General features: G+C 64.7%; 52 protein-coding genes, 3 tRNA genes and 4 pseudogenes (2 of these 59 only partly in view). 38 read left to right on the top strand and 21 right to left on the bottom strand.

All coding sequences use genetic code 11. The features are described 5' to 3' along the window. From G6N41_RS03270 to dnaB, 8 genes are all read left to right on the top strand, one after another. Nucleotides 1-2,171: the 3' portion of a transglycosylase domain-containing protein gene (locus G6N41_RS03270; protein ID WP_198966587.1), read on the top strand. 346 nt of this gene lie to the left of the window's left edge; the window shows 2,171 of its 2,517 coding nt (coding positions 347-2,517); its start codon lies off the left edge, out of view; the stop codon is at nt 2,169-2,171. After that, the gene (locus G6N41_RS03265) at nt 2,168-3,808 is read left to right on the top strand and encodes a glycosyltransferase family 87 protein (RefSeq protein ID WP_198966586.1); all 1,641 of its coding nucleotides are present in this window, start codon (nt 2,168-2,170) and stop codon (nt 3,806-3,808) included. Before G6N41_RS03270 ends, G6N41_RS03265 begins: the two co-directional genes overlap by 4 nt. Beyond that, entirely contained in the window at nt 3,808-4,446 is a 639-nt protein-coding gene (locus G6N41_RS03260) for a DJ-1/PfpI family protein (RefSeq protein WP_198966585.1), read from the top strand. Before G6N41_RS03265 ends, G6N41_RS03260 begins: the two co-directional genes overlap by 1 nt. Nucleotides 4,447-4,569: 123 nt before the next feature. Then, nucleotides 4,570-4,860: a 30S ribosomal protein S6 gene (gene rpsF / locus G6N41_RS03255; RefSeq protein WP_011738469.1), complete on the top strand. Its 291-nt coding sequence runs from the start codon at nt 4,570-4,572 to the stop codon at nt 4,858-4,860. Nucleotides 4,861-4,951: 91 nt separating this feature from the next. Further along, complete coding sequence (locus G6N41_RS03250; protein ID WP_015353936.1) at nt 4,952-5,461, top strand: single-stranded DNA-binding protein; 510 nt, start codon at nt 4,952-4,954, stop codon at nt 5,459-5,461. 45 nt (nt 5,462-5,506) lie between these two features. Beyond that, on the top strand, nt 5,507-5,761 hold the full coding sequence (gene rpsR / locus G6N41_RS03245) for a 30S ribosomal protein S18 (protein ID WP_011738471.1): 255 nt from the start codon (nt 5,507-5,509) through the stop codon (nt 5,759-5,761). Between the two features lie 42 nt (nt 5,762-5,803). After that, nucleotides 5,804-6,262 (top strand): 50S ribosomal protein L9, encoded by a 459-nt coding sequence (rplI, locus tag G6N41_RS03240; protein WP_198966584.1) that lies wholly within the window; start codon nt 5,804-5,806, stop codon nt 6,260-6,262. Between the two features lie 531 nt (nt 6,263-6,793). Further along, entirely contained in the window at nt 6,794-8,176 is a 1,383-nt protein-coding gene (dnaB, locus tag G6N41_RS03235; RefSeq protein WP_012392079.1) for a replicative DNA helicase, read from the top strand. 459 nt (nt 8,177-8,635) lie between these two features. On the opposite strand, the gene G6N41_RS03230 is transcribed toward dnaB, so the two are convergent. Continuing rightward, nucleotides 8,636-10,456 carry a PE family protein gene (locus G6N41_RS03230; protein WP_198966583.1) on the bottom strand — a complete coding sequence of 607 codons (1,821 nt, stop codon included), beginning with the start codon at nt 10,454-10,456 and terminating at the stop codon, nt 8,636-8,638. A gap of 477 nt (nt 10,457-10,933) precedes the next feature. On the opposite strand from G6N41_RS03230, the gene G6N41_RS03225 reads away from it, so the two are divergent. The 8 genes and pseudogenes from G6N41_RS03225 (at nt 10,934) to istB (ending at nt 19,177) form a co-directional block, all read left to right on the top strand. Further along, nucleotides 10,934-13,561, top strand: a complete 2,628-nt coding sequence (locus G6N41_RS03225) for a helix-turn-helix transcriptional regulator (RefSeq protein ID WP_231608797.1) — start codon at nt 10,934-10,936, stop codon at nt 13,559-13,561. Between the two features lie 495 nt (nt 13,562-14,056). After that, nucleotides 14,057-14,812 carry a hypothetical protein gene (locus G6N41_RS03220; protein ID WP_198966582.1) on the top strand — a complete coding sequence of 252 codons (756 nt, stop codon included), beginning with the start codon at nt 14,057-14,059 and terminating at the stop codon, nt 14,810-14,812. Beyond that, nucleotides 14,809-15,297, top strand: coding sequence for a hypothetical protein (locus G6N41_RS03215; RefSeq protein WP_198966581.1), 489 nt, complete (start codon nt 14,809-14,811; stop codon nt 15,295-15,297). Before G6N41_RS03220 ends, G6N41_RS03215 begins: the two co-directional genes overlap by 4 nt. 346 nt (nt 15,298-15,643) lie before the next feature. Beyond that, a pseudogene (locus tag G6N41_RS27820) lies at nt 15,644-15,739 on the top strand (hypothetical protein); the annotation flags it as partial. A 178-nt stretch (nt 15,740-15,917) separates the two neighbouring features. Continuing rightward, a pseudogene (gene istA / locus G6N41_RS03210) lies at nt 15,918-17,179 on the top strand (IS21 family transposase); the annotation flags it as partial. 47 nt (nt 17,180-17,226) lie between these two features. Next, nucleotides 17,227-18,097: pseudogene (locus G6N41_RS03205) on the top strand (IS5 family transposase). Between the two features lie 10 nt (nt 18,098-18,107). Next, nucleotides 18,108-18,368 (top strand): annotated as a pseudogene (locus G6N41_RS03200) (IS21 family transposase); the annotation flags it as partial. After that, the gene (gene istB, locus G6N41_RS03195) at nt 18,365-19,177 is read left to right on the top strand and encodes an IS21-like element helper ATPase IstB (protein ID WP_198965275.1); all 813 of its coding nucleotides are present in this window, start codon (nt 18,365-18,367) and stop codon (nt 19,175-19,177) included. The pseudogene G6N41_RS03200 and the gene istB, both read left to right, overlap by 4 nt. A 291-nt stretch (nt 19,178-19,468) precedes the next feature. On the opposite strand, the gene G6N41_RS03190 is transcribed toward istB, so the two are convergent. Continuing rightward, nucleotides 19,469-19,867 carry an AbiJ-related protein gene (locus tag G6N41_RS03190; protein ID WP_198966580.1) on the bottom strand — a complete coding sequence of 133 codons (399 nt, stop codon included), beginning with the start codon at nt 19,865-19,867 and terminating at the stop codon, nt 19,469-19,471. 192 nt (nt 19,868-20,059) lie between these two features. Continuing rightward, nucleotides 20,060-20,142 (bottom strand) — tRNA-Leu (locus G6N41_RS03185). 293 nt (nt 20,143-20,435) lie between these two features. On the opposite strand from G6N41_RS03185, the gene G6N41_RS03180 reads away from it, so the two are divergent. The 7 genes from G6N41_RS03180 (at nt 20,436) to pknB (ending at nt 30,365) form a co-directional block, all read left to right on the top strand. After that, nucleotides 20,436-22,097: a DUF3662 and FHA domain-containing protein gene (locus G6N41_RS03180; protein WP_198966579.1), complete on the top strand. Its 1,662-nt coding sequence runs from the start codon at nt 20,436-20,438 to the stop codon at nt 22,095-22,097. A gap of 134 nt (nt 22,098-22,231) precedes the next feature. Beyond that, nucleotides 22,232-22,699, top strand: a complete 468-nt coding sequence (locus G6N41_RS03175; RefSeq protein ID WP_015353896.1) for an FHA domain-containing protein FhaB/FipA — start codon at nt 22,232-22,234, stop codon at nt 22,697-22,699. After that, nucleotides 22,696-24,255 carry a PP2C family protein-serine/threonine phosphatase gene (locus tag G6N41_RS03170; RefSeq protein WP_198966578.1) on the top strand — a complete coding sequence of 520 codons (1,560 nt, stop codon included), beginning with the start codon at nt 22,696-22,698 and terminating at the stop codon, nt 24,253-24,255. Before G6N41_RS03175 ends, G6N41_RS03170 begins: the two co-directional genes overlap by 4 nt. Continuing rightward, nucleotides 24,252-25,661 (top strand): FtsW/RodA/SpoVE family cell cycle protein, encoded by a 1,410-nt coding sequence (locus G6N41_RS03165; RefSeq protein ID WP_198966577.1) that lies wholly within the window; start codon nt 24,252-24,254, stop codon nt 25,659-25,661. Before G6N41_RS03170 ends, G6N41_RS03165 begins: the two co-directional genes overlap by 4 nt. Next, the gene (pbpA, locus tag G6N41_RS03160; RefSeq protein ID WP_198966576.1) at nt 25,658-27,133 is read left to right on the top strand and encodes a D,D-transpeptidase PbpA; all 1,476 of its coding nucleotides are present in this window, start codon (nt 25,658-25,660) and stop codon (nt 27,131-27,133) included. Before G6N41_RS03165 ends, pbpA begins: the two co-directional genes overlap by 4 nt. After that, nucleotides 27,130-28,488: a serine/threonine-protein kinase gene (locus G6N41_RS03155; protein WP_198966575.1), complete on the top strand. Its 1,359-nt coding sequence runs from the start codon at nt 27,130-27,132 to the stop codon at nt 28,486-28,488. Before pbpA ends, G6N41_RS03155 begins: the two co-directional genes overlap by 4 nt. Beyond that, nucleotides 28,485-30,365 carry a Stk1 family PASTA domain-containing Ser/Thr kinase gene (gene pknB, locus G6N41_RS03150; protein WP_198966574.1) on the top strand — a complete coding sequence of 627 codons (1,881 nt, stop codon included), beginning with the start codon at nt 28,485-28,487 and terminating at the stop codon, nt 30,363-30,365. The genes G6N41_RS03155 and pknB overlap by 4 nt, the downstream gene beginning before the upstream one ends. Here pknB and G6N41_RS03145 read toward each other — a convergent pair. Both G6N41_RS03145 and G6N41_RS03140 read right to left on the bottom strand, forming a co-directional pair. Continuing rightward, on the bottom strand, nt 30,343-31,029 hold the full coding sequence (locus tag G6N41_RS03145; RefSeq protein ID WP_198966573.1) for an aminodeoxychorismate/anthranilate synthase component II: 687 nt from the start codon (nt 31,027-31,029) through the stop codon (nt 30,343-30,345). The two genes, pknB and G6N41_RS03145, sit on opposite strands and share 23 nt — an antisense overlap. Nucleotides 31,030-31,066: 37 nt before the next feature. Next, nucleotides 31,067-31,810 (bottom strand): DUF881 domain-containing protein, encoded by a 744-nt coding sequence (locus G6N41_RS03140; RefSeq protein WP_198966572.1) that lies wholly within the window; start codon nt 31,808-31,810, stop codon nt 31,067-31,069. 128 nt (nt 31,811-31,938) lie between these two features. Between G6N41_RS03140 and crgA the strand changes: the two genes are divergently transcribed. Further along, a complete protein-coding gene (gene crgA / locus G6N41_RS03135) occupies nt 31,939-32,220 on the top strand; it encodes a cell division protein CrgA (RefSeq protein ID WP_011738418.1) in 282 nt (93 codons plus the stop codon). 155 nt (nt 32,221-32,375) lie between these two features. Continuing rightward, the gene (locus G6N41_RS03130; RefSeq protein ID WP_198966571.1) at nt 32,376-32,801 is read left to right on the top strand and encodes a PH domain-containing protein; all 426 of its coding nucleotides are present in this window, start codon (nt 32,376-32,378) and stop codon (nt 32,799-32,801) included. A gap of 10 nt (nt 32,802-32,811) precedes the next feature. Here the strand turns inward: G6N41_RS03130 and G6N41_RS03125 are convergent, their stop codons facing one another. Next, a complete protein-coding gene (locus G6N41_RS03125) occupies nt 32,812-33,360 on the bottom strand; it encodes a peptidylprolyl isomerase (RefSeq protein ID WP_011738416.1) in 549 nt (182 codons plus the stop codon). A gap of 164 nt (nt 33,361-33,524) precedes the next feature. Here G6N41_RS03125 and cwsA point away from each other — a divergent pair, with 164 nt between their 5' ends. Next, a complete protein-coding gene (gene cwsA / locus G6N41_RS03120; RefSeq protein ID WP_020727528.1) occupies nt 33,525-33,953 on the top strand; it encodes a cell wall synthesis protein CwsA in 429 nt (142 codons plus the stop codon). A gap of 110 nt (nt 33,954-34,063) precedes the next feature. After that, nucleotides 34,064-34,825, top strand: coding sequence for a MerR family transcriptional regulator (locus G6N41_RS03115; protein WP_198967696.1), 762 nt, complete (start codon nt 34,064-34,066; stop codon nt 34,823-34,825). A gap of 27 nt (nt 34,826-34,852) precedes the next feature. Here the strand turns inward: G6N41_RS03115 and G6N41_RS03110 are convergent, their stop codons facing one another. Then, nucleotides 34,853-35,692, bottom strand: coding sequence for a class I SAM-dependent methyltransferase (locus tag G6N41_RS03110; protein WP_231608796.1), 840 nt, complete (start codon nt 35,690-35,692; stop codon nt 34,853-34,855). A 245-nt stretch (nt 35,693-35,937) separates the two neighbouring features. On the opposite strand from G6N41_RS03110, the gene G6N41_RS03105 reads away from it, so the two are divergent. Continuing rightward, nucleotides 35,938-36,483, top strand: a complete 546-nt coding sequence (locus G6N41_RS03105) for a helix-turn-helix domain-containing protein (protein ID WP_198966570.1) — start codon at nt 35,938-35,940, stop codon at nt 36,481-36,483. After that, nucleotides 36,372-36,764 (top strand): integrase core domain-containing protein, encoded by a 393-nt coding sequence (locus G6N41_RS29880; protein ID WP_407663771.1) that lies wholly within the window; start codon nt 36,372-36,374, stop codon nt 36,762-36,764. The genes G6N41_RS03105 and G6N41_RS29880 overlap by 112 nt, the downstream gene beginning before the upstream one ends. Here G6N41_RS29880 and G6N41_RS03100 read toward each other — a convergent pair. The 13 genes from G6N41_RS03100 to G6N41_RS03040 all read right to left on the bottom strand — a co-directional run bounded on the left by G6N41_RS03100 (nt 36,708) and on the right by G6N41_RS03040 (nt 50,073). Continuing rightward, a complete protein-coding gene (locus tag G6N41_RS03100) occupies nt 36,708-37,043 on the bottom strand; it encodes a hypothetical protein (RefSeq protein WP_198966569.1) in 336 nt (111 codons plus the stop codon). The two genes, G6N41_RS29880 and G6N41_RS03100, sit on opposite strands and share 57 nt — an antisense overlap. Nucleotides 37,044-37,163: 120 nt before the next feature. Beyond that, nucleotides 37,164-37,236, bottom strand: a tRNA-Ala gene (locus tag G6N41_RS03095). A gap of 162 nt (nt 37,237-37,398) precedes the next feature. Continuing rightward, nucleotides 37,399-37,472, bottom strand: a tRNA-Ile gene (locus G6N41_RS03090). Between the two features lie 60 nt (nt 37,473-37,532). After that, nucleotides 37,533-38,435: a DUF3566 domain-containing protein gene (locus G6N41_RS03085; protein WP_198966568.1), complete on the bottom strand. Its 903-nt coding sequence runs from the start codon at nt 38,433-38,435 to the stop codon at nt 37,533-37,535. An 83-nt stretch (nt 38,436-38,518) separates the two neighbouring features. Further along, on the bottom strand, nt 38,519-41,038 hold the full coding sequence (gene gyrA, locus G6N41_RS03080) for a DNA topoisomerase (ATP-hydrolyzing) subunit A (protein ID WP_198966567.1): 2,520 nt from the start codon (nt 41,036-41,038) through the stop codon (nt 38,519-38,521). Between the two features lie 39 nt (nt 41,039-41,077). Continuing rightward, nucleotides 41,078-43,111 (bottom strand): DNA topoisomerase (ATP-hydrolyzing) subunit B, encoded by a 2,034-nt coding sequence (gene gyrB / locus G6N41_RS03075; RefSeq protein WP_198967694.1) that lies wholly within the window; start codon nt 43,109-43,111, stop codon nt 41,078-41,080. A gap of 254 nt (nt 43,112-43,365) precedes the next feature. After that, entirely contained in the window at nt 43,366-43,929 is a 564-nt protein-coding gene (locus tag G6N41_RS03070; RefSeq protein WP_198966566.1) for a DUF721 family protein, read from the bottom strand. Further along, nucleotides 43,926-45,083 carry a DNA replication/repair protein RecF gene (gene recF, locus G6N41_RS03065; RefSeq protein ID WP_198966565.1) on the bottom strand — a complete coding sequence of 386 codons (1,158 nt, stop codon included), beginning with the start codon at nt 45,081-45,083 and terminating at the stop codon, nt 43,926-43,928. The genes G6N41_RS03070 and recF overlap by 4 nt, the downstream gene beginning before the upstream one ends. 20 nt (nt 45,084-45,103) lie before the next feature. Beyond that, on the bottom strand, nt 45,104-46,312 hold the full coding sequence (dnaN, locus tag G6N41_RS03060; RefSeq protein ID WP_198966564.1) for a DNA polymerase III subunit beta: 1,209 nt from the start codon (nt 46,310-46,312) through the stop codon (nt 45,104-45,106). A 540-nt stretch (nt 46,313-46,852) separates the two neighbouring features. Next, on the bottom strand, nt 46,853-48,385 hold the full coding sequence (gene dnaA / locus G6N41_RS03055; RefSeq protein WP_198966563.1) for a chromosomal replication initiator protein DnaA: 1,533 nt from the start codon (nt 48,383-48,385) through the stop codon (nt 46,853-46,855). Nucleotides 48,386-48,785: 400 nt separating this feature from the next. After that, entirely contained in the window at nt 48,786-49,361 is a 576-nt protein-coding gene (locus G6N41_RS27815) for a hypothetical protein (protein ID WP_231608534.1), read from the bottom strand. A gap of 5 nt (nt 49,362-49,366) precedes the next feature. Beyond that, entirely contained in the window at nt 49,367-49,786 is a 420-nt protein-coding gene (locus G6N41_RS03045) for a hypothetical protein (RefSeq protein WP_198913147.1), read from the bottom strand. Beyond that, nucleotides 49,762-50,073, bottom strand: a complete 312-nt coding sequence (locus tag G6N41_RS03040; RefSeq protein WP_198968087.1) for a hypothetical protein — start codon at nt 50,071-50,073, stop codon at nt 49,762-49,764. Before G6N41_RS03040 ends, G6N41_RS03045 begins: the two co-directional genes overlap by 25 nt. A 281-nt stretch (nt 50,074-50,354) precedes the next feature. Here G6N41_RS03040 and rpmH point away from each other — a divergent pair, with 281 nt between their 5' ends. The 9 genes from rpmH to G6N41_RS02995 all read left to right on the top strand — a co-directional run bounded on the left by rpmH (nt 50,355) and on the right by G6N41_RS02995 (nt 57,132). Next, nucleotides 50,355-50,498 (top strand): 50S ribosomal protein L34, encoded by a 144-nt coding sequence (rpmH, locus tag G6N41_RS03035; protein WP_198966562.1) that lies wholly within the window; start codon nt 50,355-50,357, stop codon nt 50,496-50,498. Nucleotides 50,499-50,521: 23 nt separating this feature from the next. Next, entirely contained in the window at nt 50,522-50,884 is a 363-nt protein-coding gene (gene rnpA / locus G6N41_RS03030; protein WP_198966561.1) for a ribonuclease P protein component, read from the top strand. Between the two features lie 26 nt (nt 50,885-50,910). Then, nucleotides 50,911-51,219, top strand: coding sequence for a membrane protein insertion efficiency factor YidD (gene yidD, locus G6N41_RS03025; RefSeq protein ID WP_011742528.1), 309 nt, complete (start codon nt 50,911-50,913; stop codon nt 51,217-51,219). After that, nucleotides 51,203-52,318 carry a membrane protein insertase YidC gene (gene yidC, locus G6N41_RS03020; RefSeq protein ID WP_198966560.1) on the top strand — a complete coding sequence of 372 codons (1,116 nt, stop codon included), beginning with the start codon at nt 51,203-51,205 and terminating at the stop codon, nt 52,316-52,318. Before yidD ends, yidC begins: the two co-directional genes overlap by 17 nt. Before the next feature lie 113 nt (nt 52,319-52,431). Next, nucleotides 52,432-52,980, top strand: coding sequence for a Jag family protein (locus G6N41_RS03015; protein WP_198966559.1), 549 nt, complete (start codon nt 52,432-52,434; stop codon nt 52,978-52,980). Nucleotides 52,981-53,132: 152 nt separating this feature from the next. Next, the gene (gene rsmG, locus G6N41_RS03010) at nt 53,133-53,819 is read left to right on the top strand and encodes a 16S rRNA (guanine(527)-N(7))-methyltransferase RsmG (protein WP_198966558.1); all 687 of its coding nucleotides are present in this window, start codon (nt 53,133-53,135) and stop codon (nt 53,817-53,819) included. After that, nucleotides 53,816-54,949, top strand: coding sequence for a ParA family protein (locus G6N41_RS03005; protein WP_231608968.1), 1,134 nt, complete (start codon nt 53,816-53,818; stop codon nt 54,947-54,949). The genes rsmG and G6N41_RS03005 overlap by 4 nt, the downstream gene beginning before the upstream one ends. Continuing rightward, nucleotides 54,946-55,929 carry a ParB/RepB/Spo0J family partition protein gene (locus tag G6N41_RS03000; RefSeq protein WP_198966557.1) on the top strand — a complete coding sequence of 328 codons (984 nt, stop codon included), beginning with the start codon at nt 54,946-54,948 and terminating at the stop codon, nt 55,927-55,929. Before G6N41_RS03005 ends, G6N41_RS03000 begins: the two co-directional genes overlap by 4 nt. 471 nt (nt 55,930-56,400) lie before the next feature. Beyond that, the gene (locus tag G6N41_RS02995) at nt 56,401-57,132 is read left to right on the top strand and encodes an acetyltransferase (RefSeq protein ID WP_198966556.1); all 732 of its coding nucleotides are present in this window, start codon (nt 56,401-56,403) and stop codon (nt 57,130-57,132) included. A 39-nt stretch (nt 57,133-57,171) separates the two neighbouring features. On the opposite strand, the gene G6N41_RS02990 is transcribed toward G6N41_RS02995, so the two are convergent. Beyond that, a protein-coding gene (locus G6N41_RS02990; protein ID WP_198966555.1) for an N-acetylmuramoyl-L-alanine amidase crosses the window boundary here: on the bottom strand, nt 57,172-57,671 show its end. Its footprint extends 721 nt past the window's final position; the window shows 500 of its 1,221 coding nt (coding positions 722-1,221); its start codon lies beyond the right edge, outside the window — the gene reads right to left on this strand; it ends in the stop codon at nt 57,172-57,174.

The raw sequence follows: 57,671 nt of genomic DNA, 5'->3' as shown, positions 1-57,671 counted from the left end.
GGCCCGCGGGGCCTTCAGGTCCTTCAGGTCGCTCTCGCGCCCGGTCCCACCGGTCCACGACACAGCGCGACTGGCTGCGCCGGATCAACTGGAAATGGGTGCGGCGGTCGGCCTACCTGGCCGCGGCGGTGGTCATCCTGCTGCCCATCGTCACCTTCACCATGGCCTACTTCATCGTAGATGTGCCAAGGCCGGGCGACATCCGCACCAATCAGGTGTCCACGATCCTGGCTAGCGACGGCTCCGAGATCGCCAAGATCGTTCCCCCCGAAGGCAATCGGGTCGACGTGAACCTCAGTCAGGTGCCCGAGCATGTCCGCGCCGCCGTCATCGCCGCCGAAGACCGCGGCTTCTACTCCAACCCGGGGTTCTCCTTCAGCGGCTTCGCGCGAGCGATAAAGAACAACTTGTTCGGCGGTGACCTGCAAGGCGGCTCCACGATCACGCAGCAATACGTCAAGAACGCGTTGGTCGGCTCGGCGCAACACGGGTGGAGCGGCCTGATGCGCAAGGCCAAGGAACTCGTCATCGCCACCAAGATGTCGGGGGAGTGGTCCAAAGACGATGTGCTGCAGGCCTATCTCAACATCATCTACTTCGGCCGCGGCGCATACGGGATTTCGGCAGCGTCCAAGGCCTACTTCGACAAGCCGGTCGAGCAGCTCACCGTGTCGGAGGGAGCCCTGCTGGCGGCGTTGATTCGGCGGCCCTCCATGCTGGACCCGGCGGTGGATCCCGATGGGGCGCTGGCGCGCTGGAACTGGGTGCTCGACGGCATGGTGGATACCAAGGCGTTGTCCGCCAAAGACCGGGCCGAGCAGGTATTTCCCAGGACCGTGCCGCCGGATCAAGCCCGCGCGGCCAACCAGACAACCGGGCCCAACGGGCTGATCGAACGCCAGGTCACCAAAGAGTTGTTGGAGCTGTTCAACATCGATGAACAGACCCTGAACACGCAGGGGCTGCAGGTCACGACCACGATCGATGCCCAAGCGCAGCAGGCGGCCGAAAAGGCGGTAGCGAAGTACCTCGACGGGCAGGATCCCGAGATGCGGGCCGCGGTGGTCTCCATCGACCCGCACAACGGCGCCGTGCGCGCCTATTACGGCGGCGACAACGCCAATGGGTACGACTTCGCCCAGGCCGGGCTGCAGACGGGGTCCTCGTTCAAGGTATTCGCCCTGGTGGCCGCCCTTGAACAGGGAATTGGCCTGGGCTATGACGTCGACAGTTCGCCACTAACGGTGGACGGCATCAAGATCACCAATGTCGAAGGCGAGAGCTGCGGTACCTGCAACATCGCGCAGGCGCTCAAGATGTCGCTGAACACCTCCTACTACCGGCTGATGCTCAAACTGAAGGGCGGCCCGGAGGCCGTCGCCGACGCCGCGCACCAGGCCGGCATTGCCACCAGCTTCCCGGGCGTGCCCCACACGCTGTCCGAGGACGGCAAGGGCGGACCGCCCAACAACGGGATTGTGCTGGGCCAGTATCAGACCCGGGTGATCGACATGGCTTCGGCCTACGCCACGCTGGCCGCATCCGGGATCTATCACCGGCCACATTTCGTGCAGAAGGTCGTCAACGCCGACGGCCGGGTTCTTTTCGACGCCTCCACCGAAGACAACACCGGTGACCAGCGCATCCCCAAGGCGGTAGCCGACAACGTCACCGCGGCAATGGAACCCATTGCCGGATATTCGCGTGGTCACAACCTGGCCGGCGGCCGGCCGTCGGCCTCCAAGACCGGCACGGTGCAGTTGGGCGACACCAGCGCCAACCGAGACGCCTGGATGGTCGGTTACACCCCGTCACTGTCGACGGCTGTGTGGGTGGGAACGGTCAAGGGTGACGAGCCGTTGGTGACCGCCTCGGACGCACCGATTTACGGCTCGGGCCTGCCGTCAGACATCTGGAAAGCCACCATGGACGGTGCATTGAAGGGCACCGAGGTCGAGAGCTTCCCCAAGCCCACCGAGATCGGCGGCTACGCCGGCGTGCCGGCACCGCCTCCACCTCCACCGGAGGCGCCGCCGCCCTCGGAGACCGTCATCCAGCCCACGGTCGAAATAGCGCCCGGGATCACGATTCCCGTCGGGCCGCCAACCACCATCACTCTTGCTCCCCCTCCGCCACCAGGGGCGCCACCCGCCGACAATCCGCCACCGTGACGGACGCACAGACACAACGTTGCGCCACCTCGCCCGAACCGCTAGCCAGGGATCTGCGTAGCGCCGACTACCGCGATTTCCCCAGCCGCACTGATGTTTTGGGGTCCGCGCTGGCGGGTGCGATCGGTGGACCGGTAGGCCGCCACGCGCTGATCGGGCGCGCCCGTTTCATGACCCCGGTGCGGGTGATGTTCTTGATGGCCTTGGTTTTTCTGGCGCTCGGCTGGTCGACCAAGGCGGCCTGTCTGCAGACCACCGGCACCGGTCCGGGCGACGAGCGGGTAGCCAATTGGGACAACCAGCGTGCCTACTACGAACTGTGCTATTCCGATACGGTGCCGCTCTACGGGGCCGAACTGTTGAATCAGGGCAAGTTCCCGTACAAGTCGAGCTGGATCGAGACCAACGGCGAAGGTACTCCCCAGATTCAGTACGACGGCCGAATTGCAGTGCGCTACATGGAATACCCGGTTTTGACCGGGGTCTACCAGTACCTGTCGATGGCGCTGGCCAAGACCTATACCGCATTGAGCAAGGTGGCCCCCTTGCCGGTGATCGCCGAAGTGGTGATGTTCTTCAATGCCGCGGCCTTGGGCCTGGCACTGGCCTGGCTGGCCACCGTCTGGGCCACCGCCGGGCTGGCGGGCCGACGGATCTGGGACGCGGCCCTGGTGGCGGCCTCACCGTTGGTGATCTTTCAGATATTCACCAATTTTGATGCGCTGGCAACGGCATTCGCGATGGGCGGCCTGCTGGCCTGGGCGCGACGCAAACCATGGCTGAGTGGTGTGCTGATCGGATTGGGCGCTGCTGCCAAGTTGTATCCGCTGCTGTTCCTGGGCGTGCTGGCGGTGCTGGGTATCCGGTCCGGACGACTCGGTGGCGTGCTCCGCGCCATGCTGGCGACCGCGGCAACCTGGCTGATGGTGAATCTGCCGGTCATGGTGCTCTATCCGCGGGGCTGGTCGGAGTTCTTCCGGCTCAACACCCGGCGCGGCGAAGACATGGACTCGCTGTACAACGTCATCAAGTCGTTCACCGGCTGGCGCGGTTTCGATCCCTCGCTGGGCTTCTGGGAGCCGCCGGTGGTGCTCAACACCGTGGTCACGGTGCTGTTTGGGCTGGCCTGCGCGGCCATTGTCTACATTGCGCTCACCGCGCCGCGGCGGCCGCGGCTGGCCCAAGTTGCATTCCTGGTGGTCGCCGCCTTCTTGTTGACCAACAAGGTATGGAGTCCGCAGTTCTCGCTGTGGCTGGTCCCGCTGGCCGTGCTGGCGCTGCCGCATCGACGGGTTCTGCTGGCGTGGATGACAATTGACGCACTGGTGTGGGTACCGCGGATGTATTACCTCTATGGCAATGCCAGCCGTTCGTTGCCCGAACAGTGGTTCACCACAACGGTGCTGCTCCGTGACATCGCGGTGATGGCGCTGTGTGCATTGGTGATTCGACAGATCTACCGGCCCGAGGAGGACTTGGTGCGTTGGGACGGCCGAATCGACGATCCGGCGGGGGGCACTTTTGATCGCGCCGCCGATGCTCCTCCAGGGTGGTTGCCGGGCTGGCTGCGCCCGGTGCATTCACGACGGGTGATGGTGGCGGCCGCGCCCGAACCGGTCACGGTGGGGGGCCGGTGATGCAGGTCGCGATCCCGGTGTTTCCCCGGTTCACCGCGTTGGACGCGGTTGGCCCCTATGAAGTTCTGCAACGGATTCCGTCGATCGATGTGGTGTTCATCGGGCACCAGCGTGGTGAGGTGCGCACCGAAAACGGCATGCTCGGCGTGACCTGCGATGCCACCTTCGACGAAGTGGATGCGCCCGATGTCGTGGTGTTTCCCGGTGGCATCGGCACTCGGGGACTGCTCGAAGACGAAACCATCCGCGGCTGGCTGCAGGCGGTGCACCCGCACACCAGATTCACCACTTCGGTGTGTACCGGTGCGCTGCTGCTCGCCGTGGCCGGCTTGCTGGACGGATTGACCGCGACGACGCACTGGCGGGCCGCCGAACTGCTCAACGGGCTGGGTGCACGGTATGTGCCGCAACGAGTGGTCGAGCACCTGCCGCAACGGATCATCACCGCCGCCGGGGTGTCCAGCGGGATCGACATGGGATTGCGGCTGGTCGAGCTGCTGGTGGATCGCGAGGCCGCGCAGGCCACCCAACTGCTGATCGAGTACGACCCCGAGCCGCCGTTCGATGCCGGATCGCTGGCCGAGGCCGACGAAGGGGTCAGGGCCAGGGCGATCGAATTCCTCGACTCCCGCAAGTGAGCGGTCCATCCGATTTCGCGGGTTAAGCCGCGTCCGGTAGCCTGATGCGGTTGCCGACGCAGGCGACCCTTCTGCCGCGGAACTACCGTGGCCGTGCAGACCAGAGGAGGTGATGAGGTTCCCATGCGTCCATACGAAATCATGGTCATCCTTGACCCAACGCTCGACGAACGTACTGTTGCCCCGTCCCTGGAGACGTTCTTGAATGTCATCCGGAAAGACGGCGGAACGGTCGACAAGGTCGACATCTGGGGCCGGCGGCGCCTGGCCTACGAAATCGCCAAGCACGCCGAAGGCATCTACGCCGTCATCGACGTGAAGGCAGCCCCGGCGACGGTATCCGAGCTCGACCGCCAGCTGAGCCTGAACGAGTCGGTGCTGCGCACCAAGGTGATGCGCGCCGACAAGCGCTGACTGTCCGCTGTCAGCGCCGTTGCATAGGCTCGTGTGCAGGCTCGTTAAGACATGCTCATGACTACCCGCCAGGCGGATCCAGGAGGAAATTGTGGCTGGTGACACCACTATCACCGTTGTTGGAAACCTGACCGCTGACCCCGAATTGCGTTTTACGCCATCGGGTGCGGCCGTCGCGAATTTCACCGTGGCTTCCACACCGCGGATCTATGACCGCCAAAGCGGTGAGTGGAAGGACGGCGAGGCGCTGTTCCTGCGCTGCAACATCTGGCGTGAGGCCGCTGAGAACGTCGCAGAAAGCCTTACCCGGGGAGCGCGCGTGATTGTCAGCGGGCGGCTCAAGCAGCGGTCCTTCGAAACCCGTGAGGGCGAGAAGCGCACCGTCGTCGAGGTCGAGGTCGAGGAGATCGGACCGTCGCTTCGGTACGCGACCGCCAAGGTGAACAAGGCCAGCCGCGGCGGCGGTGGTGGCGGCTTCGGCGGTGGCGGTGGGGCGCGTCAGGCGCCCGCGCAGGCCAGCAGCCCGGCAGGGGGCGACGACCCGTGGGGCAGTGCCCCGGCATCGGGTTCGTTCGGCGGCGACGACGAACCGCCCTTCTGAACCAACAGAATTTCAGACCAGTAAGAAACGGAAAGAAACAGACACATGGCCAAGTCCAACAAGCGTCGTCCGGCTCCGGAGAAGCCGGTCAAGACGCGCAAATGCGTCTTTTGCGCCAAGAAAGACCAAGCAATCGACTACAAGGACACCGCGCTGCTGCGGACCTACATCAGTGAGCGCGGCAAGATCCGTGCCCGCCGGGTCACCGGCAACTGTGTGCAGCACCAGCGTGACATCGCCCTGGCGGTGAAGAACGCTCGCGAGGTCGCGTTGCTGCCCTTCACCTCGTCGGCGCGGTAATCGACGGTAATCGCTGAAAGCCCAACGAAAGTACGTATAACGATGAAGCTGATACTGACGGCTGACGTCGACCACCTCGGTTCCGTCGGCGAAACAGTCGAGGTCAAGGACGGGTACGGCCGCAACTTCCTACTACCGCGCGGGATGGCGATCGTCGCTTCGCGAGGTGCGCAGAAGCAGGCCGATGAGATCCGCCGGTCCCGCGAGACCAAGGCGGTACGCGACCGCGAACACGCCAACGAGATCAAGACCTCCATCCAGGCGCTCGGCTCGGTCGCGTTGCCGGTGAAGACCGCTGCCGACTCCGGCAAGCTGTTCGGCTCGGTCACCGCTGGTGACGTCGTGGCCGCCATCAAGAAGGCGGGCGGGCCGAACCTCGACAAGCGGATCGTGCGGCTGCCCAAGGCCCACATCAAGGCGGTGGGCACCCACCCCGTGGTGATGCATTTGCACCCCGAGATCGAGGTGGAGCTCTCCGTCGACGTGGTCGCGGAAAGCTAGCCCGCACTAACAAGCAATGTCCCCGGTGGCGGCCAGTGGCCGCCACCGGGTTTTGTGCTGCTCGGAGCCATATCCGAGATAGCTGGGAAGCGCGATGCGGCGGCGCCCGGCTGGCGAACTTTCCAGAGCATGGTTTCGGACGTGCCTCGTTACCACTGCTTAACTTGGGGAAAATCTCGGCGAAAACCAACACGCCCGACGCAGTAACCTGACCCGACACGCCGAAGGGATTCTTGACCACACTGAATGTCTGGCGTTTGATAGCGGTCACCTGCAGTGATGTATAGAAGGTCGGCCTTGATCCACAGGTTTTCCACACCCCCCTCAACACCGGCGTCAATGGATATGCACACACGATGCACAGGTTCATAAACAGCAGGCACTTGGATTACTCGCCAGCAACGTCTAGGGTCGTCCCGTCGCAAGACGATGGGTGTGTGGGAGTGGGGGTTGTCGGTGCCTTGACTTACGCCCTGAAACTCGGCGATCGAATGTACGTTCGGATGCTTATTTCGGAGGAGGTGAAAGCCAATGGCTGTCGTTGACGACCTCGCGCACTCGGACAACATGGATGCCCCGCCGCCGAGTGAAGACTTCGGCCGGCAGCCGCCGCAGGATCTCGCCGCGGAGCAGTCGGTGCTGGGCGGGATGCTGTTGAGCAAGGACGCCGTCGCCGATGTGCTGGAGCGGCTGCGGCCCGGTGACTTCTACCGTCCGGCTCACCAGAACATCTATGACGCCATTCTGGATCTCTATGGGCGCGGGGAACCGGCCGACGCGGTGACGGTGGCCGCCGAGTTGGATCGGCGCGGCCTGCTGCGGCGTATCGGCGGTGCGCCCTATTTGCACACCCTGATCTCAACGGTGCCGACCGCCGCCAACGCCGGCTACTACGCGGGCATCGTTGGCGAGAAGGCGCTGCTGCGCCGTCTGGTGGAGGCCGGCACGCGGGTGGTGCAATACGGCTATGCCGGTGCCGAGGGCGCGGATGTGGCCGAGGTGGTCGACCGCGCGCAGGCCGAGATCTACGACGTCGCCGATCGGCGGCTGTCCGAGGATTTCGTGCCGCTGGAAGATCTGCTGCAGCCAACGATGGACGAGATCGACGCCATCGCTTCCAACGGTGGGATCTCGCGCGGTGTGCCGACCGGATTCACCGAACTCGACGAGGTGACCAACGGCCTGCACCCGGGGCAGATGATCATCGTCGCGGCGCGCCCGGGTGTGGGAAAGTCTACGTTGGGCCTGGACTTCATGCGCTCCTGCTCGATCAAGCACCAGATGGCCAGCGTCATCTTCTCGCTGGAAATGAGCAAGACCGAGATCGTGATGCGATTGCTGTCAGCGGAGGCGAAAATCAAACTCGCTGACATGCGTTCGGGCCGGATGACCGACGATGACTGGACCCGGCTGGCGCGTCGGATGAGCGAGATCAGCGAGGCGCCGCTGTATATCGATGACTCGCCGAACCTGACCATGATGGAGATCCGGGCCAAGGCGCGCAGACTGCGCCAGAAGGCGAATCTGAAGCTCGTGGTCGTCGACTATCTGCAGCTGATGACCTCCGGTAAGAAGCACGAGTCGCGGCAGGTGGAAGTCTCGGAGTTCTCCCGGCATCTGAAGCTCTTGGCCAAGGAGATCGAAGTCCCGGTGGTCGCGATCAGCCAGCTCAACCGTGGTCCCGAGCAACGTACCGACAAGAAGCCGATGCTTTCGGACCTGCGTGAGTCGGGCTCGCTGGAGCAGGACGCCGACATGGTCATTCTGCTCAACCGCCCGGATGCATTCGAGCGGGACGACCCGCGTGGGGGAGAAGCGGATTTCATTCTGGCCAAGCACCGTAACGGTCCGACCAAGACGGTGACCGTCGCGCACCAGTTGCACCTGTCGCGCTTTGCGAACATGGCCAGATGAGCCGCGGTGGTAGTTGTAGGTTCCTATTTCAAATGGCCAAAACTCAAGGATTGTGGCCACTGATTGGCCAATTGGCCAGGACCTGAGATTTTCCGGCCCCAACAGATTCGACCGCACCGAGACCGCCCGCGTTGGGTCGACGGGTCGCCTCAAGCGGCGTGCTGGCGGGCACTGACAACGGTCCGTGCGCGGCAGCCGCCCGGCGTGCCATCGTGATTTGCCAGACGCAACGATATCGAGGCTACGGGTCCTCCTGGCCGAGTATCAGGATGAGGGGGTTTCGCGGCACCCGGGTGGGTGGGTCTGGCCCAATGCGGGTGGGACTGGCTGGTCGGGGAGGGAGAGATGCTGTCACGATCGGCGGTCACGGTCGGGATTGTGTCGGGCCGGACGGGCTCCAGCGGCGACGCCGTTGTTAGAGACGATGACGCAGTCGGCGCGGGCTTTGAGTCCCGACCGCTACACGTCACTCGGCGTGGTGAAAAGCACCCCATTGGACCCGGGAGCCCCGGCGATGCCATCAGCACCGTCACCACCGGGGCCGGTCCCCCCGGTCCCGCCGGCCCCGATCAGCACCGCATCACCGCCGTTACCACCGTTGCCGCCGGCCCCGCCCAAACCGGGGGTATTGGCCCCGCCAGCCCCACCGGCCCCGCCGTCGCCGAATAGCCAGCCACCGGCACCGCCGCCGGCACCGTCACCGCCGTCACCGCCGTCCCCGCCGTCCCCGCCGTCACCACCCAACACCGAAAACCCGGACACTGAGCCGCCGTCGCCGCCGGCCCCGCCGTTGCCGAACAGCCATCCACTGTCCGCGCCGGCGCCCCCAGCACCACCGTCGCCACCGGTCGCACCGATCCCGCCTGAATTTCCTCCAACTCCGAGCCATCCGCCGCCGGTTCCGCCGGCGCCGCCGTCGCCGCCGTCGCCGACCAGCCATCCGCTGCGTCCACCGGCGGCGCCGCTGCCCCCGATACCACCCGCACCGCCGGCACTGAGTTGTGCTCCGGTGCTGATGGCGCCGCCGGTACCGCCGGACCCACCATTGCCGAACAACCACGCACCCCGCCCGCCGACCGCACCGGCACCACCAACATTTGGAGTAATGCCATTGCCGATGACGCTGCCGCCGGCTCCGCCGGCGCCGCCGGTCCCGCCATCGCCGAACCACCATCCGCTGTCGCCGCCGGTGGCGGCGGCTCCGCTGCCGCCACCGAGACCACCCTGGCTGCCCCCCGCCATGCTGGTGGAATCACCGCCGTCGCCGCCGGCTCCTCCGCCGCCGCCGGCGCCACCGTTACCGACCAGCCATCCGCTGCGCCCGCCGATCGCGCCACCTCCCCCGGCGCCGCCGTCACCGCCGACCCCCGCCGCGCTGCTAACCGCGCCACCGTCGCCGCCGGCGCCGCCCTCACCCCCGGTGCCGCCATGACCGAACAGCCACCCACCCGCCCCGCCGGCACCGGCGTTGCCGCCGGCCCCACCGGCTCCACCGGCGGTTGTGCCGTCAGCACCGGCCCCGCCGGGGCCGCCGTCACCCCCGGCCCCGCCATTGCCCCACAACCAGCCGCCGCCGCCGGCGCCACCGTCACCACCCATGGCTCCGGTAGCGCCTGAACTTCCCGCCCCACCGGCCCCGCCACTACCGAACAACCCCGCATTGCCCCCGCTTCCGCCAGGCAATGATCCGGCGGCCCCGGTGCCTGCGGTGCCGCCGGCCCCATACAGCCAGCCGCCGCTGCCGCCGCTGCCGCCGAACAAGCCCAGCGCTTCCCCGCTACCCCCGGCGCCACCATTGCCGATCAACCCGGCGTCCCCACCGGTTCCGCCAGGCCCCCCGGCCCCGCCATTGCCGTACAGCAGCCCACCGTCACCGCCGGCCTGTCCCGGCGCGGTCCCGTCGGCGCCATCACCGATCAACGGACGCCCCAACAACGCCTGGGTGGGCGCATTGATCTGCGCCAACAACGACTGCGAGGCCTGCTGCAATGGAGAGGCGCTCGCCGCCTCAGCGGCCCCATAAGCCCCCCCACCGGAGCTCAACGCCTGCACGAACCGCTCGTGAAACTCAGCAAGCTGAGCGCTCACCGACTGGTAGTCATTGCCGTACGAGGAAAAGAACGCCGCGATCGCAACCGACACCTCATCCGCGCCGGCGGCCGACACCCGCACCGTCGGAACCAGCACCGCGGCATCGGCCGCGCGCACAGCCGAACCAACAGCCCCCAACTCCGCGGCAGCTGCCAGCAACGTTTCCGGAACCACCATCACACCCGACATCGCATCCTCCCCACAACGTCCAACCGTCAAGTCAACGAACGCACACGCCGCACCATGTCAGTCCCTACTTTTGGGTACAGGCGGTTTCGCCAGAAAAGTGACGGCGCTACAAGATTCGGGTAGTTGTCTACGCGGGCGGCGCCGGTGGATGTGCTGCAAAGATCGCAGTCAGTGCATCAGGTTGGCGTGGTGTTGAGTGGTGCGCAGGTGAGTCGGCCGGGGGCCCTGAGTAACCCGCTACGCAGTAGCCGCAGGGACGGTCTTGGTCGCGTTGCGGGGCGGGTATTGGTGCGCCGAATTTCGGCCTGCTCCCGCGGCACCCGAACCGTTGCCCGCCGGGCCAGCAGCAAGCCGAGACCCCAACCGGCGGGCCCCATAAGAGCCCCGTTCATATGCCTGCCGTGACGATGTCCAGCGGGAGGTGTCACGTCGATCGGGCCGACCGGGGGCGTTCAGTGCCGGTAGAGTTCAAGTCTGGTGAGAATTAACAGTTGGCCGATTGTGCAACGCAACGCAGAACTTGCGGCGATCCGTGAGGCTCTGGTTGCGCAAGCCACGAGAGCCCATGGGATCGTCCTGGCGGGTGATGCCGGTGTCGGCAAGACGACGTTGGCCCGCGAAGTCACTCGATCGCTGTCCAATCGCGTGAAATGGGTTGCGGGAACGGAGTCGGCGCGGGCTCTGCCGATGGGTGCGTTTGCTCACCTCGTCGCGGAGACGGCCGGCCGCGACCCGATGGCCTACCTGGCCTCCGTGCGTAAATCCTTACTGGCGCAACCGCATACAGTTGTCGCAGTCGACGACGCGCAGTTGCTCGACGGGCTCTCGGCCATGCTGTTGCAACAACTCGTGTTGGACGGCGACGTGCGGATCGTCGCGACGGTCAGAACCGGAGCGCCCGCTCCCGACGCCGTCACCTCGCTGTGGAAGGACGGCTACCTGCCGCGGATCGTTCTCGGGCCGTTTTCCAAAGAGCAGTGCGTTGAGCTGATCGAGGAGGCGCTCGGCGGTCAGGTGGAGGAACTGAGTATCGATGCAATGTATGCGGCGTCCGGGGGCAACGCGCTGTTCGTGCGTCATCTGGTGGAAGGCGCGCTGGAGGCCGGCACGCTGCGGCAGGTGCGTGGGGTGTGGCAGCTGTGTGGCCGCACGGTAGTCAGCCCCGAGTTGGCCACACTGCTGGATGCTCGTGTCGACCAGGCCGCTGAGAACGTCACGCACGTATTGCACCTATTGACCTTTTGCGAACCGCTGGACCTGGACACCATGGTCACGACAGTAGGTGGGGACGCCGTCGAGCAAGCCGAATCCGCGGGCCTGATCCGCGTCGTGGAGGATGGCGGCGGCTGCAATGTCTGGTTCACTCACCCCCTGTTTGCCGACGTGATGCGGCGGCGGCTGGGCGTGGTGGCCGCCCGGCGGGTGCGTGGCGAGCTTGTGCGGGCGCTACAGGACAAGCCGATTCGGGGGCCCGCGGAGCGAATTCGGCTGGCCGAACTCGTACGGAACAGTGACGTGGCGCCCGACGTCAAGCTGCTGGTGGCAGCCGCCCGGGATGCCATCGCGCTGACCAATTTGACCCTGGGCGAGCAGCTGGCGCGGGCAGCCGTCGACTGTGACGGGGGATTCACCGCCAGCTTGCTGTTGGCCAGGGCTTTGGCGTGGCAAGGCAAGGCGGCTGAGGCCGAAAAGTGCCTGAGCTCATTTGATCCGGACACGATGGATGACGATCAGTTGTTGCGCTGGGGGATCGCCCGGTTGATCGATCTACGACTGGCGATGGATGACGCCGCCCGCGCCAGCGAGGTGCTGGAGTTGCTGCGCACGCGGGTGGGTCAACAGTGGTCGCGGCTGGTGGTAGATGGTCTAAGCGCGGCGTTCCTGTCGTTTAACAATCGCCTCGCCGAGGCCGCCGACCTCGCGCGGCGCGTAATCGCCGACTCGGCGGCGCCTCCGGGCGCGGTGTGGTCGGCATTCATCGGCGGCGCGCTGGCACTGGGCTTGATGGGCCGCGGCAGTGACATCGCCGCTCTGGCCGAACGCGCTCACGCGATCCCCACCCCGGCCGACAGGGTCATTCGGTCCTTGATGGCGGTGTCTGAAGTTCAGAGCCTGCTGCTGCCGGGCGACTTGGACGCCGCCGAGGAACTCTCGGCGGCCATGGTGCAGGTCGCTTTGCCGGGCCAATACCTGGCCTGGGGATTGGCCAACGTGATGGCGGGCATGGTCGGGCATGCTCGGGGCCGCTTCGCAGATGTGGTGTCGCGGATGAAGCAAACCATCGCCACGCTGTCTTCCGAATCGGCCGCGTGGTGGAGCTTCCCGCAACTCATACTCGCACAGTCATATTGTGTTTTGGGGCGCGCAACGGCGGCAGCCACGTTGATTGGCGAATCGCGGACTCGTTCGGGCAGCTACGACGCCGTGTACCGGCCTCAGTTGCGCATCGCCGAAGCTTGGCTTGCCGCGGCCGAGGGGGCGCCAAGCGTGGCGATAGCTACCGCGCTCGACGCGGCCGACCTGGCTCACCAAGGTGGTCAAGTCGCGATCGAGATGCTCGCTTTGCATGACGCGGTGCGGTTCGGAGACCGGACCGTCTTGCAGCGATTGATCGATGTGACGGGCAAGGTGGACGGTCAGTTCGCCGCCGGGTACGCAGCGCACGCCAGTGGGTTGCTCCGCCGCGATGCTGCGGCTGTGATGTCAGCAGCAGAGCGATTTGAACAGATCGGAGCGCTGCTGTCGGCCGCCGACGCAGCCGCGCAGGCTGCCGCGATGTTCGCGGCTCGCGGTGATCGGCGCCGAGCGATCGAGTCTTCTGCCACTGCTGACCGCATCGCCATGGAGTGCGGCGGAATTCAAACCCCCGCACTATTGCCGGCGGCACAGCCGCTGCCGTTGAGCACCCGCGAGCGAGAAGTCGCCAGCCGGGTGGCGCAGGGACTCACCACCCGACAGATCGCTGAGCAGCTTTCGGTATCAGCGCGGACAGTCGAAGGCCACATCTACCGTGCGTGCACCAAACTGGGACTGTCGGACCGAGAGGAGTTGGCCACCCTCATCGACCGCGCCACGACCACGGCAAAATCTCGCCACCGCACGTAAGGGACAAGAACCGAGCTTCGACAGACGATTCCGCTACCCAGCGCCAGTCCCCACAGAGTGTACCGGATCCACTGAAGTCGACGCCATTGGCGCGGTTTCTGCACGCGAATGTTCATTGCCCTCGGCGGGATGCCGCTACTGCGTAGCGGGGTACTCAAGGCCCCCGGCCGACTCACCTGCACACCGATCAACACCACGCCAACGTGGTGAACTGACCTGCGATCTTTTCAGCGCACCCAACGGTGCCGCCCGCGTAGATGGCTACCCGAATCTGGTTGCGCCGTCGGTTTGCCGGAAAAACCGCCTCGGCCAACAGCGCACCGGTCATACGCTAGCGGTCGCGGGAGGCTCTAAAGGACCTCGCCCGCTTCTTGTTTCGCTATGGGGGTTGCTATCTACCTTGGAATATCACCATCCGCCGCACCGCGGTACCGCCGGACCAGATTTGCATCAATTGCTCCCCCGCCGCTGTCGCTGGTCGACACCGCGACAACTGTGGCCACTGCATCCACCTGCCAGAACACTGCCAAGTGCATCACTCGGACGCATTGCATCCACACATCGTCTCTGGGGCCGATCGATCGTGCTGCGCTAGTTGATCAGACCTATGCGGTGTACCGCTCGACCGTGGCCGGATGGACGCGAGAAGAGTTCGAGGCGGAGGTCATCGGTGCCGACGAAATTCACCTTGCACTCTTTTACGACGCAAGTGACAAACTTGCTGGCTTCTCCAGCGCCAAGGTCGACCGCCTATCACACGAGGGCCGCAGCCACGCAGTGTATTGCGCCTTCGTCTACTTCCTGCCGGGTTATCACGGCGGAGCGTCCGCTTCGCTCTTCGGGCTCCGTCACGCCCTGCGGCTAAAGCTGCGTGAACCGCGCACCCGGGTTGCCTATTTCACTCGCAGTTCCTCACCGGCGGTCTACCATCTGCTCGCAACGACGATGCCCCGGTTGTACCCAAAGCGTTACACCCCGACTCCCATCGAAGTCGAGGCGCTGGTAGATGAATTGAGTGCGCGGAGAGGCTATGTCCAAGTCGGAGAGCATCCCTGGGTAGTGCGCTCGGCCGCCATACCCCGTGGTGCGTCGCGGCTACGCCGAATAGGCCAACACCCAGAGGTGAGGTTCTATACCGAAATCAATCCTCGCTTCGCTGAGGGGCAAGCGCTGCTGACCTGGATCCCGCTCGACGCGGTGAACATCGTTCGGGGATTGCTTCGAGCGGTACGCAGGCGGTGCGCGCGATGAGCAGACCGGGCGGCGCACAGAAAGGGTTATTGCGCCTGCGGCCGGTGCTGATCGCGATTGGCGCTGGGTTGACGTATGGCACGTGGGCGGCATTGGCCCATTACGACCAGGATCCAGGAGTGGCCCTGCTTGCGGGGCTAACCCAGGCGGCGCTGAGTTTCACCACGACCCTGACGATGGTTGTCGTGCCGGAGCGGCTATTTCACTGGCCGTCCGATCCGCACCGCGGCTTCTTGCTGGCCGCGTTCGCCGTCTCGACGCTGTCTGCAGCATGGCTCACTACCGGTCACCTGCTCATGGGAACGCCGCGCGTCCTGGCCGCGATCGCCCCGTCCGTGCTGATCGGCACCGCACTTTATTTTCTCTACGCCCGTACTTTGCTCGTCCAGGCGGTTAGGGAGACCGCCCGCGAGCTCCGAGGTACTCGAATGCCCAGCACTGCAGGACGATCGGGGCGCAACACTGACGCTGCGCTTGGCCACTAACACGGCCTCCATGCGCTCCACTCGTGGCTGATCGCGCCAACTGTCGACCCGTGCCGGTTCGAGGACGAAACTTCTGAAATCCAACTCTGCAGTGGCGTAACGATAAAAGGTCCGATACGAACACTAAAACACCCTGGCGGTCTCCTCAACGCCCCGGCGTGCCTCACGTACTTTGAGTGCGTAGCCGGTGGTGGTGCCTCACTAATTTTGAGCGCATAGCGCGGAAGGCTTGCCCGGCGTGGAGGGCACGGTCGATATGGCCCCAAGGCGGCAGGTAACCAACAAACTGCGAGGTCATTACCGCAAAGCGTCGAAGGCGGACAAGAGCAAGGTCTTGGACCAGGTGATGGCTACCACGGGGATGGGCCGCTCGACGGCTCGGCGGATGATGACCGGCCCGAGACTGCCTGACCCGACCGAGCAGGTCGACAGGCGCAGGTTGTGGGCGCTGGCCTGTGTCCGTGGCCATGAAAAAGTAGCCACTGGTGGCCAAGTCGAGGTATCCAGTTTTGGCCAGATAAAAGTATCCACCCCGTGTTCGTCGTGTCGATCAGGAACTGTGGGCCCCGATGGTGACGGTGAAGGCGCCAACCAATGGCCATCACCACCGGGGAGTTCCATTGAAGTCTGTGAAGGACCGCATGGACATCATTTCTGCCGATCAACAGCTCGGGTCGTACCGGGCCGCCGCCGACGCGTGCGGCACCACGCATCGCACCGTCAAGAAGATCATCGACAAATTCGAGGCCGACCAGGCCGGCATACCGCCGGCACGGCGGGCCGAACGAGGGCACAACTACGATTCGGTGGCCGAGCTGGTCGCCGAACGTGTCGAGAAATCTGGAGGCCGGATCTCGGCCAAGCGGCTGCTGCCGATCGCCCGCACCGCAGGCTACCAAGGCTCGGATCGCAACTTCCGGCGTCTTGTTGCCGAGGCGAAGACGTTGTGGCGCAGCGCCAATCACTGCGGGCGCCGTCCAGCGGTATGGTCACCAGGGCAGTACCTGGTGATCGACTGGGCCCAAGCGGCACCGGGATTGTTCCTGTTCTGCGCGGTGCTGGCATTCTCCCGGTGGCGATTCGTGCGTTTCGCCGCCGACCAGAAGGCCTCGACCACGCTGGCGTTGATCGCCGAAACCCTGTCGGCGATCGGCGGGGTCCCGGCGTGGGTGCTGGCTGATCGGATGGCCTGCCTCAAAGGCGGGTAGTCGCCAATGTGGTCGTCCCGACCCCGGATTACATCCGACTGGCCACCCATTACGGGTTCGCCCCGGACTTCTGTCACGCCAACGACCCACAATCCAAGGGCATCGTGGAGAACCTGTGCGGCTATGCCCAACGCGACCTGGCGGTGCCGCTGCTGACCCAGTCCGCTGTCGACGGCGTGCCGATCGACATCCGGGCCGCCAACGCCGCTGCGGCGGCGTGGTGCGACGAGGTCAATGCCCTGGCGCACTCGGAGATTCAGGCGATTCCCGACGAACGGTTGGTCTCCGAACGCCAAGTACTGCAACCACTTCCATCGTTGCGCTTACAGATCGGGGCGCCCACGGTGCTGCACAAGGTCGACCGACTCTCCTGTGTGCGCTACGGCTCGGCCCGCTACTCGGTACCCACCCGGCTGATCGGCACCACCGTGGCAGTGGTGGTCGATCACGGCGCGGTCTGCCTGGTCGAACCGGCTACCGGGATGATCGTGGCCGAACACGAACTGGTCGCCCCAGGCTCAGCGTCGATCCTCGATGAGCACTACGACGGGCCAAGGCTGGCACCGAGTCGGGGCCCGCGGCCCAAGACCAGCGTGGAGAAGCAGTTCTGCGCCCTCGGCGCGGACGCCGAGGCATTCCTCGTCGGCGCCGCGGCGATCGGCAACACCCGCCTAGGGCGTGTCTGCTTAATGTGAATGGTGTTTTGGCTGATGCTGTTTGGGTGATGCGGACGCATGCGATTTCTGATGATTTGTGGTCGCTGATCGTGGCGGTGTTGCCTGCGGGGCGGCGGCGTGGCCGGCCGTGGAACGATCATCGACATACTCTGGAGGGCATTATCTGGCGTTACCGTACGGGATCTCCGTGGCGTGACCTGCCCGAGCACTTCGGTCCCTGGCAATCGGTGGCCGAGAGGCATCTACGCTGGTCGGTCGATGGCATCTACGCGCGGATCTTCGCGGCGATCGCCTCTGACCTCGACGCCGAGGACGCCGACCTGGGCGCACTGTTGTCGGTCGATTCGACCAGTGTGCGCGCCCACCAACACGCAGCCGGAGCGCCCGGGCGCCGCACAGGGGGATCTGTCGAATTACAAGAAATATCTCCATGAGCCCGATGACCACGCCATTGGGCATTCCCGCGGCGGGCTGACTACCAAGATCCACGCCTTGACCGACCAGCTGTGCAGTCCGGTCACCCTGGCACTGTCGGCCGGTCAAGCCAGTGATAATCCGATGCTTTGGCCATTGCTGGCCGCCCGGTGCAGCAACTCATACGCCCCGTTTCGCCTGCTGGCGGACAAGGCGTACTCCCATGATTCGACGCGGGCACAGCTGCGCCGGCTCAAGATCGCCCATACCATCCCCGAGCGCAGCGACCAGATCACCCGCCGCAAAGCCAAAGGCCGCAACAGAGGACGGCCTCCGGGGTTCTCAGGCCGAATCTACAAGCACCGCAACACCGTCGAGCGAAGCTTCAACCGGCTCAAACACTGGCGCGCGGTCGCCACCTGCTACGACAAATACGCCCTGACCTACCTCAGCGGTGTCACCCTGGCCGCCATCATCACCTACCACCGCGTCCGCAATTAGCAGACAGGACCTAGCCGCAGAGCTGGAGATCCTGCTCGCCCTGGGGGCCGCCCACGGCACCGACGCGCTGATCGCGGCGCTGCACCGGGCGGTGGCGTTTCGCCGGTTCCGGGCCGCCGACGTGCGCTCCATCCTGGCCGCGGGCACCGGAACCCCACAACCCCGCCCTGCCGGGGATGCGCTGATTCTGGACCTACCGGTCGCCCCGATGCGTTCCCTGGACGCCTACAAGATCGGACCCGTCGGAGCCGATGACGAGGTGATCTCATGACCACGACATCACCAACGACTGCCGTCGAACCCGTGGCGCCGCCGTCGGTGCCGCCGCTGGCCGCTGATCTGGATGCCGGGCTGCGGCGGTTGAAGTTGGCCGCGGTGCGGCGCAGCGCACCCGAGGTCTTGCTGACCGCCAAGACCCAACGCTGGACTCCTGAGGAAGTGCTGCGCACGCTCGTCGAGACCGAACTGGCCGCCCGGGATGCCTCCAACATCGTCAACCGGCTCAAGGCCGCCGCGTTCCCCGTCTCGAAAACGTTGGAGTCCTTCGACGTGGCCGCCTCGTCGATCCCGCCGAAGGTTTTCGACTACCTGTCAAGTCTGGAATGGATACGGGCCCAACAGAACCTGGCGATCATCGGCCCGGCCGGCACCGGCAAATCCCACACCCTGATCGGGTTGGGGACCGCGGCGATCCACGCCGGGCTCAGGGTCCGCTACTTCACCGCCGCTGATCTCGTCGAGACCCTCTACCGCGGCCTGGCCGACAACACCGTCGGCAAGATCATCGAATCGCTGCTGCGGGTCGACCTGATCATCTTGGACGAACTCGGCTTCGCCCCACTCGATGACACCGGTACCCAACTGCTGTTCCGCTTGGTCGCCGGCGCCTACGAACGCCGCAGCCTGGCCATCGGGTCACACTGGCCCTTCGAACAATGGGGCCGGTTCCTGCCCGAGCAGACCACCGCAGTCAGCATCCTCAACCGCCTGCTACACCACGCCAGCCTCGTCATCACCGACGGCGACTCCTACCGCATGAAGGACGCCCAGCACCGGAAGGAGCAACCCACACCAACCTAGGAACTACCGCCCGGGGTGGATACTTCTATCTGGCCACCAGCGGATACTTCAACTTGGCCATTGACAACCAGAGTGGTGGAGAATGATCCTGAACGAGCTTTCGACCAGGTTCTTCGACGACGAGATCGCAGCGGCCGGATCTGAGCTGAGAGTGTCACGGATGCGTACAAGACGCTCTTCCAGCACCACCGGGTCGGTCAGGAGTTCACTTCGCCGAGCCGAAGGTCCGGGCTTGCGCCGTGAAAGGAGTCGCGGTGACGCCATCCGTAGACGGCATGGCCACTGATCCAGTCAGCTGGGTAGAGCTCGGAGCCGTCCTTTGGCGAGGGCTTCGTTGAAAGCGTTGAGAAGTCTGCCGACCTCCTCCTCATCGGGTCTCACCAACGGGTGCAGAATTTCAGCGAGGAATTGCAGAACGAGTTCGTCATCGCCGTGCTGCAACCCGAAGCGGCTGTCAGTAAACACCCAATCGTCTGGCCAGTCTTCAGGGTTGTTCACACGATGCTGCCGGATATCGCCTACTGCTGACTTGTACCTAGAATCAGTGCTTGGCATTGAGTCCAAGTCGTAGATGCGCGCCAAGAACTCGGGCTCCTCCAACCTCCCCTCCCAGAGCACCTTCGACAGGGTGATCGTGTCGAAGATCCCGCGCCGCGTGACAGGGGTAATGAGCTTCGTCGGCACGCCCACAACTCCTTAATCCTGGACCCGACCCACCACGGTTGGTGGTTAGTGAACTTCCACGATTATGGGGATCTACGCGACAAAATCCCCCGCAGCTCCTGAAGTCGCACCTGAAACCCGTCTCATCGCAGACACAAAGGTCACAAGCCATTTCTGGTTCGTGACCTTTGTGTCTGGAGTTCGTAGAACTCCTCGCTGTGGGCGAAGGGGGACTTGAACCCCCATGTCCCGAAGGACACTGGCACCTGAAGCCAGCGCGTCTGCCATTCCGCCACTCGCCCAAACGACCGGAGGACCATATCACTCTAGTGGGCCCGAACCCCAACCGCTGCCAACGGGGTGGGGCCGGGGGCAGCCCCGGGAACCCCGGCCGAGCCGCAGTTCGACCCCAGCGGCCCTGGCACACGGACCAACTTCTGGGTCTCTGAAGTGTCTCGATGTGATTCTCAGGGTTCTCACGGTGCCCCAGGGTCACGGTGTCCCGATAGCATGGTCTGTTGACCACGACCCGCGGGTGAGTCGTTTGCTTTGCGCCAACGATGGACCACAACACAGTGAGGCGAGCGCTGACGAGATGGGTAGCCAGAAAGGGCTAGTTCAGCGCATCGAGCGCAAACTCGAGTCGACGGTGGGCGACGCATTTGCCCGGATGTTCGGCGGATCGATCGTCCCGCAAGAGGTCGAAGCCCTGTTGCGACGGGAAGCGGCCGACGGCGTGCGCTCCCTGCCGGGAAATCGCCTTTTGGCCCCCAACGAATACATCATTACCCTCAGTGTGCACGACGCTGAGGAATTGGGCGCCGATCCACACCTCACGTCGAGCGAATTTGCTCGGTACTTGGCGGACTACATCCATGAACAGGGGTGGCAAACTTATGGTGATGTGGTCGTCCGGTTTGAGCAGTCATCGAGCCTGCATACTGGCCAGTTCCGCGCCCGCGGGGCTGTTAACCCCGACGTCGAGCCCCGCCCGACAGTCAACGATTCCGCCCAGCCACAATCTAACGATGCGTTTGGCGCAGAACCAGGAGTACCACCAATGACTGACAACTCGAGCTACCGCGGCGGTCAGGGGCAGGGGCGGCCCGACGAGTACTACGACGAGCGTTACGCCCGTCCGCAAGAAGACCCGCGCGGCGGTCCGCACGGCGGACCCGACCCACGTGGTGGATACCCGCCGGAGGCCGGGGGTTACCCGCCTCAGCCCGGGTACCCGCCGCCACGCCCGCAAGACCAGGGCGGCTACCCGGAACAGCGCGGCTACCCCGAGCAGGGCGGCTACCCCGACCAGCGCGGCTACCAAGACCAGCGCGGCTACCCCGAGCAGGGCGGCTACCCCGAGCAGGGCGGCTACCCCGACCAGCGCGGTTACCCCGAGCAGGGTGGCTACCCGCCGTCGTATGAGCAGCGTCCGCCCGCGCCCGGAGGTTACGGCGCCCCGGGCTACGACCAGGGTTACCGCCAGGGTGGCGGCTACGGCCAACCGCCGGGCGGTGAGCCCGGATACGGGGGCTACGGCGAATACGGCCGCGAGCCCGCACGCCAGGACGAGGGCGCCTATTCAGCGCCCGCGGCTCCTTCGGCACCCCCTGAGGCGCAGCGCCCGGGATACCCCGACCAGGGTGGCGGCTACGACCAGGGCTACCAGCAGGGCGGCGCCGGGTACGGCCGGCCCGAGTATGGCCAGGGCGACTACACCCAATACGCCGACACGTCCTCCCCGGGCGGCTACCCGCCGCAGGGCGCCGGATACGCCGACCCGGCCGGTCGCGACTACGAGTACGGCCAAGCGGCGGCCCCCGACTACGGCCAGGCCCCATCCGACTACGGCCAGGCCCCATCCGACTACGGCCAGGCCCCATCCGACTACGGTCAGGCACCGCCCGAGTACGGCCAGCCGGCCGGCGGCGGTTACGGCGGTTACGGACAGAGCGGCTACGGGGCTGCCGGGTCTTCGGTGATCCTGCAGCTCGACGATGGAAGCGGACGCACGTACCAGCTCCGCGACGGGTCCAACATCATCGGCCGCGGGCAGGACGCGCAGTTCCGGTTGCCCGACACCGGGGTGTCACGTCGCCATCTGGAGATCCGCTGGGATGGACAGGTTGCGCTGCTGGCGGACCTGAACTCGACCAACGGCACCACCGTCAACAACGCGCCCGTGCAGGAGTGGCAGTTGGCCGACGGCGATGTGATTCGCTTGGGCCATTCCGAGATAATCGTCCGCATCCACTGACCCTCTGGGCTCACAGCTGCCGTGCTTTACCTCCGCACCGACCGCCGTCCAAGTATCGTGACCTTGCTGATGTGCTCGGCACCGGCGTGGGGTGGGCAGTGCCAGGACGGATGCCAGGACGGAAAGGACGCCAGATGCAGGGGTTAGTACTGCAACTGACGCGTGCCGGTTTTTTGATGCTGCTGTGGCTTTTCATCTGGTCGGTGTTGCGGATCCTGCGGACCGATATCTACGCACCGACCGGTGCCGTCATGGTGCGCCGCGGTCTGGCGTTGCGCGGGACGCTCTTACCGTCGCGGCGGCGCGGGCAGTCGGCACGCTATCTCGTAGTGACCGAGGGGGCGCTGACCGGCGCCCGCATAACTTTGAGTGGACAGCCGGTATTGATTGGACGCGCGGACGACTCGACCCTGGTGTTGACTGACGACTACGCCTCGACGCGCCACGCCAGGCTTTCCCAACGAGGATCGGAGTGGTACGTCGAGGACTTAGGATCGACCAACGGTACTTACCTTGACAGGGCGAAGGTGACGACTGCGGTACGAGTTCCCATGGGAACGCCGGTGCGAATCGGCAAGACGGCAATCGAGTTGCGCCCGTGACCCTAGTCTTGCGCTACGCCGCCCGCAGTGATCGCGGCCTGGTACGCGCCAATAACGAGGACTCCGTGTACGCCGGGGCACGCCTGTTGGCGCTGGCCGACGGCATGGGCGGCCACGCCGCCGGGGAAGTGGCATCCCAGTTGGTCATCGCCGCGCTGGCACATCTGGACGACGACGAGCCCGGCGGCGACCTGCTGGCCAAGCTGGATGCCGCGGTCCGCTCCGGCAACTCGGCTATCGCCGCCCAAGTCGAGATGGAACCCGAGCTCGAAGGCATGGGGACGACACTCACCGCGATCCTGTTTGCCGGTAACCGACTGGGGCTGGTGCACATCGGTGACTCCCGCGGCTACCTGCTGCGCGACGGTGAGCTGACACAGATCACCAAGGACGACACGTTTGTCCAGACGCTGGTGGACGAGGGACGGATCACCGCGGAGGAGGCGCACAGCCACCCGCAGCGTTCGCTGATCATGCGTGCGCTGACCGGTCATGAGGTCGAGCCGACGTTGACCATGCGAGAAGCTCGCGCCGGCGACCGCTATCTGCTGTGCTCGGACGGCCTGTCGGACCCGGTGAGCGACGAAACCATCCATGAAGCGCTGCAGATTCCCGACGTCGCCGAAAGCGCCTACCGTCTCATCGAGCTGGCCCTGCGCGGGGGCGGTCCCGACAACGTCACGGTCGTGGTGGCCGACGTCGTCGACTACGAATACGGACAAACCCAGCCTATCCTGGCCGGCGCGGTCTCCGGTGATGACGACCAGCTGACCCTGCCCAACACCGCCGCAGGACGGGCTTCGGCGATAACCGCCCGCAAAGAGGCGGTCAAGCGGGTTCCGCCGCAAGTCGAGACCGTTCACCGGCCTCGCTGGTCATGGCGACGAATGGCGCTGGTCGCCACGCTGGTGGTGCTGCTGGTGGTGGCGGGCCTGTTCATCAGCCGCGCGGTGATCCGCAACAACTATTACGTCGCCGAATTCAACGGCACCGTATCGATCATGCGGGGCATTCAGGAGTCGTTTCTGGGCATGTCCCTGCACGAGCCGTATCTCATGGGCTGTCTGAACGCACGCAACGAGCTGTCCCAAATCAGCTATCAGCAATCCGGCGAGCATCTCGACTGCAATCTGATGAAGTTGGACGACCTACGCCCACCCGAACGCGCACAGGTGCAGGCCGGCCTTCCCGCCGGCTCGCTCGACAACGCGATCGGGCAGTTGCGCGAGTTGGCCGCCAACTCGCTGCTGCCGCCCTGCCCCGCGCCGCGCGCCACCTCGCCGCCGGAATCATCTGCCCCGAGCACCGCCAGCGAGACACCCGGACAGCCCAGCGTCACCTCCTCACCAGCGTCGACGACCACCCCGACTCCCTCGGCCAGCACCACGCCGACCACGACTTCCGGAAGTACGGCAGCTACCAGCACCCCGCCCACGGGTACCTCGCCGGCGGCCCCGACGTCACCCACTCCGACGTCGACGACGAGTTCGCCGAACGTGACCGCACTCCCGCCACCCCCACCGCAGCCGGGCATTGACTGCCGGGCGGTGGCATGACGACCCAGCTGCAGCCACCGGTAACGGTGACGCCCCCGTTGCCGACCCGACGAAACGCCGAACTGCTGCTGTTGTGCTTCGCCGCGGTGATCACCATCGCTGCGCTATTCATCGTGGAAGCCAATCAAGACCGGGCCATCCATTGGGACCTAGCCAGCTACGGGCTGGCGTTCCTCACCCTGTTCGGCTTCGCTCACCTGGCGATCAGACGCTTCGCGCCGTTCACCGATCCGCTGCTGCTGCCGGTGGTGGCGCTGCTCAACGGACTAGGCCTGGTGATGATCCACCGGCTCGACCTCGTCGACAAGCAGATCGGCCACCGCGCACATCCCAGCGCAAACCAGCAGATGCTGTGGACTCTGGTCGGGGTGGCGTCGTTTGCGCTGGTGGTGACGTTTCTCAAGGACCATCGCCAGCTGGCGCGCTATGGCTACACGTGTGGTCTGGCGGGTCTGGTGTTGCTGGCGATCCCCGCGGTACTGCCCGCGGCCTTGTCTGAGGAAAACGGCTCCAAGATCTGGATTCGGTTGCCCGGCTTCTCCATCCAGCCCGCCGAGTTCTCCAAGATTCTGCTGCTGATCTTCTTTTTGGCGGTGCTGGTGGCCAAGCGCGGACTGTTCACCAGCGCCGGCAAGCACCTGATGGGCATGACCCTGCCGCGCCCGCGCGACCTCGCGCCGCTGCTGGCGGCCTGGGTGGCCTCGGTCGGTGTGATGGTCTTCGAAAAGGACCTCGGCACCTCGCTGCTGTTGTACGCGTCATTCCTGGTGGTGCTTTACCTGGCCACGCAACGCTTCAGTTGGGTCATCATCGGGCTGACACTGTTCACCGCCGGAAGCGTGGTCGCCTACTTCGTTTTCCACCACGTCCGCGTCCGGGTGCAGAACTGGCTGGACCCGTTCGGCGATCCCGACGGCACCGGCTACCAAATGGTGCAAGCCCTGTTCAGCTTCGCAACCGGCGGCATCTTCGGTACCGGTCTGGGCAACGGACAGCCCGACACCGTGCCCGCGGCGTCGACCGACTTCATCATCGCCGCGTTCGGGGAAGAGCTCGGGCTGGTGGGGCTGGCCGCCATCTTGATGCTCTACACCATCGTCATCATCCGCGGACTGCGTACGGCGATCGCCACCCGCGACAGCTTCGGCAAGCTCTTGGCCGCCGGTCTGGCATCAACGCTGGCCATCCAGCTGTTCATCGTCGTCGGCGGCGTCACCAAGCTCATCCCGCTGACCGGGTTGACCACACCATGGATGTCCTACGGCGGGTCGTCGCTGCTGGCCAACTACGTGTTGCTGGCCATCCTGGCGCGAATCTCCCACGGTGCCCGACGACCGTTGCGCACCCGCCCTCGAAATACGTCGTCCATCGCGGCGGCCGGCACTGAGGTGATCGAGCGGGTATGAACGCCTCTCTGCGCCGAATCTCGGTGACCGTGATGGCGTTGATCGTGCTACTACTGCTCAACGCCACGATGACCCAGGTCTTCACCGCCGACGGGTTACGAGCCGATCCCCGCAACCAGCGGGTACTCCTCGACGAGTACTCCCGCCAGCGCGGCCAGATCACCGCCGGCGGCCAGCTGCTGGCCTACTCGGTGGCCACCGACAGCCGGTTCCGTTTCCTGCGGGTTTATCCCAACCCGGAGGTGTACGCGCCGGTGACGGGCTTCTACTCGCTGCGCTATTCCAGCACCGGTCTGGAGCGCGCCGAGGATCCGCTCCTCAACGGATCCGACCAGCGCCTGTTCGGTCGCCGGCTGGCCGACTTCTTCACCGGCCGCGACCCCCGTGGCGGCAACGTCGACACCACGATCAACCCCCGCATCCAGCAGGCCGGGTGGGACGCCATGCAGCAGGGCTGCGGCGGGCCCTGCAAGGGCGCCGTCGTCGCGCTGGAACCGTCGACCGGCAAGATCTTGGCGCTGGTCTCTTCGCCGTCGTATGACCCCAACCTGCTGGCGTCGCACGATCCGGAGGCACAGGCCGAAGCCTGGAAGGATTTGCGCGACGATCCCAGCTCCCCGCTGACCAACCGGGCAATTTCGGAAACGTATCCGCCCGGCTCGACCTTCAAGGTGATCACCACCGCCGCCGCATTGCAGGCCGGGGCCACCGAGAACGACCAGCTGACCGCCGCCGCCAACATTCCGCTGCCCGACAGCACGGCGACCCTGGAGAACTACGGCGGTGCCCCGTGTGGCAGCGGGCAGACCGTGTCGCTTCGCGAGGCGTTCGCCAAGTCCTGCAACACCGCGTTTGTGCAGTTGGGCATCTCGACCGGCGCGGCGGCTCTGCGCAGCATGGCACATGCCTTCGGGCTGGACACCCCACCGAGCGCGATACCGCTGCAGGTGGCCGAGTCCACGGTCGGACCCATCCCGGATGCCGCCGCACTGGGTATGTCGAGCATCGGACAAAAGGACGTCGCGCTCACACCGCTGCAAAACGCGCAGATTGCCGCGACCATCGCCAACGGCGGCGTCGTGATGCGGCCCTACCTGGTCGACAGCCTCAAAGGGCCCGACCTGGCCAATATCAGCACCACCACACCAAATCAGCAGCGCCGCGCGGTGTCACCGCAGGTCGCCGCTAAGCTAACAGAGCTGATGGTCGCCGCCGAGCAAGTCGCACAGCAGAAAGGGGCCATCCCCGGCGTGCAGATCGCATCCAAGACGGGTACCGCAGAGCACGGCACCGATCCCCGTCATACCCCACCTCACGCGTGGTATATCGCGTTTGCCCCCGCACAGGCTCCCAAAGTTGCTGTCGCGGTGCTGGTGGAAAATGGGGCCGATCGCCTTTCTGCGACCGGCGGCGCGCTCGCGGCCCCGATCGGGCGGGCCGTGATCGAGGCCGCGCTTCAGGGGGAACCATGAGCCCAAGAGTTGGTATGACGCTGTCTGGCAGGTATCGCCTGCAGCGGCTCATCGCCACCGGTGGCATGGGCCAGGTCTGGGAGGCGGTCGACAGCCGGTTGGGCCGGCGCGTCGCGGTCAAGGTGCTCAAACAGGAATTCTCGTCGGACCCCGAGTTCATCGAGCGGTTCCGCGCCGAGGCACGCACCACCGCGATGCTCAACCATCCCGGCATCGCCGCCGTACACGACTACGGCGAAAGCCAGATGAACGGTGAGGGCCGCACCGCCTACCTGGTGATGGAGCTGGTCAACGGCGAACCGCTGAACTCCGTGCTCAAACGCACCGGGCGGCTATCGCTGCGGCACGCGCTGGACATGCTCGAGCAGACCGGGCGTGCCCTGCAGGTGGCCCACGCGGCCGGCCTGGTGCACCGCGACGTCAAGCCGGGCAACATCCTGATCACCCCCACCGGGCAGGTCAAGATCACCGACTTCGGTATCGCCAAGGCCGTCGATGCGGCACCGGTGACCCAGACCGGCATGGTGATGGGCACCGCCCAGTACATCGCGCCCGAGCAGGCACTCGGCCAGGATGCCAGCCCGTCGAGCGACGTCTACTCGTTGGGAGTGGTTGGCTACGAAGCGGTTTCGGGCAAACGACCGTTCACTGGCGACGGAGCTCTGACAGTGGCGATGAAGCACATCAAGGAGCCGCCGCCGCCGTTGCCGGCCGAACTCCCGCCGAATGTGCGCGAGCTGATCGAGATCACGCTGGTCAAGAACCCTGGCCTGCGGTACCGCAGTGGGGGACCCTTCGCCGACGCTGTCGCCGCGGTGCGCGCCGGCCGGCGCCCGCCCCGACCCAGCCAATCACCACCCGCCGGCCGGGCTGCCCCGGCAGCCATCCCATCGAGCGCACCGGCGCGGATCGCGCCCGCCCCCACCACCCGGACGACCACGCCGCGCCGAACCCGGCCCGCGACGGGCGGACACCGGCCGCCACCGGCCCGGCGTACCTTCTCCTCGGGCCAGCGCGCGTTGCTGTGGGCCGCCGGGGTGTTGGGCGCACTGGCGATCATCATCGCGGTGCTCATCGTCATCAATTCGCGGCCCGACAGCCAGCAACAGCCACCGCCGCCGACCGTCACCCAGACCACAACGGCCCACCAAACGCCGACCGGTCAGGGGCCGCGCCTTAATTGGACGGAAGGTAAAGCTATAGGGAATCCTAGACTGCAAAGCAACCAGCCTGACCTGGTCGACGATGCGGGCCGAAATCGCCCGATAGGGAACCGGGGCAGCGCAACCAGCTGGAATGTCACGGTAACGCCGCAGCATCTTGCGGCGCTGGCCCGATTTGAGATGCAGCGATGACCACCCCTCAGCACCTGTCCGACCGCTACGAACTTGGCGACATCCTCGGTTTCGGAGGCATGTCGGAGGTACACCTCGCCCGCGACCTGCGGCTACACCGCGACGTCGCGGTCAAGGTGCTGCGCGCTGACCTGGCTCGCGATCCCAGCTTCTATCTGCGCTTCCGGCGGGAGGCGCAAAACGCCGCCGCGCTCAATCACCCGGCGATTGTCGCGGTGTACGACACCGGCGAAGCCGAGACGCCGTCCGGACCGTTGCCCTACATCGTCATGGAGTACGTCAACGGGGTCACCCTGCGTGACATCGTGCACACCGACGGCCCGATGGTCCCCACGCGTGCCATCGAAATCATCGCGGACGCGTGCCAGGCACTGAACTTCAGCCATCAAAACGGCATCATTCACCGCGACGTCAAGCCGGCAAACATCATGATCAGCACCACCAATGCGGTCAAGGTGATGGACTTCGGCATCGCGCGCGCGATCGCCGACAGCGGCAACAGCGTCACCCAGACCGCGGCGGTCATCGGCACCGCGCAGTACCTGTCGCCCGAGCAGGCCCGCGGCGATTCGGTCGACGCACGATCTGACGTCTACTCGTTGGGATGCGTGCTCTACGAGATCCTGACCGGCGAGCCACCGTTCACCGGCGATTCCCCGGTCGCGGTCGCCTACCAGCATGTTCGGGAAGACCCCATCCCGCCGTCGGAACGCCACGAAGGGATCTCCGCCGAGCTGGACGCGGTGGTGCTCAAGGCCCTGGCCAAGAACCCGGACAACCGCTACCAGACCGCCGCGGAGATGCGCGCCGACCTGGCGCGGGTGCACAACGGCGAAGCGCCCGAGGCACCCAAAGTGCTGACCGGCGCCGAGCGGCGCTCCCTGACGGCGTCCTCGCCGTCCAGCCCGGCCGCCCCGCGCACCGACCCGCTGCCTCGCCAGACACTCGATGACACCGACCGGGACCGCAGCACGCCCTCGGTCGGCCGCTGGGTGGCCGTGGTGGCCGTGCTGGCCGTACTGACGATCGTCGTCACCATCGCCATCAACACGTTAGGCGGCAACACCCGCAACGTGCAAGTCCCCAATGTGCGGGGCCAAGTATCGGCGGATGCCATCGCTGCGCTGCAAAACCGTGGCTTCAAGACCCGCACCCTGCTCAAGCCGGACTCGACGATCCCACCCGACCACGTCATCGGTACCGACCCGGCCGCCAACGCCTCGGTGTCGGCCGGCGACCAGATCACCATCAACGTCTCCACCGGTCCCGAGCAGCGCGAACTCCCCGACGTCTCCTCGATGACCTACGCCGAGGCCGTCAAGAAGCTGACCGCGGCGGGATTCGGCAGGTTCAAAGAAGCCAAGTCGCCCTCGACCCCCGAACTGATGGGCAAGGTCATCGGAACCAACCCGCCGGCCAACCAGACGTCGGCGATCACCAACGTGATCACGATCATCGTCGGCTCTGGCCCCGCGACCAAGCAGATTCCCGACGTCGCGGGCCAAAGTGTTGAGGAAGCCGAACAGAACCTCAACGTTTACGGGTTCACCAAGTTCAGTCAGGCATCGGTGGATAGCCCCAAGCCTGCCGGCAGCGTCATCGCCACCAATCCGCCGGCGGGCACCACGGTGTCGATCGATTCGGTGATCGAGCTACAGGTGTCCAAGGGCAATCAGTTCGTCATGCCCGACCTGTCCGGCATGTTCTGGACCGACGCCGAGCCGCGGTTGCGCGCGCTGGGCTGGACGGGATCACTGGACAAGGGGCCCGACGTGGACGCCGGCGGTTCCCAGCACAACCGGGTCGTGTATCAGAATCCGCCCGCCGGTGCCGGGGTGAACCGCGACGGCATTGTCACGCTGAAGTTCGGTCAGTAGTTCCGGGCTCCACCAGCAGGTGCGGTCGGATCGCGCTGGCGACCTCGTTTTCCAGACGTCGCACCAGCGTGTCGTCGCGCGTCCATCCGCAGTAGGCCAGCCAGTTGGCCAGCATCCGGTGCCCGCCCTCGGTCAGGATCGACTCGGGGTGGAACTGGACACCGTGAATCGGCAGCTCGGTGTGGCGAACTCCCATGATCACTCCGCTGCGGGTGTGCGCCGTGGCTTCCAGCTCGGCCGGCAGCGAGTCCGGCAGCATGGTCAGCGAGTGATAGCGGGTTGCCGTGAACGGGTCCGGAAGTCCTTGTAGGACGCCAACATTTGTGTGATAGACGCTGCTGGCCTTACCGTGCAGCAGCTCGGGTGCCCGATCGACGGTGGCGCCGAAGGCAACCCCGATGGCCTGGTGGCCCAGGCATACCCCCAACAGTGGCGTGCGTGCCGCCGCACACGCCCGGACCAAACTCACCGATGCGCCGGCTCGTTCCGGAGTGCCCGGGCCCGGGCTGAGCAGCACCCCATCGAATTGCGCCGCGATGGCGGCCTCGTCGGAGAGCCGCGAGTCGTCGTTTCGCCACACCTCGGCCCGTACACCCAACTGGCCCAGGTACTGGACCAGGTTGAACACGAAGCTGTCGTAGTTGTCGACGACCAGGATGCGCATCGTGACAGGTTACCGTCCGGCCCGAGTTCTGGTCGGCTCAGTAGACCACCGGACCGAGCGGCTGCGCGTAGTGCATCCGGACCGGTTCGGAGTACCCGGCGACACTCACATCGGATTTGGCTTCCTCGCGGTAGCCCAAACCGAACCGCACCACATGCTGCTTGTACAGGACCACCAGTGGCGCTGCCTCCAGCGCCGCTTGCATCGCCGCCGCATCACCGATCGCGGTAATGATGTAGGGCGGTCTGTAGGTGCGACCGTTGAGCAACAGGGTGTTGCCGACGTAGCGAACCACCGAGTTGGCGATGATGCGCTGGTCCTGCATCTGAATCGCCTCAGCGCCGGCACTCCACATCGCGTTGAGAACGGCGTCGATGTCTTGTTGGTGCACCACCAGGTCATCGGGGGAGGCGTCGCGCGGGAAGCGGCCGTTGGCGTCGCGCTGCGCGTCGTTGAGCGTGACCACCAGGCCCGGGCCGTGTGCCGGATCCATATCCGCCTCGCTGGCCAACTCGCGGGCTCGGCGCAGCATCGCCGTCAGGGTGGCATCAGAGGACCGCAGGTGGTTCGCGTCGATCCGCGCGGTGAGGGCATCGCGCTCAGCGCTGAGGCGGTTGACCGATGACTGCGACTGACGGACCAGGTCCACCAGTCGTGGTGCATCGCTGCGGCGGATTTCCGCGCCGCCGGAGACCCCGTGAGTGGCGGCCAGCAGCAGACCTGCCAGTAGGCACACCAGCGGAACGCCGAAGCGCCACGGCGAGCGGCGCTCATCGGTCATGCCGCCTCCATTTCCTGGTCACAGGGCCGGTTGGGTTAGTCTCGTGGCAAAGCTATGCCTAATGCTGCAACCGTAATCGTTGCAGTCCTGTCCCGCTCATTGTGTTGTTGAGGTATTTCGAGGTACCAATGCCCAAGTCGAAGGTCCGTAAGAAGAACGACTTCACCGTCAAGCCGGTGAGCCGCACCCCAGTGAAGGTGAAGGTCGGCCCTTCCAGCGTCTGGTTCGTCGCGTTGTTCATCGGTTTGATGCTCATCGGCCTGGTCTGGTTGATGGTGTTCCAGTTGGCTGCCGTCGGTAGTCAAGCTCCCGCGGCGCTCAATTGGATGGCTCAGCTGGGTCCGTGGAACTACGCGATCGCGTTCGCTTTCATGATCACCGGATTGTTGCTCACGATGCGCTGGCACTAACTCATACCACACCCGTAATGAATTCATTACTGGGTAGGTGGGTCACCGCGCCAGCAACTCTTTTGTAGTTCAATCACACGCGTGTGATTTATCCCCACTGTTGATAGCGTCTGTGGATAACCGTATCCCCCGTGGTCGGAGGGCTGAAGTAGCGCATGCAGCAAACACAATGGTCGCCGCGGACGGCGGGAATCGCTGGTTGTGCGCTCGCTGGCGTTTTGATGGCTACCGCCGCTGTGACTGTCGCCACAGACCCGCCTGGGCGCATTCTGGCAGGCGTTGCCGCACTGGGTCTGATCTTGTTTGCGGGCGGATCGTGGCGCGCGCGGCCAAAGCTGGCAATCACGCGTGAGGGCCTAGCGATCCGCGGCTGGCTGCGGACTCAGCTGCTGCGCCCCGCCAGCATCAAGATCATCCGGATCAACGAATTCCGTCGCCATGCGCGCACGGTCCGTTTGCTCGAGATCGAGGCGGACAACGACGCCATGTTCGTCTTGTCGCGGTGGGATCTCGGTACCGATCCGCTCGACGTACTCGACGCGCTTACCGCGGCCGGCTATGCCGGCCGCGGTAAACGTTGAGCTGAAGGTGTCAGGAAATAGTGATCGACTCGATCACGACCGGTTCGGTGGGCCGGTCGCTGCCGTCGGTGGAGGTCGTCGCGATCGCCTCCACCACACCCTGTGAGTCCGGGTCGCTCACCTCGCCGAAGATCGTGTGGCGCCGATTCAGGTGCGGCGTCGGGCCGACGGTGATGAAGAACTGCGAGCCGTTGGTGCCCGGCCCGGCGTTGGCCATCGCCAGCAGGTAGGGCTTGTCGAATTGCAGCTCCGGGTGGAACTCGTCAGCGAACTTGTAGCCCGGTCCGCCGCGGCCGGTGCCGGTGGGGTCGCCGCCCTGGATCATGAAGCCCCGGATCACCCGGTGAAAGACAGCGCCATCGTAGAACGGGCCAGAGGTGCTACCGGATGCGTTCTGGGTCGAATATTCCTTGGTGCCCTGCGCAAGGCCGACAAAGTTGGCAACGGTCTTCGGAGCGTGGTTCCCGAAGAGGGCGACCTTGATATCCCCGCGGTTGGTGTGCAGCGTGGCGGTTGCAGTCTGAATTGGGCTGTTAGTCACGGAATCACAGTCTGCCATTAAAGACGGGCCCGGCCGCAGCCGGTGTCATTCCGACTCGTCGGAAGCCGTGTGCGGGCAATGGGCCCGCGAACGCCCTAATGGTGGCAGTCTGTGGAGGGACCGGAGTAGCTCTGGGCCAGGGCCTGGCAAGACGGTTTGGCACGACAGTAGAGAGGCGGCAGATGAGCGAGCAGGCGGAAGCACGGTTGACGCCACGGGAGCGACTGACCCGCGGGCTGACCTACACGGCGGTGGGGCCGGTGGATGTGACCCGAGGTGTTGTGGGACTCGGGGTGCACTCTGCGCAGTCGACCGCGTCGGAGCTTCGCCGCCGGTACCGCCAGGGCCGCTTGGCCCGCGAGGTTGCCGCCGCTCAGGAAGCGATTGCCCAGGAGCTGGCCGCCGCTCAAGAAGTGGTCGCCAATCTGCCCCAGGTGATTCAGGAGGCCCGGCGCAAGCAGGGCCGCAGTAAGCGTCCCTGGGTGATTGCCGGGGCGGTCACCGTGGTTGTCGTGGCCGGCGGTGCGGTGGCATTCACCGTGGTGCGCCGTTCGTCGCAGCCCGAGCCGTCCCCGCGCCCACCCAGCGTTGACGTCCAGCCGCGTCCCTAGGACTCGCTTAGCGTGCCCACGGACTCGGGCAACTAGGCCGGCCATCACGAAGGCTTGACCCTCACGCGACGTGAGGCACCAACCTGATCGACGTGACGCAGGAGACGCCGGTGGACGGACTCACCGTGGGCCAGGTCGCGGAGCGATTTGGCATCACGGTGCGCACGCTTCACCACTATGACGAAATCGGGTTGTTGATCCCGAGTCGACGTGCGGCCTCGGGTTACCGGGTTTATACGTCGGCGGACCTGACGCGCCTGTCCCAGGTCATCGTCTATCGCCGACTCGAGCTGCCGCTCGACCGGATCGCGCGGCTGCTCGACGAGGGCGATGCGGTCAGCCACCTGGTTCGTCAGCGCGAACGCGTCATGGCCCGACTCGATGAGATGAAGGACCTCGTCGAGGCAATCGACCAGGCATTGGAGAAAGCTATGACCAACACCCCCATGACCGACGACGACATGCGCGAACTCTTCGGTGACGGCTTCGACGACTACCGGGCCGAGACCGAGCAGAAGTGGGGCGAGACCGCGCAGTGGAAGGAGTCGCAACGCCGCACCAAGTCCTACGGCAAGGACGAGTGGGTTCGGATCAAGGCCGAGGGCCAAGCCGTTGAAAAGGCCTTGTCCGACGCCTTCCGCGCTGGGCTGCCGGCCGACTCCGAGGAGGCGATGAACGCGGCGGAGCAACACCGCCGCCACGTGAATCGCTGGTTCTACGACTGCCCGCCGGCCTTTCACCGCAACCTGGGCGACATGTACGTGAGCGACCCCAGGTACATCGCGACCTACGACGAATCATTCGGGCTGCCGGGGCTCGCGGCCTACTGTCGTGAGGCGATTCACGCCAACGCGAACCGGACCGGCGGCTGACGTGACCGGCCCGTCCTGGGTCCGGTGCTAGCCGCTGCGCGGGGTGCGAGTCCACGCTCCGACCTCGGAGCGTCCGATAACCGTCACGCCCAGGTCGCTGGCCTCCTCGAGCAGCCGCTGCGTCAGCGTTTCAATTCCGACCTCGGTCGCGGTCGCCACACCCTGGGCCTGGATGGTTGGCAGCAGCGTCTCAACCAGATCGGCGAGGGCTTGTAGCCACACCGCGGCCGCACGCCCCGCCCCGATGAAGGTCCGCATGGTCAACGTCGGTGCCGGTAGCCCGGCACCGACGAAGGCGTTGTGTAGGCGGTCGGCCATGTTCCAGGAGGTGTGGGTGCGGTCCAACGCCTCGCGGATCCAATGACAGCAGCGGTCGTGGGTGGGCGCCGGCGGCGACGAGCGGACGGCACTCCAGTGCGGCTCGTGAAACGCCACGATCCCGCCAGGCACCAGATGTTGAGACAGTCGGTGCAGCATGGCGGCGGGATCGGCCTGGAAGGTCAGGACGTAGCGGCCCACAATCGCATCGAATGGCCGCTCGAAGCTCAAGTCGGCGGGGTCACCCAGCCGGAAGCTAACGGTTTCGGATAGCCCCCGCGCCGCCGCGGTCGCCGATGCCGCGCTCACCGCGCCGGCCGCCCGGTCCGTTCCGACCACCTCGCCGCCGGGCATCGTCAGCTCCGAGGCGAGAAACGCGACGTCTCCGGGACCGCTGCCCACATCGAGCACCCGCATCCCGGGCTTGAGGCCCGCGGTGGCCAGGTACTCGCGCGTGGTCGCGTCCAGCAGCATGGCCTGGCGGCCCAGGCGGCCCAACTCGTAGTCCGAATGGCCCAGTACATAGTCGGGTCGGTTCACATCCACCACGATTGATCCTTGATTCGGTGATCGGGAGCAAATCCGCAACATCGCAATGCGCGCATGGTCGGTGTGACGAGTTCGGCGCACAACGACCCTCATGTCGGGGGAGTGGGCGAACAGCCGAAGTCAGACAGATGATTTGTGGAGCCTAGGGTGTGTGAGTTCACGACATAGGTGACACATGAGTCGCGTCATGGGTGACACCTGGACAAACGGGCGATGAGTCGCGTCATAGGTGACAGTCATGATTCATGCCCAAAGCCCGTGTGGTCGTCCTAGAAGTCACTAGCGGCCGACTGTCGGTGACCGCGGCAGCTCGTGTCTATGGGCTGTCTCGACAACACATCTACCGTCTAGTCGCGCGCTACCGCCAGGGCGGCCTAGAGGCAGTCGACCCGCGCTCACGCAGGCCTGCCAGCAACCCACGCGCGGTCAGCGACCCAATCATCATCGCGATCGTCGAGCTGCGCGAGAAACTCGTCGCCGACGGACTCGATGCCGGCCCACTGACCCTGCAAGAACACCTGGCCCGCCGCGGCCTGGCAGTGCCATCAACCTCCACCATCCGACGCATACTTGGTCACCACGGCCTGATCACCCCCCAACCACGCAAGCGACCCAAAAGCTCCTACCACCGCTTCGCCGCCGAACAGCCCAACGAATGCTGGCAATCCGACTTCACCCACTGGACCCTGGCCAACGGCACCGATGTCGAGATCCTCAACTGGCTCGACGACCACTCCCGCTACCTGCTGGGCTGCACCGGCTACTCTCGAGTCAGCGGCCCAACGTCGTAGCCAGCTTCACCACCACCGCCGCCGAATACGGCCTGCCCGCCTCCACCCTCACCGACAACGGGGCCGTCTACACCTCCCGATTCACCCACGGCCACAACGACTTCGAACGCCTACTAGCCAGCCTGGGCATCACCCAAAAGAACGAGCACCCCGGCCACCCCCAAACCCAAGGCAAAATCGAACGCTTCCACCAAACCCTCAAACGCTGGCAAGCCGCCCGACCACTACCCGCCACCCCGGACGAACTGCAGACCCTGCTCGACACCTTCCGCACCATCTAGAACACCCAACGACCCCACCGCGCCCACCCCGGCGCCATCACCCCCGAACAGGCCTACCAGGCACGCCCCAAAGCCCGCCCCACCGGCCAACCAAAGGCACACTTCCGCATCCGCCATGACACCGTCGACCAATTCGGCAAACTCACCCTGCACCACGCCAGCCGCCTGCACCACCTCGGCATCGGACGCGCCCACGCCCACACCCCAGTACTCATCCTGGTCGCCACCAGCACTGTGACCGTCCTCAGCAAGACCGGCCACCACGTCCTGAGCAGCCACACCATCAACCCCGACAAAAACTACTGGCGCAACCAACAGAAAAACCCCGGCCGATGGCCGGCGAATCTGTAACCCATCACGCGACTCATCTGTAACCGATGACGCGACTCATCACATTTGTGGAGCCTAGGGGAATCGAACCCCTGACACCCGCCTTGCAAAGGCGGTGCTCTACCAACTGAGCTAAGGCCCCTCGTCGTGACCGGTGGATAACCGGGTACGAATCCAGAATCCGGATCCGGCGCCACGTGCCAGACCTCGACGCTGCGCCGTGCCCGCACCGATGCTGCTACCAAAGCAGTCGCTACCAGCAGTAACACGAGCCGCACGCTATGTCTTGATGGGCACATGGTCGTGGGCCTAGGAGGACTCGAACCTCCGACCTCTTCGTTATCAGCGAAGCGCTCTAACCGCCTGAGCTATAGGCCCGTATTGCGCATACGGCCGAGCGACGAGATTACCGCAATGGGTGCCCGCCTCCCAAAACCGCTAGTCGCGATCGGCCAGGGTGACCTCGATACCACCGATCAGATCGGTCGCCAGGTTGTAGATAAATGCCGCGATGGTGGCCATCGCCGTCATCAAAACGATGTTCACCAAGCCGATCAGCACGGCACCGCCGAAGATGGTTCCGCTGGAGACCAGCTCCGCGCTACTGCCGCTGGTGTTGTTCAGGAGGTCGCCGACGTTGCTGTTGAGCTTGGCCCACACGCCCATACCGCCCAGAACCAGGTACAGGAAGGCCACCGCGATCATCCAGATGAAGAACAGCGCCACCGAGAGCAGCGCCGACACCTTCAGCGTGCTCCACGGATCGATCCGTCGGATCTGCATGCTGGCCCGTACCGGGCCGCGCGCCGCCCGCCGAGACGACACCTGGAAGCGCGATTCCCGCGACTCCCGGGCTTCGGCGGCCGCCGACCGTGCCGCACCGGCCACCGGATGGGCCCCAGAATTGTCCGCCCCGCGATCGGGCGCGGGCTTGCGCTGCACGGGTCGGGGAGCCGGTCCGGACAGATCGGGCAGTTCGCTGGCGTAGGCCTCCGCGGGGAGGTTCTCGCCACGCACCGGTGGGGCTTCGGCCTCCGGCGCCGGGGCCTTGACCGGAGCCGGCGCGCCGGTCGGCGCCGACGTACCGGAGATGAAGCGGCTCAGCCGGGCGTCGGCGGCCGACGTCGGACCGGGCACCCGCCCCTCACCGGACTGTTCGGGTGGGCGTGGCCCCGGGTTTCCCGGTCGCGCCGCACCCCGCTGCCAGGGCGGTGAATCCGCTGGATCGGGTAGCCGGCCTGCCCCCGTCCCCGCCCGGTGTACGCCGGAACGGTCGACCGCAGCGTCCCCATTGAAGTTGTCGCCCATATTGGGGGCGCCTGGATCGTTCGGTGAGGTCACCCGGACTCCTAACGTATGTACCCAGGTCGCTGAGTCTAATGGCCCCGCGCTTTGCCCCAGGGCAGGTGTACCCCGCCCCGGCCCTAGTTCCTGGACTCGTCGGTGTCGGTTGCTTCCGCGACAGCTTCGTCGGCGTTCTCTTCAGCGTTGCGGGCGATGGCCAACAGCGTGTCACCCTCGCCGAGGTTCATCAACCGAACGCCCTTGGTCTGCCGTCCCGCCTTGCGGACCTGGCGAGCCGCGGTACGGATGACGCCGCCACCGGAGGTGATCGCGTAGAGCTCACTGTCGTCATCGACGATCAGCGCACCGACCAGCCGGCCGCGCCGGCGGTCATACATGATGGTCAGCACGCCCTTGCCGCCGCGGCCCTGGACCGGATACTCCTCGATCCCAGTGCGTTTGGCGTAGCCGCCCGCCGTGGCCACCAGCAAATAGGTGCCCTCTCGGACCACATTCAACGACAGCAGCCGGTCATCGGCGTTGAACCGCATGCCCTGCACCCCGGAGGTGGCCCGACCCATCGGCCGTAGCGCCTCGTCGGTCGCCGAGAAGCGGATCGACTGACCGTTCGCCGAGACCAGCAATAGGTCTTCCTCGGACGAGCACAGCACGGCGCCAACGAGTTCGTCTTCACCCCGCAGGTTGACCGCCACGATCCCCCCGGAGCGGTTGGAATCGAAGTCGGTCAACTTGGATTTCTTCACCAACCCATTCTGGGTGGCCAGCACCAGGTAGGGCGCATCCTCATAGCTCTTGATCTGGATGACCTGAGCGATGCGTTCCTCGGGCTGGAATGCCAACAGGTTCGCCACGTGCTGCCCACGCGCGGTGCGTAACGCCTCGGGCAGTTCGTAGGCCTTGGCCCGATAGACCCGGCCCTGGGTGGTGAAGAACAAGATCCAGTCATGCGTTGAGCACACGAAGAAGTGCCGGACGATGTCGTCTTGCTTGAGACCGGCACCCTGCACGCCCTTGCCGCCGCGCTTCTGGCTGCGGTACAGGTCGGTCTTGGTCCGCTTGGCGTAACCGGTTTCGGTGATCGTGACGACGACGTCCTCGCGGGCGATCAAGTCCTCATCGCTCACTTCGCCGTCAGCCGCGATGATCCGGGTACGACGGTCGTCGCCGTGCTTGTCGACGATCTCGGCGAGTTCCTCACGCACGATGGCGCGCTGGCGTTCCGGTTTGGCCAGGATGTCTTCCAGATCGGCGATCTCGGCCTCGATCTTGGCCAGGTCGTCGACGATGCGCTGACGTTCCAGGGCGGCCAGCCGCCGCAGCTGCATGTCCAGGATCGCCTGGGCCTGGATCTCGTCGATGTCGAGCAGTTCGATCAGCCCGGCGCGGGCGATGTCGACCGTCTGCGAGGCCCGGATCAGTGCGATCACCTCGTCGAGCGCGTCGAGCGCCTTGACCAGACCACGCAGAATGTGGGCCCGCTCATTGGCTTTTCGTAGCCGGTAGGTGGTGCGGCGGATGATCACGTCGAGTTGGTGTTCGACGTAGTAGCGGATCATCTGGTCCAGACGCAGGGTGCGCGGTACGCCATCGACTATGGACAGCATGTTGGCGCCGAAGCTGGTCTGCAGCTGGGTGTGCTTGTAGAGGTTGTTGAGGACTACCTTGGCCACGGCGTCGCGTTTGATCTCGACGACGATCCGCAGGCCCACCCGGTCGCTGGACTGGTCCTCGATATTGGAGATGCCCGCCAGTTTGCCGTCGCGAACCTGCTCGGCGATCGAGGTGATGAAGTTGTCGTGGTTGACCTGATACGGCAACTCGGTGATGACCAGTGATGTCCGGCCGCGCGAATCTTCCTCTATCTCAACAACTCCGCGCATCCGGATGGAACCGCGACCGGTCTTGTAGGCATCGGAGATGCCTTGGGTACCGACGATCAAACCCGAGGTGGGGAAGTCAGGTCCCTTGACGCGTGCGGTGACCGCGGCCAGCGTCGCCTCTTCGTCGGCGTCGTGTTTTTCCAGACACCAGAACACCGCTTCGGCGAGTTCACGCAAGTTGTGCGGCGGGATGTTGGTGGCCATGCCGACCGCGATGCCGCCGGACCCGTTGGCCAACAGGTTGGGGAACCGGCTGGGCAACACCGTCGGTTCCTGCACCCGACCGTCGTAGTTCGGGATGAAATCGACTGTCTCCTCGTCGATTTCACGCAACATCTCCATCGCCAACGGGGTCAGGCGAGCCTCGGTGTACCGCATCGCCGCCGGCGGGTCATTACCCGGCGACCCGAAGTTGCCCTGACCGTCGACCAGCAGGTACCGCAGCGACCACGGCTGCGCCATCCGCACCAAGGTGTCATAGATCGACGCGTCACCGTGCGGGTGGTAGTTACCCATCGTTTCGGCGACCGAGCGCGCCGACTTGGCGTGACTGCGTTCTGGCCGGAACCCGGAGTCATACATCGCATAGAGCACACGGCGGTGTACCGGCTTGAGCCCGTCGCGGACTTCGGGCAGGGCCCGGCCGACGATGACGCTCATCGCGTAGTCGATGTAGCTGCGCTGCATCTCCTGCTGAATGTCGACCGGTTCTATCCGGTCACTAGCTTCACCACCAGGCGGCAGCGTCGTGTCTGTCATCTATTCCTCGTTTGCTCAGTCAAAACGCGGACTCGGGGTCTAAACGTCCAGGAACCGAACGTCTTTGGCATTACGGGTGATAAAGCTGCGGCGTGCATCGACGTCTTCGCCCATCAGAATGGAGAACAATTCGTCGGCGGCCGCCGCATCGTCGAGGGTCACCTGGCGCAGCACCCGAACCGATGGGTCCATCGTAGTTTCCCACAGCTCCTTGGCGTCCATCTCGCCCAGACCTTTGTAACGCTGAATGCCGTCTTCCTTGTTGATCTTCTTGCCGGCTTTGAGCCCAGCCTCGAGGAGGCCGTCGCGCTCCCGATCAGAGTAGGCGAACTCGGGTTCGGTGCGGTGCCACTTCAACTTGTACAGCGGCGGCTGTGCCAGGAACACGTGGCCGTTCTCGATCAGCGGACGCATGAAGCGGAACAACAGGGTCAACAACAATGTGGAGATGTGTTGGCCGTCGACGTCGGCGTCGGCCATCAAGACGATCTTGTGATAGCGCAGCTTCGAGAGGTCGAATTCGTCGTGAATACCGGTACCCAACGCGGTGATGATCGCCTGGACTTCAGTGTTTTTCAGGACTCGGTCGATGCGTGCCTTTTCGACATTGATAATCTTGCCGCGCAGCGGCAGGATCGCCTGGAACATCGAATCTCGGCCACTCTTTGCCGAGCCGCCGGCCGAGTCACCCTCCACCACATAGAGTTCCGACTTACGTGGATCTGTCGAGCGGCAGTCGGCCAACTTGCCGGGCAGCCCACCGAGATCGGTTGCGCTCTTGCGCCGCACCAACTCTCGCGCCTTGCGCGCGGCGAGACGTGCCTGCGCCGAGGAGACCGCCTTGTTCACAATGGTTTTGGCTTCCGAAGGATTGGCCTCGAACCAGTGCGTGAGCTGCTCGTTACAAACCTTCTGGACAAACGACTTGACCTCGGTGTTGCCCAGCTTGGTCTTCGTCTGACCCTCGAACTGCGGCTCTGCCACCCGCACCGAGATGACCGCGGCCAATCCCTCGCGGATGTCGTCACCGGTGAGGTTGGGGTCCTTGTCCTTGAGCAGCTTCTTGTCTTTGGCGTACTTGTTCACCACCGAGGTCAACGCACTGCGGAAGCCCTCTTCGTGCGTTCCACCCTCATGGGTGTTGATGGTGTTGGCGAAGGTGTGCACCGACTCCGAGTAGCCGCCGTTCCACTGCATCGCGATTTCGACTTCGTGGCCGGAGCCCTTGCCCTCGAAGTCGACGATGCTCTGCTGAATCGGACTCTTGGTGCGGTTGATGTGCTTGACGAAATCGACCAAACCGCCGGGATAGTGGAAGGTGCGGCTCTTGACCTTGTGCGGCGCGGTCGATTCGGCGGCCTTCTCCTGGGCGGACTTTGGTGCTTCGGCGGTATCACTGACGAGGTCGTCGACGACCTCGTCCGGGGTGACCCGCTCGTCGGTGAGGTTGATGGTCAGGTCCTTGTTGAGGAACGCCATCTCCTGCAGGCGCCGCGCCACCGTCTCGAAGTCGTATTCGGTGGTCTCAAAGATGTCCGGATCGGCCCAGAACCGGATGGTGGTTCCGGTCTTCTTGGTTGCCTCGCCCTGTTTGAGGGTGCCCGGCTGGGCGCGGTCGTAGAACTGCGACCACTCGTATCCGTCGCGCTTGATGTCCACTTCCAGTCGGGTGGATAGCGCGTTGACCACCGACACACCCACGCCGTGCAGACCACCACTGACGTTGTAACCACTGTTCTCGCCGCCGAACTTGCCGCCGGCGTGCAGCTGGGTCATGACAACGTCGACTGTCGGGGCGCCGGTGGCGTGCATCGCGACCGGAATGCCTCGGCCGTTGTCAGCGACCTCGACACTACCGTCATCGAGCAGCCGCACGTTCACCTGGGTGGCGTAGCCCGCCATCGCCTCGTCCACCGAGTTGTCGACGACCTCCCACACCAGGTGGTGCAGACCGCGCTCACCGGTGGACCCGATGTACATACCGGGGCGTTTACGGACGGCCTCGAGGCCTTCGAGAACGGTGATCGCCGAAGCGCCGTATTCGTCTTGTGCCTTCTTCTTCTGGGCAGCCACGGTCCGAATGTTCTCCTCGGGGTTGGATGCGCGCGGTCCAGTCACCGCAGCAGTCACTCCTCCACTCTACCGTGAGTGGTTGTCCGCACCGATTCTCTGAGCGCGTTTCCACCTATCTAACTGCGCCGTGCGCTCGATATCTTGCTTCTCGATGCGTCCCGACGTTGGAGATGCGGGTCCATCTCGTCCTAGCCGATCTGAGACCTCCATGGCCGTGGACTCGATTTGAGGGGTCACATTTGTCCGCGTGGGTCCTAGCCGTAGGTGTCGCGAGGCCCTCTACCAGCGATGTGCCGGGGCCCTTTGCGCCACGACGGACTCGCCGGGCCGGTGATCTTGAGCGAGTTCACCACGCCGTTGCCCACCGCTGCGGCGATCTTGGCCAACAGTTGTGATTGCATGATCCGCAACTGTGTCGCCCACGCCGTCGAGTCGGCAGTCACACTCAACACACCCTCATTCAGCGCCGTGGGCGTTGCATGATCGGCGATCTGCGACCCGACCGCCTGACTCCACTGACCCAGCACGGTGCCTTCCGCCACGTGACCGGACCACCCGCGCTTTTTCGCCAAGTCGCGCGTCAGCTTGCCCAGCGGTTGCGGATCCCTGGTGTCCGGCCCTGGCCCTGACCACCGACGGCGTCGCCCCACCACACGTCGCGGCGCGGGCCCCGCGGCGAAACCTCGCCCCGGGTCTTGGCCACGGGCGCGAGCTGCCGCCCGCGCTTCTTCCAAAGTACGCCGCACCAAGTCCATGCCGGGCAATTCGTCACGTGCTGCGCCGTCACCGGGCCCGGGCTGTTCGCCGTCATCGCTCACGATTGCACCACCGACACCCGTCCGTCCGCACTGTCACGCAGATCGATATGCACCTTGCGAGCATCCCAGCCCGAAGGGATGTCTTCGAGCACCGCCGCGGTTACCAAGACTTGTTCGGCCGACTCGGCGACCCTTGCCAAAGCCATGCGGCGGGCGGCATCGAGCTCAGCGAACACGTCGTCGAGCAACAAGACCGGTTCGCTACCGTCGGCGCGCAGCAGCGCGAAGGCCGCCAACCGCAGCGCCACCGCCATCGACCACGACTCCCCATGGCTGGCAAAGCCTTTTGCCGGCTGGTCGCCGAGACGCAATTCCAAGTCGTCACGGTGCGGACCCACCAGACACACACCCCGCTCCAACTCGGCATCACGGCGCGCGGCCAACGCCGCCAACAACCCTTCTTCCAGGGTGACACGATCCGGCGCGGCGTCGTCGGCAGCCACGAATGCATCCATGCTGGCTCGATACGCGATCGCCGCTGACCGCGACTCCGGCGCCAGCAGCTGATATGCCTTTTCCACTTCCGGTGCCAGTAGACGCACCAAATCAATGCGGGCCGCCATCAGTTCCGCACCATGTTGAGCCAGCCGGCTGTCCCATACATCTAAGGTGTCCAACGCGCCGCGGTCTCCCCGAAACCGTGCTCCTGAAACGGATTTCAGCAATGCGGTGCGCTGCCGCAGCACCTTGTCATAGTCGGCACGCACGCCGGCAATGGTCGGTCGGCGCAACGTCGCCAAGTCATCGAGGTAGCGGCGACGATCCGCTGGGTCCCCACGCACCAAGGCCAGATCTTCGGGGGCAAACAACACCGCCCGCAAAACACCGATCACCTCGCGCGTGCTGCGCACCGGTGATCGATTCAACCGCGCCTTGTTGGCACGGCCGGCGGCGATCTCCAGGTCCACCGCACATTCTCGACCGTCATTGACCACGATCGTCGAGATCACCGCTCGGTCGGCACCCGCGCGGATCAACGGCGCGTCGGTACCGACCCGGTGCGACCCCAATGTGACCGAATACCACAGCGCCTCAATGATATTGGTCTTGCCAAAGCCGTTCGGACCGACAAACACCGTTCGTCCGGGCCCCAGTTCAAGATCCGCGTACGCCCACGAACGGAAATCACGCAATCCCAAATGCCGGACGTACACCTATTTCGGCACCATGGTGGTCAGCCCGGCAACCGAACCGGCATCAACAGATAGACATAGTCGGTCGGCACCGCCGCGAAGGGACCTTGATCCCCGGGACCGCTGACAATCCGGTCCTCAGCGGACGCCGGCCGCAACAGCGCCGGCTTGCCCGGCGTGGTGAAACCGAACGACACCCGCTCGGAATGCAACGAGGCCAACCCGTCGATCAGATATGTCGGGTTGAACGCGATGGTCAAGGGTTGACCCGCGAACTCAACGGCAATGTCTTCTTCGGCCCGTCCGACGTCATCGGCTCCGGCCGAAAGCCGCAACATTCCATCGGCGAACTCCATACGCACCTGGGCGCCGCGATCGGCCACCAAGGCGACCAGCTTGATCGCTTCGGTCAGCTCAGCCACATCGGCGCTGACCACCGCGGTATGTTCGGCCGGCAACAGCTGACGGAACTTGGGAAACTCCGCATCAAGGAGCCGGGTGGTGCTGCGCTTACCGTCACCGCTGATACCCAGCAGGCCGTCCTTGCCAACCCCCATCCCGGCGCCCAACGACAACCGGACTTCCGAACCATCGGTGTTGGCTTTGGCCGCCTCGCCCAGGGTCTTGGCCGGCACCAACACCGCCGCCTCGATGTCGGGGGACAACGCATTCCAGGTCAACTCGCGAACTGCCAGGCGGAACCGGTCGGTGGCCGCCAAAACCACTTTCTCGCCTGAGATCTCGACACGAATACCGGTCAACATGGGCAAGGTGTCATCACGACCTGCGGCGATGGCGACCTGACCGATCGCCTCGGAGAACAGCTCGGCGGGCAGCGTGCCGGTGTCCTCGGGCAGTGTGGGCAGCGTCGGGTAATCCTCAACCGCCATGGTCGGAAGTGAAAACCTGGCGTTCCCACAGGTCAGCGCGACGCGGTTACCGTCGACGTAGAAGTCGACCGGCTTGTTCGGCAGTGCCCGGGTAATGTCGGACAGCAATCGCCCTGATACCAAAACCGTTCCAGGAGAAGCGATTTCGGCGGGAACCCGGACTTCTGCGGAAACCTCGTAGTCAAAACCCGAGATGGTCAGCCCCTCGTCGGAGCCGGTCAACAACACCCCCGACAGCACCGGCACCGCAGGCCTGCTGGGCAAGTTTTTTGCGACCCACGACACCGCATCGGCGAAGGACTCGCGCACCGAACGAAATTTCAAGTCGGTGAGACCAGCTCGTGTCGTAGCCGCGTCCATTGCGTCCCTTCACCTAACAGTGAGTTCAAAATCCGTAAATCCATGAGCCGACTTTGCCGCCGGCAGGTGGGACTGACCGCTTCGTACGTCAGTGGCGTGTAGTTACACCAAGACGTCCGCAACGACAGTCGAACACCAACCGTAGAGCTTTAAGCCTGAACTTGAAAGCTCGCTGTCAGTGACGACAAGTCAGCCGACAGGCGCTGCGATGCGGCGCTGTGTAGCGGATGTCCCCAACGCTGTTCTTCAAAGAACAAACGTCGAAGAGATCTCAATAACAGTAATAAGGGGTGTTAATTCTGGGGACAGCCGGGTCTTGACGCAGCTAGAGGACCGGTGGGGCTGTGGATCAGGCTGCGGGTGGCTGTGTGTTCTGTGTTGGCCTGTTGGGGATGGGACGGGCGGTGTGCACTCCAGTCCGAAAATTACATGAATGTCTGCAGCCGTTTGTGCACAGGACTACACACACCGGTGTCGTGTAACTCGTGTGACTAACGTGAGAGAAGTTTTTTTGCAGAAATTACTGGAGCCGGCCGCGGATCAGCGCTTGGAGCGCTGCCGAATGCGGGTGGTGAGCTCCTTGACGTGATCGAAGACCTCACGGCGCTCTGCCATTTCGGACAGGATCTTGCGCTGGGCGTACATGACCGTGGTGTGGTCGCGCCCGAATGCCTGGCCGATCTTGGGTAGTGACAGGTCAGTGAGCTCCCGGCACAGGTACATCGCGATCTGTCGCGACTGAGCCAGCGCTCGGGTCTTGCCAGGGCCGCGGAGCTCCTCGACCGTGGTGTCAAAGTACTCGGCGGTGGCAGCCATGATGGTGGCCGCGCTGATTTGCATGGTGCCGGCGTCGGCGATCAGATCACGCAGTACGATCTCGGCAAGTGCCTTGTCGATGGGCGTCTTGTTCAACGAGGCAAACGCGGTGACACGGATGAGGGCACCCTCGAGTTCGCGAATGTTGCGTTCGATGCTGCTGGCGATCAGTTCTAGGACATCGTCGGGCACCGCGAGTCGCTCCATCTGCGCCTTCTTGCGCAAGATCGCGATGCGGGTTTCCAGCTCGGGGGGTTGAACGTCGGTGATCAGTCCCCACTCGAACCGGGTTCTGAGCCGGTCTTCGAGAGTGGCCAGCTGTTTGGGCGGCCGGTCCGAGGAGATCACGATCTGCTTGTTCGCGTTGTGCAACGTGTTGAAGGTGTGGAAGAACTCTTCCTGGATACCTTCTTTGCCTTCGATGAACTGGATGTCATCGACGAGCAATACGTCGACGTCGCGGTAGCTGCGTTTGAAGGCGACTTTGCGGTCATCACGCAGCGAGTTGATGAAGTCGTTGGTGAATTCCTCGGTGGACACGTATTTGACGCGCATGCCCGGGAACAAACGCTGTGCGTAGTTCCCCGCGGCGTGCAGCAGGTGTGTTTTGCCCAGTCCGGACTCGCCCCAGATGAAAAGTGGGTTGTAGGCACGGGCGGGTGCCTCGGCGATCGCCAGAGTGGCCGCGTGCGCGAATCGGTTGGAGGCTCCGATGACGAAGGTGTCGAACGTGTAGCGGCGGTTGAGGCTGGTACCGCCGGCGCTAGCGCTGGTATCAGCGTCGGTTGAGCGCTTCTTGAAGTGCGTCGGCCAGCTTTGCCGCGAATTTGGCGCGTTTTCGCCAAAGTCATCGATCTCGTCGGAGACTTCTTGTGACGTTCCTGGTGACGCTTCGAGGCCGGGGTCCTCGACCGCAGCAACCACCGAATCGTCATCATCGTCGGCGGGCGGCGGGGCGATGCGGACCCCGAGCTGGATCTGTTGTCCAAGCCGACGGCTCAGCGCTGCGGTGATCGGGGTGCGCAGGTGGCGTTTGATCTCGTTTTGCACAAAGCTGCTGGGGACCGACAGCAGAGCAAACCCCTCAACGATGGTGAGTGGTTGGACGAGGTTCAACCAAGCTCTTTGCTGGGGGGTTAGTGGACTGGTCAAAGTGGTGCCGGTGCCGGCATCACCATCAGTGTTGGGTTCTCCGTTGAGCTCAGCGACGACGGCATTCCACACTGCGGCGAAACCGGAATCGGGGTCATTGGTCAACGACGCATCTCCCTGATCCGACATAGCAGTGGAATTATGGGCCACACTATCCACACCGTTATGCACAGGTGTGGAAAGGACGACCAATGGCGGGCAACAGCCTATCGGCAACGGCTCGCGATCTCCGCGCTGCGTACAACCAAGCGGTTGTCTGGGCAGCTAGTTGATCCGCCATCCTCGCTTCATTGTCGGCCGCCGTTTCAATCCGAAAACAGCACTGCCCGAAGCTAACAGTTTTCGGTGCGGCTGCCAACAGTTCTCTGGTATTCGGTTGAGGGTTGGCTGTGAGGGTGGTTTTGTGACCCAGATTTGGCGGTCGACTCGGTTCAGGGTGGGTCTATTGCGGCTGGCTAGGTCGTGATGCATCAAGTCAAGATGCCTGCGAAACCTGGTTCATGCATCAGGTAAGGAATGCCCGCGAAATCGGGGTCAGGTGGTGGTCTTGCTTTTGATGCGGATGCCGGCTTTGAGGGCGGGTAGAGCGGCGGGTATGGCGGCGAGGTAGAGCTGTTCGGTCTTGTCTTTGGCGAGTCTGAGCAGGGCGGCTTGCAGGTCGGCGATCTGGCGGGCGATCGCGGCGGGGTTGAGGCTGTTGCGGTAGGTGAGCAGCTCTGTTTGTTGGGCCGCTGAGAGGACTCCGGCGGCCAGCAGCCGGTCCAGGGGTCTGGGGCTTGTCGTAGAGCCGGCGGCGGTGACCGTCGCGGCTGCAGCCGTAGCTGATGGGTTTGATGGTGGGGGTCAGGTAGTTGAGCCGGTCGTTGACCAGGTGCCACAGCCGGTTGAGCACGGCGCGTTCTTCGTCGGTGTCGTAGCGGTAGTAGAACCCGTAGCGACGCACGAGGTGGTTGTTTTTGGACTCGATGGTGGCCTGGTCGTTCTTCTTGTAGGGTCGTGAGCGGGTGAAGAAGATCTCCATGTCCGCGGCCCACTTGATGACCGCCTTATTGAGGAATTCGGTGCCGTTGTCGAAGTCCAAACCCGTTACCTTATAGGGATTTTAGTAATTCCGGTTTTGAGGGCGCCCAGGATGTGGGGGTGGGCGTTGTTGCGCACCGTGCGGGTGAACACCCAGCCGATGTGCATGTCGGTGAGGTTGACCGTGCGGGCGAACTCACCTTTCAGTGTCGGGCCGCAGTGCGCCACGGTGTCGCCTTCGAAGAACCCCGGAGATTCTTCGGCCTCATCGCCTGCTTTGCAGATGGTGATCGAGGACCGCAGCAGCGGGGAGGGTTTCGTCGTCGACACACCCGAGATCTGGTCGCGGGCCTTGGCGCCGCGCAGGTAGCGGTCGATCGTGGCGCTGCTCATCGCCAACAGCTCGGCACGCACCGCCGGGCCGTAACGGTCACGGCCGTCCACCAGTTCGCCGTGGCGTTCTAGAGCATCCAACTGAAGTGCCATGGAAGCGGCCAGATACCGGCCGCACTGCCCGCCTGAGGCCGCCCACACCTTCTGCAACACCTTGAGCGCATCCTAGAGTACTTCGGATTGCGTTGCCGGCGAGTCCGTTTGGCGACCTGCCGACCCGCTCCCGGCGGCGCGGCCGCCGCCCTCAACCGCCGCCGGGCGTTGTCACGCGACCAGCCGGTGACCGCCACCACCTGATCCAGAATCTGCCCCTTGTCCGCCTTCGGCGCCCCCACATACCCCCTGGCGAACTTCGCGGTGATCTCGGCCCGAGACGACATCGACAGCCCACTTCCCATGCCTGCTGAGGATCGACCGTTTCGCGGGCATTTTTACGTGATCCACCGAGGACGCTTCACGGGCATTTTCGTGATGCTTGCCGGAGGTTTGACCAGGAGAAGGCTCGTCAGTACCCTCAAACAGTCGCCCGAAAGTAGGCGATGCGGCTGCGACCTGAATCTTGTATTGAGGGACCGCGCCGGCCAGTAGCGAGACCACCTCCGGCCGACAGTGAGGATGTTGGCGGCCGGTTGGTTATGCCAGAGACACCGAGGAGAATGTCGTGGCCAAGGGCAAGCGGACCTTCCAGCCGAACAACCGGCGTCGAGCCCGCGTTCACGGCTTCCGTCTGCGGATGCGGACCCGCGCTGGGCGGGCCATTGTTACTGTTCGGCGCCGTAAGGGCCGCCGTGCATTAACTGCCTGATCGCAGCGCCGGGTTTCCCAGCGGTGCTGTTCGCACGCAACCGCATGAGGCGGTCGACTGAGTTTGACGCGACGGTCAGACAAGGGGTGCGCACCGTGCAGCCCGACGTCATCGTTCACGTCCGTCGGGCCAAGGAATGCGCTGCAGACAGCAGCCCCCGGGTTGGGCTGATCATCGCCAAGTCCGCGGGTACAGCAGTGGAACGTCACCGAGTTGCGCGTCGACTGCGACATGTCGCCCGTCCGATGCTGATGAACCTTCACCCGTGCGATCGAGTTGTGATTCGTGCGTTGCCGAGCAGCCGCCACGTGTCGTCGGCATGGCTGGAGCAGCAACTGCGTACCGGATTGCGACGGGCGTTCGAATCGGCGGGTGCCGACCGGTGACCTCGTCGGCATCGAGTGGCCCAGGCATGGTGAGAACCAGCGGCCGGTTGGCAGCGCGCGGACTCATTTATGTGATCGAGCTTTATCGGCACATGGTCTCGCCGTTGCGGCCGGCCTCGTGTCGTTTTATCCCAACCTGCAGTCAGTACGCGGTGGATGCGCTTTCCGAGTACGGACTGATTCGGGGCAGTTGGCTGACGGTCGCCCGACTCGCAAAGTGTGGGCCGTGGCACCAAGGGGGTTGGGATCCGATACCGGAGCGCCAGGGTTGCCGGGCAGACGAGGCTGGGTGCAGTCCCGCGGTGAAGCAAGGGGAGAGTGAGTTTTTTGTTTGATTTTTTCAGCCTCGACTTCGTCTACTACCCGGTGTCGTGGATCATGTGGGTTTGGTACAAGCTGTTCGCCTTGGTGCTAGGCCCCTCGAACTTCTTCGCCTGGGCGCTGTCGGTGATGTTCTTGGTCTTCACATTGCGCGCCCTGCTGTACAAGCCGTTCGTGCGCCAGATCCGGACCACGCGGCAAATGCAGGAGCTGCAGCCACAGATCAAGGCCTTGCAGAAGAAGTACGGCAAGGATCGCCAGCGCATGGCGCTCGAGATGCAGAAGCTGCAACGGGAGCACGGGTTCAACCCAATCCTGGGCTGTCTGCCGATGCTTGCGCAGATTCCGGTGTTCTTGGGGCTTTACCACGTGTTGCGTTCGTTCAATCGGACAACGGGTGGGTTCGGTCAGCCGGACTTGTCGGTGGTGGAGAACCGGCTCACCGGAAACTATGTCTTCACCCCGACCGATGTGGGCCACTTCCTGGACGCAAACCTGTTCGGTGCGCCGATCGGTGCCTCGATGACGCAGCGGGGCGGGCTGGACGCGTTCGTCGATTTCAGTCGGCCCGCGGTGATCGTGGTGGGTGTTCCGGTGATGGTTCTGGCCGGTGTCGCGACCTACTTCAACAGTCGGGCGTCGGTCGCGCGGCAGAGTGCCGAGGCCGCGGCCAACCCGCAGACCGCGATGATGAACAAACTGGCTCTCTACGTCTTTCCGCTGGGCGTGGTTGTCGGTGGGCCGTTTCTTCCGCTGGCCATCATCTTGTACTGGTTCTCGAACAACATCTGGACGTTCGGTCAACAGCACTACGTCTTCAGCATGATCGAGAAAGAGGAAGATGCCAAGAAGCAGGAGGCGTTGGAGCGGCGGGCGGCCAACGCTCCCGCGCCGGGAGCCAAGCCGAAGCGCACACCCAAAGCGGTGGCGGGCAGCAATGGATCGCCAGCGGAGTCAGAGGACGTCTCGGACACCGACGCGACCGAGGCTTCGGGCGAGGAAGCGCCGTCCGGCGACACCAAGCAGGACAAGCCGAACTCGACCGCGCGCAACAGCTTGCCAATTAATCGAACGCCGCGCCCGGGTGCGCGTCCCAAAAAACGTAAACGGTAACCGTGGGCGCGTGAGCGCCGTCGGCTCAGCCGGAGCACCGGTGCTGAGCCACTAGAGAAAAGACCCCGCGAATTTTCGCGACCACCAACCCGTGACTGAGGGGAGATAGAGTTATGACCGAGGCTGGCATCACCGAACTGGAAAGTAGCGTGGCGGAGAAGACACCGCCGGCCGATGGCGCCGCCGAGGGTGACGACCTCGAGGAGCGTTTGGTCGCCGAGGGCGAGATCGCCGGTGACTACTTGGAAGAGTTGTTGGACCTGCTGGACTTCGATGGGGACATCGATCTGGACGTCGAGGGCAGCCGTGCGGTGGTGAGCATCGACGGTGGCAACGACCTGAACAAGTTGGTAGTCCGTGGGGGAGAGGTCCTGGATGCGCTCCAAGAACTCACCCGGCTGGCGGTGCACCAGAAGACGGGTGTGCGCAGCCGCTTGATGCTCGACATCGCCAGCTGGCGGCGCAAGCGTCGCGAGGAGTTGGCGGTGCTGGGCGACAAGGTGGCGCGTCGGGTGGCCGACAGCGGTGAACGCGAGGAGCTGTCGCCGATGACCCCGTTCGAGCGCAAGATCGTGCACGACGCGGTGGCGGCGGTGCCGGGCGTGCACAGCGAAAGTGAAGGCGTCGAGCCGGCACGGCGCGTCGTCGTTCTGCGCGACTGATCCGTAAGCCGATCGGGACCCTGCTGTAATGGGTGCCGATCGAGTTACAGCGATGTAGTTATTGCGGGTGCGGTCTGTTGGGTGCAAGAAGAGCGGAGAATGTTTCACGTGAAACATGGCCCGACTCACGAGCCGGCCGAGAGTTCGGAGCGATGACACAGTCCCTCGACGATGCCGCGTCGGCGATCTTCGGCCCGCGCCTCGAGCTCGCCGAACGTTATGCCGATTGGCTGGCCACCGCCGGGGTCGAGCGGGGATTGTTCGGACCGCGTGAGGTGGACCGGCTCTGGGAACGTCACGTCTTGAACTCCGCGGTGATCGGTGAACTTCTCGATCACGGTGAACGCGTCGTAGACATCGGAAGCGGGGCGGGTCTGCCGGGCCTACCGTTGGCGATGGCCCGCCCCGACCTCCAGGTCGTCTTGCTGGAGCCAATGCTGCGGCGCGTCGAATTTCTGCAGGAGGTCGTCACAGATCTCGGCCTGGCCGTGGAAGTCGTGCGAGGCCGCGCGGAGGAACGGTCGGTGCGAGAGCGCCTCGGCGGCAGTGATGTCGCGGTTTCGAGAGCGGTGGCCGCATTGGATAAACTGACGAAGTGGAGTATGCCGTTGTTGAAGCGGGAGGGGCGAATGCTGGCGATCAAAGGGGAGCGAGCTCCCGATGAAGTGCGCGAGCACCGGCGTGTAATGGAGTCGTTGGGTGCCGCGGATGTCAGGGTAGTGCCATGTGGCGCGAACTACTTGCAACCGCCCGCAACCGTGGTGGTAGCCCGACGCGGAGACACCCGTGGGCCCAATCGACGGGTCTCTCCGCGGCGAACGGGGGGAGCACCGGCATGAGGCTGTTACGAATTCCGGTACCCGGTGCGGGAGCGTCCGCGGCGGCGAAGGATGATGCCGAATCCGGCGGTGCCGCCGGGGTGGACAACGGATCGGACGCCGCTGCCGGGATACCGGGTGGTGTCGCCACCGGCGAGGCCGATGCGCCGGAGGCGGTGGAGGCGACCGGGCCGGACGCGGACGGGGTAGCGTCCGCGGCGGAATCGGCGGACAATCCGACGGTGAATGTTTCACGTGAAACATTGAGTGAGTTCGATACCCCAATCGGCGCTGCCGCCGAGCGAGCGATGCGGGTCTTGCATACGACCCACGACCCCTTGAAACCGCCGCATCAACGCCGGGTCTTCACCATCGCAAACCAGAAGGGGGGCGTCGGCAAGACCACCACCGCCGTCAACCTCGCGGCGGCCCTGGCGATCCAAGGACTCAAGACACTGGTTATCGATCTCGACCCGCAGGGCAACGCGAGCACCGCACTCGGGATCACCGATCGTCAGTCGGGCACCCCATCGTCATACGAGGTGCTGATTGGCGAAGTCTCATTACGCGAGGCGCTACGGCGTAGCCCACACAGCGACCGACTCTTCTGTGTACCGGCCACCATCGATCTGGCCGGCGCGGAGATCGAGTTGGTGAGCATGGTCGCGCGCGAGAATCGCCTGCGCAACGCTCTGGCCGAGCTCGACCAATTCGACTTCGACTACGTTTTTGTGGACTGCCCGCCATCGTTGGGCCTGCTGACAATCAACGCGCTTGTGGCGGCCCCGGAAGTCCTGATCCCGATCCAGTGCGAGTACTACGCACTGGAAGGCGTCTCGCAGCTGATGCGCAACATCGAGATGGTGAAAGCTCACCTCAATCCGGACCTGGAAGTCATCACCGTCATTTTGACGATGTATGACGGGCGGACGAAACTGGCCGACCAGGTGGCCGAAGAAGTCCGCAGCTACTTCGGCGACAAGGTCCTTCGCACCGTCATACCGCGCAGCGTCAAAGTCTCCGAAGCGCCGGGCTACAGCATGACGATCATTGATTACGACCCCGGTTCGCGCGGGGCGATGAGTTACCTCGATGCCAGCCGCGAACTCGCTCAGCGTGATCGACCACAGACCGGGAAGGAACGGGCATGACGCAGCCTTCGCGCAGAAAGGGCGGCCTCGGCCGGGGACTGGCCTCGCTGATACCCACCGGCCCGGCCGAAGGCGAATCCGCCGCGCAAGGCTTTGGACCCCGGATGGGTTCGGCCGCCGCCGACGTCGTCATCGGTGGCCCCGTCGCGGATGCCGCGGCGATGGGCGCGGTGTACCGAGAGATTGCGCCGGGGGATATCGAGGCGAACCCCCGTCAGCCACGGCAGGTCTTTGATGAAGAAGCGCTCTCGGAATTGGTGCATTCCATCCGCGAGTTCGGCCTCTTACAGCCGATCGTGGTGCGCACGGTTGACGGAGCACAAAGCGGTGCGCCCTACCAGATCGTCATGGGGGAGCGGAGGTGGCGAGCGGCTCAAGAGGCGGGGCTGGCCACCATCCCGGCCATCGTGCGGGAAACCGGCGATGACAACCTGCTGCGCGATGCTCTGCTGGAAAACATCCACCGGGTACAGCTGAATCCCTTGGAAGAAGCCGCCGCATATCAACAACTTCTCGATGAGTTTGGCGTTACCCACGATGAGCTGGCCGCCCGGATCGGCCGCTCTCGGCCGTTGATCACCAACATGATCCGGTTGCTGAAACTGCCGATCCCGGTCCAGCGGCGAGTGGCTGCGGGCGTGCTGTCCGCGGGGCATGCACGTGCACTGCTATCGCTGGAAGCCGGCCCGGAGGCTCAGGAAGAACTGGCAAGCAGGATCGTTGCGGAAGGACTCTCGGTGCGGGCCACCGAGGAGGCGGTGACCCTGGCCAACCGCAGCGACGCAAGTACCCCGACACCGCCGCGGCGCAAGCCGATCCAGATGCCGGGACTGCAAGACGTTGCTGACCGGCTGTCGAACGCCTTCGATACCCGGGTGACAGTCAGTCTTGGCAAACGTAAGGGCAAGATCGTGGTCGAGTTCGGATCGGTGGACGACTTGCAACGAATCATTGGAATAATGACCGATGCCGAGGCGTGACCAGCCACAAGCGGTAATTACGTCACTGTGACACTGCGTCGGTCCCGACCGCAGAAAAATCCACCCTCGGAATCCAAACCGGATGGAGAACTGCTGTGGCTCAGTCGAATTCGTGATTGGACCGGCTTTCGGACCAGCGCGGCGGAACCACAGCCGAGTCCCGCCCGAGCGGCCGGCGTGGTTCGGGGGGGATCTGACGTCGGACTGGCCCGACACAAACCCCGGGCGGTCTGGAGTGGCTAGGCCAACACTGGCCCCATCCCGGCCCACTCTCTTATTCTGGAGAGGTTGTCGTTGGCACATCAGCCGGGAGACAACTGGCTGTTGCTATCGCCGTGTGACAACGCGAGCCGCGGGGCGGTTCGCGGAGGAGCGGGGCTGCCGACATCGCCTTGCAACGACGCGGGCCGGGCGGCTTAGCAGAGGTGCAAGAAACGATTGCTGCAATACCGCACGGAGGCCAGGAGACTAGTGTCTGCTCGTATTACAGCGCTGCGGCTCGAAGCCTTCGAGCAGCTTCCCAAGCATGCGCGCCGGTGCGTCTTCTGGGAAGTGGATCCCGCGACCCTGGGCAACAACGACCACCTCGCCGACCCGGAATTCGAAAAGGAAGCCTGGCTGTCGATGGTCATGTTGGAATGGGGCTCGTGCGGCCAGATCGCCACGGCAATCCCGGACGAGCGTAGCGACGCTGAACCGGCCTGTCTGGGCTATGTGTTTTATGCGCCGCCACGAGCGGTACCGCGGGCCCACCGCTTTCCGTCCGGGCCGGTGTCCGCCGACGCGATCCTGCTGACCTCGATGGGCATCGAGGCCGGCGAGGACACCGAGGACTTGTCGCACAGTCTGATCGTCGGAGTCATCGACGAACTGGTGCGCCGCGGCGTGCGTGCCGTGGAGGCGTTCGGCCGCACCACCGCCTCCGCCGAGCTACAAGACTCGAATGCCGTCACCCCTGAGCTGCAACCGGTGCCGGCGGCTCTCGGTGACTGTTCGGTGGAGCACTGCATGCTGGACGCCGACTTCTTGATCGACGTGGGTTTCGTTGTGGTGGGGCCGCATCCGTACTTCCCTCGCTTGCGCCTCGAGTTGGACAAGGGCCTGGGGTGGAAGGCCGAAGTCGAGGCCGCGCTGGAACGGCTCTTGGAGAATGCTCAATTGCAGCAGCCGGTGGGAGCCGGCGCTGCGAGTTGCAGTCCGTAAGTATACAGAACGCCAACGGTTCTGGCGGTATGGGCTGGTTTAGGAACCGCTGAGGCGGCTGGCTCGCTCCACGGACAGTTCGTGGGCCAGCAGCTCGGCGAATGTGAATGTGCCCGTGGGCCGGTCATTCTTGCCGAGCAAGTAGAGCCGCTTGACCGCGGCGAGAATACCTTCGGCTATGGCATCGCGGGTTCGTGTCGAGAACAGCAGCTCGCGATCGAGCGGGTTGGTGATGTAACCGATGTCGACCTGAACGGTAGGCATCCGGGTCAATCGCAATAGATCCCAGGTGCGTCCGTGTGTGCGGCAGTCTTGTAAGCCCGTGCGTGCCACCACTTCTCGCTGAATGAAGTCGGCGAGGTTGCGGCCGATGGTCGATACCGAACCGTGCGAATTACCGAAGTGAAAGGATGCGACACCGTTGGCCGAAACGCTGGTCTGAGTTTCGCAGCGCAGACTGATCATCAGGTCTGCACCAACGGCATTAGCGGTAGCGGCCCGCTCGGCATCCGACGGGCTGGTGTTCGCCGGCCGGGACA

The sequence above is a fragment of the Mycobacterium shottsii genome, from assembly GCF_010728525.1.
Taxonomy (GTDB): Bacteria; Actinomycetota; Actinomycetes; order Mycobacteriales; family Mycobacteriaceae; genus Mycobacterium; species Mycobacterium marinum.
This window is presented reverse-complemented; position numbering and strand designations above follow the sequence as displayed.

Bases quoted from the DNA above. Each gene is read 5' to 3' on its own strand.
- G6N41_RS03130 (WP_198966571.1), top strand. From the start codon at position 32,376: ATGCAGCAAACACAATGGTCGCCGCGGACGGCGGGAATCGCTGGTTGT.
- G6N41_RS03215 (WP_198966581.1), top strand. From the start codon at position 14,809: ATGAGCAGACCGGGCGGCGCACAGAAAGGGTTATTGCGCCTGCGGCCG.
- G6N41_RS03155 (WP_198966575.1), top strand. From the start codon at position 27,130: ATGAGCCCAAGAGTTGGTATGACGCTGTCTGGCAGGTATCGCCTGCAG.
- G6N41_RS03000 (WP_198966557.1), top strand. From the start codon at position 54,946: ATGACGCAGCCTTCGCGCAGAAAGGGCGGCCTCGGCCGGGGACTGGCC.
- G6N41_RS03260 (WP_198966585.1), top strand. From the start codon at position 3,808: ATGCAGGTCGCGATCCCGGTGTTTCCCCGGTTCACCGCGTTGGACGCG.
- G6N41_RS03125 (WP_011738416.1), bottom strand. From the start codon at position 33,360: ATGGCAGACTGTGATTCCGTGACTAACAGCCCAATTCAGACTGCAACC.
- rpsR (WP_011738471.1), top strand. From the start codon at position 5,507: ATGGCCAAGTCCAACAAGCGTCGTCCGGCTCCGGAGAAGCCGGTCAAG.
- istB (WP_198965275.1), top strand. From the start codon at position 18,365: ATGACCACGACATCACCAACGACTGCCGTCGAACCCGTGGCGCCGCCG.
- G6N41_RS03165 (WP_198966577.1), top strand. From the start codon at position 24,252: ATGACGACCCAGCTGCAGCCACCGGTAACGGTGACGCCCCCGTTGCCG.
- cwsA (WP_020727528.1), top strand. From the start codon at position 33,525: ATGAGCGAGCAGGCGGAAGCACGGTTGACGCCACGGGAGCGACTGACC.
- G6N41_RS03145 (WP_198966573.1), bottom strand. From the start codon at position 31,029: ATGCGCATCCTGGTCGTCGACAACTACGACAGCTTCGTGTTCAACCTG.
- G6N41_RS03040 (WP_198968087.1), bottom strand. From the start codon at position 50,073: ATGTCGTCTCGGGCCGAGATCACCGCGAAGTTCGCCAGGGGGTATGTG.
- dnaN (WP_198966564.1), bottom strand. From the start codon at position 46,312: ATGGACGCGGCTACGACACGAGCTGGTCTCACCGACTTGAAATTTCGT.
- G6N41_RS03105 (WP_198966570.1), top strand. From the start codon at position 35,938: ATGCCCAAAGCCCGTGTGGTCGTCCTAGAAGTCACTAGCGGCCGACTG.
- G6N41_RS03180 (WP_198966579.1), top strand. From the start codon at position 20,436: ATGGGTAGCCAGAAAGGGCTAGTTCAGCGCATCGAGCGCAAACTCGAG.
- G6N41_RS03045 (WP_198913147.1), bottom strand. From the start codon at position 49,786: ATGGCACTTCAGTTGGATGCTCTAGAACGCCACGGCGAACTGGTGGAC.
- pbpA (WP_198966576.1), top strand. From the start codon at position 25,658: ATGAACGCCTCTCTGCGCCGAATCTCGGTGACCGTGATGGCGTTGATC.
- G6N41_RS03230 (WP_198966583.1), bottom strand. From the start codon at position 10,456: ATGTCGGGTGTGATGGTGGTTCCGGAAACGTTGCTGGCAGCTGCCGCG.
- G6N41_RS03175 (WP_015353896.1), top strand. From the start codon at position 22,232: ATGCAGGGGTTAGTACTGCAACTGACGCGTGCCGGTTTTTTGATGCTG.
- dnaB (WP_012392079.1), top strand. From the start codon at position 6,794: ATGGCTGTCGTTGACGACCTCGCGCACTCGGACAACATGGATGCCCCG.
- gyrA (WP_198966567.1), bottom strand. From the start codon at position 41,038: ATGACAGACACGACGCTGCCGCCTGGTGGTGAAGCTAGTGACCGGATA.
- rsmG (WP_198966558.1), top strand. From the start codon at position 53,133: ATGACACAGTCCCTCGACGATGCCGCGTCGGCGATCTTCGGCCCGCGC.
- G6N41_RS03015 (WP_198966559.1), top strand. From the start codon at position 52,432: ATGACCGAGGCTGGCATCACCGAACTGGAAAGTAGCGTGGCGGAGAAG.
- crgA (WP_011738418.1), top strand. From the start codon at position 31,939: ATGCCCAAGTCGAAGGTCCGTAAGAAGAACGACTTCACCGTCAAGCCG.
- yidD (WP_011742528.1), top strand. From the start codon at position 50,911: ATGGTGAGAACCAGCGGCCGGTTGGCAGCGCGCGGACTCATTTATGTG.
- rpsF (WP_011738469.1), top strand. From the start codon at position 4,570: ATGCGTCCATACGAAATCATGGTCATCCTTGACCCAACGCTCGACGAA.
- rplI (WP_198966584.1), top strand. From the start codon at position 5,804: ATGAAGCTGATACTGACGGCTGACGTCGACCACCTCGGTTCCGTCGGC.
- G6N41_RS03005 (WP_231608968.1), top strand. From the start codon at position 53,816: ATGAGGCTGTTACGAATTCCGGTACCCGGTGCGGGAGCGTCCGCGGCG.
- pknB (WP_198966574.1), top strand. From the start codon at position 28,485: ATGACCACCCCTCAGCACCTGTCCGACCGCTACGAACTTGGCGACATC.
- G6N41_RS03140 (WP_198966572.1), bottom strand. From the start codon at position 31,810: ATGACCGATGAGCGCCGCTCGCCGTGGCGCTTCGGCGTTCCGCTGGTG.